The sequence below is a fragment of the Massilia cavernae genome, from assembly GCF_003590855.1.
Lineage (GTDB): Bacteria > Pseudomonadota > Gammaproteobacteria > Burkholderiales > Burkholderiaceae_D > Telluria_A > Telluria_A cavernae.
Genome location: NZ_QYUP01000120.1, coordinates 1 through 56,128, shown reverse-complemented (window position 1 = coordinate 56,128; position 56,128 = coordinate 1). Strand labels below are relative to the sequence as shown.

Below are 56,128 nucleotides of genomic sequence, written 5' to 3'. Positions count from 1 at the left end.
TCGGGCCGATGATCGTCACGCCTGGTTCGATGCGGCAGCCCGAGCCGATGTAAACCGGGCCCTTGATCACGGTGCCGTTCCAGTCGATGCTGGTGTTGAGCCCGACCCAGACCTCGTCCTCGACCTGGATGCCGGGCACGTCCATGTGCGCCACTTCACCCTTCAGCACGTCCTGCAGCACCGACCAGTAGTCGGCCACGCTGCCGATGTCGAGCCAGTTGAACGGGCGTTTCTGAGCATAGAAAGGCAGCCCGCGTTCGGCCATCAGCGGGAACAGCTGGGAGCCGATGTCGAAGGTGACGCCGGACGGGATCAGGTCGATCACTTCGGGTTCGAAGATGTAGATGCCGGTGCTGATGAAGTTCGACAGCGCCTCCTGCTTGCTGGGCTTTTCCTGGAACTGGGTGATGCGCCCGTCCTTGTCGGTGACCACCACACCGTAGTTCGATACCTTATCCCACGGCACCTCGCGCGTGATGACCGAGGCCAGCGCGCCCTTGCGGCGGTGTTCGAACAGGGCCGACTTGATGTCGAGGTCGATGACGGCGTCGCCGCACAGCACGATGGTGGTTTCGTCGAAGAAGCCGCCGAATTCCTGGATTTTCTTGAGCCCGCCTGCCGACCCGATCGGCTGCGGCACCACGACACCGACGTTGTTGGTATAACCTTCAAATGAATAGCCGATCTGCACACCGAACCGGTGGCCCTCGCCGAAGTACTCCTCGATCTTGTCGTGCAGGTAGCTGACGTTGACCATGATTTCCGTGATGCCGTACTTGGCCAGGTGTTCGACCAGGTAGGCCATCACCGGCTTGCCCAGCAAGGGAATCATAGGTTTTGGCAAATCGTAGGTGAGCGGGCGCACGCGTGTTCCCTTGCCCGCTGCGAGAATCATGGCTTTCATTGACGCATCCTCACTGTTACTTCGGCGTTGACTGGTACCGCCATGCGTCGGCGCACATCTGCGCGATGGTGCGTTCGGCTTTCCAGCCCAGCTCGGTTTGCGCGCGGGACGGGTCGGCATAACATTTGGCGATGTCGCCGGGACGGCGGTCGACGATCTTGTAAGGAATGGGCTTGCCGCAAGCCTGCTCGAAAGCGCGTACCATTTCCAGAACGGAGTTACCGTGCCCGGTGCCTAAATTGTATGTAACTACGCCGGGAGCTGTCGCCAGCTTGCTGAGTGTCTTGACGTGCCCGATGGCCAGGTCCACCACGTGGATGTAGTCGCGCATGCCGGTGCCGTCCGGGGTCGGGTAATCGCCGCCGTAGACCGACAGGAATTCGCGCCGGCCCTCGGCCACTTGGGCGATGTAGGGCACCAGGTTGTTGGGGATGCCGCTTGGCTCTTCACCGATCAGGCCGCTTTCGTGCGCGCCGACCGGGTTGAAGTAGCGCAGCAGCGCGATCCGCCACTGCGGGTCGGCCACGGCGACGTCGCGCAGGATTTCCTCGATCATCAGCTTGCTGCGGCCGTAGGGATTGGTGGCAGACAGCGGGAAGTCTTCCCGGATCGGCACGCTGGCCGGGTCGCCGTAGACGGTGGCCGACGACGAGAACACCACGGTTTTCACATTGAATTTGGCCATGGTCTCGAACAGCACCACGCTGCCGTAGACGTTGTTGTCGTAGTAGCGCAGCGGCTGCGCCACCGATTCGCCCACCGCCTTCAGTCCTGCGAAGTGGATCACCGCCTCCACCGCGTGCGCGGAAAACGCAGCCTCCATCGCGGCGCGGTCGCGGATGTCGCCCTCGACGAATTCGATCTTCCTGCCGGTGATCTGTTCGACCCGCCGGCCGACCGCCTTGTCGGCATTCGACAGGTTATCGTAGACGACCACTTCGTGCCCCGCGCCCAGCAGCTCGACGCAGGTATGCGAGCCGATGTAGCCGATGCCGCCTGTGACCAATATCTTCATCTGTTTTCCAATTGTCCGATAAACCCGCTGCGGCACCTTGCCAGCGCCGGGCCGCTCATGCGATACGCCGCGCCAGGATCGCGACGATGCGCTCGGCCGCCTTGCCGTCCCACAGGTGCGGGCGGCGACCGGTCTTGCCTTCGCCGCGCAGCACCTTGCGCGCTTCGAGCAGGATTTTTTCCGGGTCGGTCCCGGCCAGCACGTTGGAACCTTCGTCGACCGTGACCGGGCGCTCGGTATTCTCGCGAATCGTCACGCAAGGCACACCCAGCGCGGTGGTCTCTTCCTGCAGGCCGCCGCTGTCGGTCAGCACCACCGCCGCGTCCTTCCACAGGTTGAGGAAGGCCATGTAGGCCTGCGGGCCGGCCAGCGCGACGTTCGGGCCCAGGTCGATGCCGAACTTGTCCAGGTTGGCGCGGGTGCGCGGGTGCACCGGGAAGATCAGCGGCAGTTCCCGGGATATCTCGCGCAGCGCGCCGCCGATGCGGGCGAAGTTTTCCGCGTCGTCGACATTGCTCGGGCGGTGCAGCGTGACCACGCCGTAGCGCTGCTTCGCTTCGACCCGCGCCGCCTTGAAGGACGCGGTCTCGAAGCCGCTGGTGTCGGTGTGGGCCAGCTTGTCGGCCTGGTACAGCACGTTATCGACCATCACGTGGCCGACATAGTGGACCGCGTCGTCCGGCTTGCCTTCGCGCCTGAGGTGCTCCAGCGCAGCCGGCTCGGTGACGAAGAACCAGTCGGAGATGCTGTCGGTGACGAGGCGGTTGATCTCCTCGGGCATCGTCATGTCGCCGCTGCGCAGCCCCGCTTCGACGTGGGCCACCGGGATATTCAGCTTCTTGGCGACGATCGAGCAGGCCAGCGTCGAATTGACGTCGCCGACAACCAGCACCGCGGCGGGGCGCTCGGCCACGCACAGTTCCTCGAAGCCGACCATGATCTTGGCGGTCTGCTGGGCGTGGCTGCCGCCGCCGGCGGCCATGAACACGTCAGGCTGCGGAATGCCCAGCTCCTCGAAGAACACCTCGTTCATGTCGCGGTCGTAATGCTGGCCGGTGTGGATGATCTTGAACGACAATGCATCCTGTGCCTGGAGCGCGCGCACGATCGGCGCGATCTTCATGAAATTAGGGCGGGCGCCCGCAACCAGGTAAATCGTCGGCATAGCTGACCTTCTGTCGAACGTTAAAAAAAATGATATTTTAAACCGACAGTCGAGCAGCGCGGCGTGTTTTTTGCGGACACGAGCCGCAGCGCCGCGCCCGGCTGCTTCTTAACGCTCGTCCAGGGTCGCGCGAAACGCACCGTAGGCGCTGCCGAGGCCGTCGGCCAGCGTGGTTTTCGCGCTCCAGCCAAGGCCGCGCAGCTTGGCCACGTCGAGCAGTTTGCGCGGCGTGCCGTCGGGCTTGCTGGCGTCGAACACGATGCTGCCCTGGTAACCGACCACCTTGCCTACCAGCCCAGCCAGCTCGGCGATGGTGACATCCTGGCCGGTGCCGACGTTGATGTGCGAGTTCATCGGGTCGGTGTTGGCGCCGTAGGTCTCGCGGTCGAGCTGCATCACATGCACGCTGGCCTCGGCCATGTCGTCGACGTACAGGAATTCGCGCATCGGCCGCCCGCTGCCCCAGATCACCACTTCCGGTGCGGCATTGACCTTCGCTACATGGAAGCGCCGGATCAGGGCCGGGATCACGTGGCTGTTTTCAGGGTGGTAGTTGTCGCCCGGACCGTACAGGTTGGTCGGCATCACGCTGCGGTAGTCGGTGCCGTACTGGCGGTTGTAGCTCTCGCACAGCTTGATGCCGGCGATCTTGGCCATCGCGTACGGCTCGTTGGTCGGCTCCAGCGCGCCGCTCATCAGGTATTCCTCGCGGATCGGCTGCCCGGCCAGGCGCGGGTAGATGCAGGACGAGCCGAGGAACAACAGCTTCTGCACGCCGCTCTTCCACGCTTCGTGCACCACGTTGGCCTGCACCATCATGTTGTCGTAGATGAACTCGGCCGGATAGGTATTGTTGGCGTGGATGCCGCCCACCTTGGCGGCGGCCAGGTAGACCTGGTCGATGCGCTCGCTGCGGAAGAATTCGCGGACCTGGGCCTGGTCGGTCAGTTCCAGTTCGGCGCGGCTTCGAGTGACGATGTCGGCGCCGCCCTGGCGCTCCAGCACGCGGACGATGGCGGAACCTACCAGCCCCTTGTGGCCGGCGACGAAAATGCGTGGTTTGTTCAAAACTTCACTCCAATGAAATTGCTACGTTATGGCCATGAGACTTCAGCAGTTTGCGCCCCCATGGCCTGTCGGCTACCAGTAATTCCAGCTACCGGTGTAAACAATCCACACGCCCAGCAGGCCGTTTGTCAAAGCATGGGCTAAGATCGGCGACCACAACGACCGGTGCCGGACATATAAAAGATTATAAGCCGCGCCGGCGACCATGCCCGCCAACCAGAGATTGTGCTCGAAGCCGAACAATAAAACGGTAATCGCGAAGCCCTTCCATTTCACCTGCGAAGGGTCAAGCCTCTCGAAATCGGGCGTTTCGATCCACCGCATCAGGAATGAGCGCCAGAACAATTCTTCCATCACGGGCACCACCAGCGCGGCGCCGAAGATGCGCACCGCCACCATCAGCCAGTCGATGCGGCCATCGGTCACCGGCTTGAAGCCGGGCGCCGAACCGACCGCCATCCAGTCCGCATCCAGGCTGATCCACAGCACCAGCACCACTGCGCCGGTGACCAGCGCAACGATCGCGGCGCGCGCGCCCAGGCTTGCGTCGTACAGCTCGGTGTAGTGTTTTCGGAACAGGAACAGCATCAGCATGACGGCACCGATCTTGACGGCATACAGCCATCTCAGGTCGTCGGCATGCCATCCGAATCGCGCGAGCAGGTCGGCGACCAGGAGGAAAAAGAGATAGGTCAGGAAGGGAAGGATGCGCGCCCAGGCGGCGCGGTTCAACAACGGGGCGTCGGCGGCCCCGCGCCCGGCGTCCGCCATGACGGCGGCGGTTCCGGGCTGCTGGTCTTTCGGTGGCATGGCTCTCCCGTCGGTTGTTTACCCGTTCGCGCGAGCCTCGATTTCCTCCCAGCGTTCGAGCGCCACCAGCAGCTTTTCCTCGATCTCGGCGAAACGCGCATTGATGCGGCGCGCGTCGGCCGGGTTGGTCTTGTAGAAATCCGGAGCGTTCAGTTGCAGCGTGATCGCGCTCTGCTCGTCTTCGAGGCTCGCGATCAGCAGCGGCAGCTCCTCCAGCTCGCGCTGTTCCTTGTAACTTAACTTTATCTTTTTCGTAACTAGCATTTCTGCGGGGGCGGCCGCAGGCGCCGCCTTGGCCGCCGGTTTTGCCGCCGGCGCCGGGGCCAGCGCCTTGACGCGTTCCCAGTCGGTGTAGCCGCCCACGAATTCGCGCCAGCGGCCCTCGCCCTCGGCCACCACCACTTGCGTGACGACGTTGTCGAGGAAGGTACGGTCGTGGCTGACCAGGAACACGGTGCCGGCGTAGTCTTCCAGCAGTTCTTCCAGCAGTTCCAGGGTGTCGATGTCGAGGTCGTTGGTCGGCTCGTCCAGCACCAGGCAATTGGCCGGCTTGGCGAACAGGCGCGCCAACAGCAGGCGGTTGCGTTCGCCGCCCGACAGCGACTTGACCGGCGAGCGCGCGCGCTCGGGCGCGAACAGGAAGTCGCCCAGGTAGCTCATCACGTGCTTGCGCTGGCCATTGACTTCGACGTAGTCGCTGCCCGGGGCGATGGTATCCATCAGGGAAGCTTCCTCGTTCAGCTGCGAGCGCATCTGGTCGAAGTACGCGACCTGCAGCTTGGTGCCGAGCTTGACCGTGCCGCTGTCGGCCGTTTCCTCGCCGAGGATAATTTTCAGCAAGGTCGTCTTGCCGGCGCCGTTGGCCCCGATCAGGCCTACCTTGTCGCCCCGCAGGATAGTCGCGGTGAAGTCCTTGATGATGACCTTGTCGCCGTACGCCTTCGACACGTTCTCGAGGTCGGCCACGATCTTGCCGGAACGCTCGGTCGAGCCGACGTCGAGCCGTACCTGGCCCTGCTGGTCGCGGCGCGCGACGCGCTGCAGGCGCAGCGCTTCGAGGCGGCGCACGCGGCCTTCGTCGCGGGTGCGGCGCGCCTTGACGCCCTTGCGGATCCACACTTCTTCCTGTGCCAGGAACTTGTCGAACTTGGCATTCTCGACTTCCTCGTTTTCCAGCAGCTCGGCCTTGCGGGCCTGGTAGGTGCTGAAGTTGCCAGGGAACGACAGCAGGCGGCCGCGGTCGAGTTCGATGATGCGGGTGGCGACGTTGTCGAGGAAACTGCGGTCGTGGGTGATGAACAGCACCGAACCCTTGAAGTCGCGCAGCAGGCCTTCGAGCCACATGATCGACTTGAAGTCGAGGTGGTTGGTCGGCTCGTCGAGCAGCAATACATCGGGCGCCGACACCAGCGCCACCGCCAGCGCCACGCGCTTCTGCATCCCGCCCGAGAGCGTGCCCATCAGCGCGGCGCCGGTCAGGTTGAGGCGGTCGAGAGTGGTGTCGACCTTGTTCTGCATGCTCCAGCCGTCGGTGGCGTCGAGGCGCAGCTGCAATTCGTGCATGCGCTCCATCAGCGCGTCGTCGTCACCCTGGCCGAACTGGCCGGTCAGGGTCTCGTACTCGGCCAGCATCGCGGCCTGCTCGCCCATGCCGGCGGCGACCGCGTCGAATACCGACGTGGCCGGGTCGAACACCGGTTCCTGCTCGACATAGGCGATCTTCACGCCCTGCTGCATGACCAGCAGGCCGTCGTCGAGGCGCTGGCGGCCCGAAATGATCTTCAGCAGCGAGGACTTGCCGGTGCCGTTGCGGCCGATCAGGCCGACGCGTTCGCCGGTTTCGAGGGAAAATTCTGCGTGGTCGAGCAAGGCGACGTGGCCGAACGCCAGCTGTGCCGACGAGAGAGAGATGACTGCCATAGATGTGTACCGGTGCGGGGCGGGGGAAGGAACAACTGGTGTCGCCAGCAGGAATCGAACCTGCATCTAAGTCTTAGGAGGACCTTGTACTATCCATTGTACTATGGCGACACACGCATGTTGCAGCCTGCTATTGTACCAGCGCCGGGCCAACAATGACACTCCCGGCCGGGCACGCGCCCTCCGCAGCGCATTTCCACGTCGCACGATTGACGCCCAAGCGTCCTGAACAGCTAGCTCATCCATACTACGAGCAGCAGGGCGACATCGACGAATTCGCCTTCGTGTCAAAGCCTTACCGGCTGCCGGAGATCCTCAAGCGGCTGCGCTGGGCGCTCATCCCCTCATTCGTTACTGCCACGACATCTGAGTCCGTGTATTGATTTCGATCAAGGACCTGTGCTCAATGCCGATTGTGCAACAATTCGGTAGATTTCCCGAAGGAACGAAGCGTAGAATTCTCCAGACATCAATCCTTCTCGGGGAAAAAAATGGACTTAATCGATCAATTGCGTGCCCTCGGTGGTCGTATTCAGGCGACTAAAGACATGATCCAAACGGAGGAGGCGACAAAGAACGCAATGATCATGCCGTTCATTCACGCGCTGGGTTATAACGTTTTCGATCCGAATGAAGTTACCCCCGAACTGGTGGCTGATATCGGGATGAAGAAAGGTGAGAAGGTCGACTACGCGATTCTTCGCGAGGGTAAACCTATCATGCTTTTCGAGTGCAAACGGTCCGGTGGCGACTTGAGTGTCGATCATGCCGGCCAGTTATTCCGCTATTTCCACGTAACGTCGGCCCGCTTTGGTGTTCTAACGAATGGCTTGGTTTACAGGTTCTTCACTGACCTTGAAGAGCCGAACAAGATGGATCGCACACCATTCTTCGAGTTTAACATTCTCGATTTTAAGGACCGCGACATCGATGAACTAAAAAAATTCGCAAAAACCGCTTTTGATGTTGATACGATCCTTACGACCGCAAACGAGCTTAAGTACACACGGGCGATCCAGAACAAACTGTCGGATTGGATAATGAATCCGTCGGAAGACTTCGTTCGCTTAGTATCCTCCGAAATTTGCGGGAGTAAGCGATTCACGTCGGCATTGAAGGATCAATTTACTGCCATAACCAAACGTGCGTTCGACCAACTCGTAAGTGAGCGCATCAACGATCGTCTCAAGGGAGCGATGGCACTTGAGCCCAGTACCTCAATGCCCGCACAGCTAGTCGAGCCGGCAAGCGACCCAACGGAGTCGCAAATTATCACGACTCCAGAAGAGGTAGAAGGATTCCATATTGTACGCGCGATCCTACGTGAAACCGTAAGTCCCAAGCGAGTGCACATGCGCGACGCCCAGTCGTACTGCGCCATTCTTCTCGATGATAATAATCGAAAGCCGATTTGCCGACTTCGCTTTAACAATGCCGAGAAGCTTTGTCTCGGGGTTTTCAATGCGGAGAAAGAAGAAGAACGAATTCCGCTTTCTTCTGTCGATGACATTTATGACCATGCGGAGCTGCTTAAGGCCTCTGTAGGTGTACATCTACAGCAATCGGAACGCTCCCCAGCGTGATTGGTTCAGGAAGCAGTCATCCGACGAATGCCGCCAACCGCGCGTGCGAATTGCGCGGATTGATGCAACGCTGTCTGAATTGTCACTCCGAGCCGAACAGCGTAATGACCAGCGCCTTGAACAACTGCGGCCGATCCAGTCCTAAGTTAATGAGTCAGTTTTTTTACAACGAACGGCGGCGTGGATCGCGTACGACAGGCGCGTTCAGCCGGGCCCGGTACTGAGCGGCGCCTGTGCGGGAACGGCCGCGGGCGCTTGCCTTGCATCGGAAACCACGGCTGCCTTCACCTGCCTGATATCGTCGCGCAGGCCGTCGAGCATCGTGTCCATGATGGCGAGCGTGCCGCCGAAAATGGCCAGGCTGGAGGTAAGCCAAATACCGATCATCCAGAGGAGGAGACGCTGGAACATCTTGTTCATCTCCTGGTGTAGCTTGGAGGAACTGTCATTCATGTCCAGGTGTAGTTTTTCGGACAGGGCAGCCATGTCGGCGCGGTTGCGTTCGAATCCAAGCGCCATCTCGCCGCGCAACTCCGCCAGGTCAGCCTTCGTTGCGCCGCGCAACTCCGCCAGGTCGCCCTTCGTTGCAAGGGTCGGCAAGATCGCGTCGAAACGCGTTTCCAAAACGGTGAGTCGCTTGTCCACCGATGCATCCTACTCCGCGCGTCGTGCCGGTGCAACGGCGTCCGTGTCATCCGGATCGGGTGGCGGTTCCGGCAGTGCGGAATTCATTGGCGCAATCCTTGGGTGAAGGCCGCGGCTGCGGCCCAAACGCCAAGTTTACGCCGGGACGACGGCCGTCACCTCGATCTCCACCCTCGCCTTGTCCTCGATCAAACCGGCGACCTGGACCGCCGTCATGGCCGGATAGTGGCGGCCGATGATGTCGCGGTAAGCCGCGCCGATCGCCTTTTGCGCGCCCAGGTATTCGTTCTTGTCCACCACGTACCAGGTCATGCGCACGATGTGTTCAGGGCCGGCGCCGGCCTCGGCCAGCACCTCCACCGCATTTTGCAGCGCCTGGCGCACCTGCCCGGCAAAGTCCTCGGTGTGGAACACGCCCCGCCCGTCCCACCCGATCATGCCGCTGACGCATACCGTGCGCCCGCTTGCCGCCACGCCGTTCGCATAGCCGCGCGGACGCGCCCAGCCTGCTGGTTGAAGGATATCCATTGCTTAGTCTTTCTTCGGTGGCGTTGCATCGCGCAGCAGTTCGCGCGCGATGATCAGTTGCTGTACTTCGGTTGCGCCTTCGTAGATGCGCAGCGCGCGGATCTCGCGGTACAGGCGCTCGACCGGATGCTCGCTGACGACGCCAAGGCCGCCGAACATCTGCACCGCCGCATCGATCACGCGCTGCGCCGTTTCGGTCGCGCTCATCTTCGCCATCGCCGCTTCCATCGTCACCTTGCGGCCCTGGTCGCGCTGCCATGCGGCGCGGTAGGTCAGCAGCGCGCAGGCATCGATGCCGGTCGCCATCTCGGCCAGCTTTGCCTGGGTCAGCTGGAAGTCGGCCAGGGTCTGTCCGAACATCTTGCGCGACTTCGCATGCGCCAGCGCCTCGTCGAAGGCACGCCGCGCGAAGCCCAGCGCCGCCGCCGCCACCGAGGTGCGGAACACGTCCAGCGTTGCCATCGCCACCTTGAAGCCCTGCCCAGCCTCGCCAAGGCGGGCGCTGGCCGGCACGCGGCATTTGTCGAAGCGCAGCCGCGCCAGCGGATGCGGCGCGATCACTTCGATGCGCTCGGCGATCTCGAAGCCGGGCGTATCGGCGTCGACGATGAAGGCGCTGATGCCGCGCGCGCCCGGCTGCTCGCCGGTGCGCGCAAACACCACGTAGAAGTCGGCGATGCCGCCGTTCGAAATCCAGGTCTTCTCGCCATTGAGCACATAGCTGTCGCCGTCCGGCACAGCAGCGCACTGCATCGCGGCCACGTCCGAACCGGCCTGCGGCTCCGACAGCGCGAAGGCTGCAATCGACTCGCCCTTGGCCACGCGCGGCAGGTAGCGCGCGCGATTGTCAGTGCTGCCGAACAGCGAGATGGCACCCGAGCCCAGTCCCTGCATCGCGAACGCGAAGTCGGCCAGTCCGCTATGGCGCGCCAGCGTTTCTCGCACCAGGCAGATCGCGCGGGTGTCGATCGGACCGTCGCCCGGCGCCACCGCATGCTCCAGCCAGCCGCCCTCGCCCAGCTGGCGCACCAGCTGGCGGCAGGCTGCGTCGACGTCCTTGCCGTGCGCGTCGCGCACATGCTGGGAAGCCCATGCATCGAGCGACTGTTCGAGCGCCGCATGCGCGGGCGTAAAGAAAGGCCAGTCCAGGTAAGATTTGTCTGCCATCAGTCGCCCTCGAATGCGGGGCGCTGCTTCGCCACGAAGGCATGGTAGGCGCGGTGGAAGTCGTTGGTGGCCATGCAGATGGCCTGGGCCTGGGCTTCCGCCTCGATCGCCTCGTCCACACCCATGTTCCACTCCTGCTGCAGCATCTTCTTGGTCATGCCGTGCGCGAAGGTCGGGCCGTCGGCCAGCGACTGCGCCATCGCCTGCGCCGCCGCCAGCAGTTCCTCCGGTGCATGCAGGCTGTTGAAGAAGCCCCAGCGCTCGCCCTCGACGCCGGTCATCGCGCGGCCGCTGTACAGCAGCTCGCTGGCGCGGCCCTGTCCGATCAGCCGCGGCAGCAGCGCACAGGCGCCCATGTCGCAGCCGGCCAGGCCGACGCGGGTGAACAGGAAGGCGGTCTTGCTGCGCTCGGTCGCGTAGCGCATGTCCGAGGACAGCGCCAGGATCGCCCCGGCGCCGGCGCAAATGCCGTCCACCGCGCTGATCACCGGTTGCGGGCAGGCGCGGATGGCTTTCACCAGGTCGCCCGTCATGCGGGTAAATGCCAGCAGGCCGGGCATGTCCAGCTTCGTCAGCGGGCCGATGATGTCGTGCACGTCGCCACCCGAACAGAAGTTCTCGCCGGCGCCGGTGATGACGACCGCCTTGACGTCGTCGGCATAGGCCACGCCGCGGAACAGGTCGCGCAATTCGGCGTAGGACTCAAAGGTCAATGGGTTCTTGCGTTCGGGCCGGTTGAGCGTGATGGTGGCGACCTTGTTCGCCACCTCCAGCCTGAAGTGCTTCGCCGCGTAGTCCGCCAGCGTGACGCGATTGCCGGGCAGCGCGTGCTGCTCGCCTGGTAGGTAACGCATGTAGTGCTCCTTATTCTTGGTCATCCTGGTGGTCCAGGTGCTGCTTCATCTGCGACAGCAGCGTAATCAGTTGCGCCTTGTCGCGCGTCGGCGTGTCCTTCAGCAGTTCGGCGATCCAGCCCTCGTGCACCGCAGCCATTTCGGCAAAGGCGCGCCGGCCCTCGTCGGTCAGCTTGACGCAGTAGCCGCGCCGGTCGGTCAGGTGCGGCACCCGCACCACCAGCTGCTCGCGTTCGAGCTGGTCGGTGATGCCGGTGACGTTGCCGCCGGTGACCATCATGCGGCGCGACAGCTCGCCCATGCGCAGGCCGTCGGGATGGCGCTCCAGCTGCGCCATCAGGTCGAAGCGCGGAAGCGTGATGTTGAAGCTGGCGCGCAGCCTGCTCCTGATCTCGTTTTCGATGCGCACGGTGCACGACAGCATGCGCAGCCACAGCTTGAGCGCCTGGTTATCGCCGTCCGTCAGGCGGCTGGCCAGGTCGGGCGAATCGGCGATAGCAGCGGTGCTACCGGTCTTCTTGTCTCGCATGAATCCTCACATGACTTCGCCGCCGGCGACGGCCACGGCCTGGCCGTTCATCGCCGCGGACTGGGGCATGCACAGCCACAGGATGGCGTTGGCCACCTCCTCCGGCTGCACAAGGCGTTGCTGCGGATTGCCGGCCGCCAGTTCGGCGCGCGCCTGCTCTTCGTTCCTGCCGGTCTTGGCGACGATGTTGGCCACCGCCTCGCGCACGATGTCGGTCTCGGTAAAACCGGGACAGACCGCGTTGACGGTCACGCCCTTCGCCGCCACTTCCAGCGCCAGCGCGCGCGTCATGCCCACCATGCCGTGCTTGGCGGCGCAGTAGGCCGCGACGTAGCGGTAGCCGGTCAGGCCGGCGGTCGACGCCACGTTGATGATGCGTCCCCAGCCTGCCGCCAGCATCGCCGGCAGCACCGCCCGCGAGCAGTAGAAGGCGCCGGAGAGGTTCACGTCCAGCATGCGCTGCCACAGCTCGGCGTCGGTGCGCACGAACGGCGCCGATTCGGCCTGGCCGGCGTTGTTGACCAGGATATCGACCGGCCCCGCCGCCGCCAGCACCGCGCTCACCGCGTCGGGATCGGTGATGTCGAGCGCGTGGTGCCTGATGTCGCCGTAGGCCGACAAGGCGGCCGCGGTGGCCGCCAGCACGGCTTCGTCGCGGCCGGCGATGGTCACGCGCGCACCCGCATCGAGCAGCGCGCGGGCGGTGGCGGCGCCGATGCCGCGCGCGCCGCCAGTGACGAAGGCATGCTTGCCGGTGAGCGCCGCCATCATCCCTCCAGCAGCTTCGCCGCAACCTGCTGCGGCGTCAGTCCCGCGCCCGCAGCAGCCAGCTGGCGTTCGCGTTCGAGGTTGCGTTCGAGCTGGAGCTTGCCGGGGAGGTACTGCTTCGGCCATTCGATGGCGGTAAAGCCGATGCGCGCGGCCTCGGTCAGCGTCCATGCCGGGTTGGCCAGGTGCGGGCGGCCTACCGCGCACAGGTCGGCGCGGCCGGCCGCGACGATGCTGTTGGCGTGGTCGGCCTCGAAGATCGAGCCCACCGCGATAGTCGGGATGTTTGCCTCGTTGCGCACGCGGTCGGCGAACGGGGTCTGGAACATGCGCCCGTACACCGGCCGTTCGCGCTTGCTGACCTGGCCCGACGAGCAGTCGATCATGTCGGCGCCGGCCTCCTTGAACAGGCGCGCGACGTGCACCGCGTCGTCCGGGGTGATGCCGCCCTCGACCCAGTCGTGGGCGGAGATGCGCACGCTGATCGGGCGTTCGTCCGGCCATGCGGCCCGCATCGCGCGTAGCACCCGCAGCGGATAGCGGCAGCGGTTTTCCAGGCTGCCGCCGTATTCGTCGCTGCGGTGGTTGGTCAGCGGCGAGATGAACGAGGACAACAGATAGCCGTGGGCGCAGTGGAGCTCGATCCAGTCGAAGCCCGCTTCCGCCGCCGCCCTTGTCGCGCGCACGAAGTCCTGCTCGATGCGCGCCATGTCTGCCTCGGTGGCGGCATGCGCCACCTGCGACACGCCTGCCAGGTACTGCTGTTCCGAGGCGGCCACCAGCGGCCAGTTGCCCTGATCCAGCGGCAGGTCGATGCCGTCCCACATCGGACGGGTCGAACCCTTGGCGCCGGCGTGGCCGAGCTGCAGCGCGATCTTCGCGCTTGAGGAGGCATGGACGAAGTCGACGATGCGCTTCCACGCCGCCGTGTGTTCAGGCGCGTACATGCCCGGGCAGGCCGGCGTGATGCGGGCGTCGGCCGAGACGCAAGTCATCTCGGCGAACACCATGGCGGCGCCGCCCAGCGCGCGCGCGCCCAGGTGCACCAGGTGGTAGTCGCCGGGAACGCCGTCGACGGCGGAATACTGCGCCATCGGCGACACCACGATGCGGTTCTTGAGCGTGACGCCGCGCAGGCGGAATGGGGTCAGCATCGGCGGCGCCGCTTGCTGCGGCGGCTCGCAGCCGGCCTGCGCGCAGGCGCGGCGCGCGTACCAGTCCTCGAAGCCGGCCACGTAGCGCGGGTCGCGCAGCCGCAGGTTTTCGTGCGACAGGCGCTGGCTGCGGGTCAGCATCGAATAGGCGAACTGCGGCGCTTCCATCGCCGTGTAGCGCGCCACGTTCTCGAACCATTCCATCGAATTCTTGGCCGCGCTCTGGATCTTCAGCACCTCGACCGCGCGCGCCTGTTCGTAGGCGACCAGCGCCTCCGGCAGCGTGGCGGCGGCGCCGCAGCAGCGCGCCAGCTCGATCGCGTCTTCCAGCGCCAGCTTGGTGCCCGAGCCAATCGAATAATGGGCGGTGTGGGCGGCGTCGCCCATCAGCACCACCGGCACGCCGCCGTTCCAGTGCACCCACTCTGCGCAGACGATGCGCGGGAAGGTGATCCACATGGCCGAGCCGCGCAGGTGCGGCGAATTCGACATCAGGCCGTGGCCGTCCAGCTGGTCGGCGAACAGGCGCTCGCAGAAGGCCACGCCTTCCTCCTGGCTCATCTTGTCGATGCCGGCGCGCTGCCACACGTCTTCCGGCGTCTCGACGATGAAGGTCGAGGTGTCGCCGTCGTACTGGTAGATATGCGCCTGGAACCAGCCGTGCTCCGTTTCCTTGAACGCGAATGTGAAGGCGTCGAACTTTTTGGTCGTTCCGAGCCAGACGAAGCGGCAGCGGCGCGCCTCCACCTGCGGCCGGAAGGTCGCGTCGTAGCGCTTGCGGATGCGGCTGTTCAGGCCGTCGGAGGCGATCACCAGGTCGGCCTGGTAGCGCGCCGCCAGTTCCTGGTCGTCGGCCACGTCGAGCTCGAACACCAGTTCCACGCCCAGTTCCTCGCAGCGCTGCTGCAGGATGTTCAGCAGGCGCTTGCGGCCGATGCCGCAGAAGCCATGGCCGCCGGAGGTCACCTTCTCGCCCTTGAAGAAGACGTCGATGTCGTCCCAGTGGTTGAACGACTGCAGGATGGCGCGCGCGGTCGGCTCGTCGGCGCCCACCAGGTTGCCCAGGGTCTGGTCGGAGAACACCACGCCCCAGCCGAAGGTGTCGTAGGGGCGGTTGCGCTCGACGACCGTGATCCGGTGCGCCGGATCCTGCTTTTTCATCAGCAGGGCGAAGTACAGTCCGGCGGGGCCGCCGCCTATGCAAACGATGTTCAAGTCCGATGCCTTATTGGGTACGCAGTTTGAAGCGCTGCAGCTTGCCGGTCTCGGTGCGCGGCAGGCTGCCGGTGAAGTTCACCGAGCGGGGATACTTGTAGGGCGCGATCTCGCCCTTGACGAAGTTCTGCAGTTCGAGCGCGGTGGCGGCGGAGGGTTCGAATCCGGGCTTGAGCACCACGTGCGCCTCGACCACCTGGCCGCGTTCCTCGTCCGCGCGCCCGACCACGCCGCATTCGGCCACCGCCGGATGGCGCAGCAGCACGTCCTCGACTTCGGCGCCGGCGATGTTGTAGCCGGCCGAGATGATCATGTCGTCGGTGCGCGAACGGTAGTAGAAGTAGCCGTCGGCGTCCATTTCGTAGGCGTCGCCGGTCAGGTTCCAGCCGCCGGACACGTAGGCCTTCTGGCGTTCGTCGGCCAGGTAGCGGCAGCCGGTCGGTCCCTTGACCGCGAGGCGGCCGATCACGCCGGGCGCGGCCGGCCTGCCGTCGGCGTCCAGCACGCAGGCTTGGTAGCCCGGCACCGGTTTGCCGGTGGCGCCGGGGCGGATCGCGTCGCCGGCGGCGGAAATGAAGATATGCAGGATCTCGGTGGCGCCGATGCCATCGATCATGTCCAGGCCGGTAGCCGCCTTCCATGCATCGCGCGTGGGAAGCGGCAGCGCTTCGCCGGCCGATACGGTTTTCCCGAGGCTGGACAGGTCGTACTTCGCGGCCAGCGGCGCCATCTGCCGGTAGAAGGTGGGCGCGGTGAAGCAGATGGTGGCGCGGTATTTCTCGATGCCGGCCAACAGCGCCTCGGGCGTCAGCTTTTCCAGCAGTACGCCGGCCGCGCCCACCCGCAGCGGGAACAGCAGCAGGCCGCCCAGGCCGAAGGTGAACGCCAGCGGCGGCGTGCCGATGAAGATGTCGTCGCGTTTGGACTGCAGGGTGTGCACCGGGAAGCAGTCGCAGATCGCCAGCACGTCGCGATGGAAGTGCATGGTCCCTTTCGGGATGCCGGTGGTGCCGGAGGTGAAACTGATCAGGCAGACGTCGTCCGCAGCGCTGCCGGCGGCCTGGAACGGCGCATCGTGGCGCGCCATCAGCGCCTCCATGCTTCCTTCGCCTCCGTCCCCGAAGTACAACTTGCGGCGCGGGACATGGTCCCCTTGCGCCATCTCCAGCGCGCCATCGAGTTCGGCGCGCAGGCTCGATGCGCACAGCACTGCGTCCACCTGCGCCTTGACGATGATGGTGCACAGCTCGCGCGCGCGCAGCAGCGGCATGGTCGGCACCGCGATGCAGCCGGCCTTGAGCACGGCCAGCAGCGCCGCCGCCATCGACGGGTTGTTGGCGCCGCGCAGCAGCACGCGGTTGCCGGTGACCAGGCCCATGTCGTCGACCAGCACGTGGGCGATGCGGTCGACCCGCGCCTGCAGGTCCGCGTAGCTGAGCGTTTCGTGTTCGCCGATGACGGCGGTGCGTGCGCCGTCGCCGCGCGCGACCGCCGCGTCGAGCAGCTCGGCCACGCAGTTCAGGCGTGCGGGGTAGTGCAGCGCGGGCAGGTCGAACAGGAATTCCGGCCACTGCTCCGGCGGCGGCAGGTGCGCGCGCGCGAAGTTGTCGGCGTAGCCCGACGGACTCAGTTCTGCTGCCTTGGTGCCTGCCATGTTCACCCCGGGGAAAGGTTAGGTCGGAAAGTTGAAGGAACTTTAAACCTAAACTATTCTGCTAGCAAGCGCTATTTGATTTCCATCAATATTCGGATTGCGAGCGCCTGATGCAGTCGGCCTGCGCCATCACCGAGCGGATCGCGTCGGCCAACGCCAGGTGCACGCGGTCGCCATCCTGGCCGTCCGGCGCCAGCGCTTCGAAGCCCTCGGCGGCGCCGTCCAGGCCAAGCGTGATGCAGCCGGTATGCAGGCGCGCGATACGCTCGCATGCCGCTTCAGGCTCGCCGCGCGCCAGCATCGCGTCGATCTCGCCGCTGGCCGCGGCCAGCTGGCTCCGGAAGCCGCCGAGGTAGGCCAGCAGCCGTTCGTAGTCGATGCCCAGCCGCGCCATGGTGGCGGTGGGACGCTCGGCCCGGTGCATCCAGCCGTCCGGAGGGGGCGACAGCGAGGCCAGGTGCACCCTCACCTGGCCGGCCTGGAACGGCTTGACGATGTAGCCCGACACCCCCAGCCCGGCGGCCTGGTCGACGGTGCCGGTATCGGTGCTGGACGTGACCAGGATGAAGGACATCGGGTCGTAGGCGGGGTCGGCGCGCACCCGCGCCAGCAGGTCCATGCCGGACAGGCGCGGCATGCGCAGGTCGCAGAACAGCAGCTGGGGGCGCAGGCCCGCCTGCATCTGCTCCCAGGCGTCGAGGCCGTCCTCGGCCTCCAGGATCTCGTAACTGCCGCTGCTGTCGACCAGGTGCATCAGCACCATGCGCGACACCACGTCGTCGTCCACCACCAGTACCTTCATCCGCGCTTCTCCCCTTGAATCCATCATGCGGCCTCGGTGTCGAAGCCGTCCAGCAGCCGGTACAGCCGCGGCAACGCATCGGCCAGCGCGTCCCAGCGGCGCGCATCGGCCGCCGCCTCCAGTTCGCTGCACAAGGCGTGCAGCGCGCCCGCGCCCAGATGGGCGGCGCTGCCCTTCATACCGTGCAGCAGGCGCGCCGCCGCTTCATGGTCGCAGCTTGCGACCGCCTGTTCGAGTTCGGCCCGGCGCGCGGGCACGTCGGCGGCGAAGGCGGCGCGGATGCGTTCGAACAGGTCCGCGTCCTGCGACGGCCCGGTGCCGGCCGGGCCGGTGACCACGCCGAACATCGCATCGAGCTCGCTGGTGGTGGGCGCGCGGCCCGGCATCGGCTCGAGCTGTGCGCCTTCGGCCAGGCGCCGCGCCACCGCCCGCCCGAGCAGCGCGTGCAGCGCGCCCTCGTCGATCGGCTTGGTCAGGAAATCGTCCATGCCGGCGCCCAGGTAGCGCGCGCGGTCTTCGTCGCTGGCGTTGGCCGTCAGCGCCACGATCATCACCTTCGGGTCGCGCACCGGCGCTCCCACCGGGCCGCCGGCGCGGATCATCTGGGTCGCGCGGGCGCCGTCCATTTCCGGCATGCGCCCGTCCATCAGCACCAGGTCGTAGCCGGCGCGGGCGCAAGCCTCGACTGCCAGCAGCCCGTTGCCGACCACAGTGGCGCGGTGGCCCAGGTCTTCCAGCATCGCGCGCACGATGATCTGGTTGGTCGGGAAGTCTTCGGCGCACAGCACGTTCAGGCGGTGGCTGTGCGGTTCGCGCAGCACGTGCGGCAGCGGCGCCGGCATGCTGCCGTCGGCCAGCGGCAGCACGAAGCTGAAGGTGCTGCCCACGCCCTCGGTGCTTTCGGCGGTGATCTCGCCGCCCATCAGCTGCACCAGCTGGCGGCAGATGGCCAGTCCAAGGCCGGTGCCGCCGTAGCGCCGCGTGGTGGTGCTGTCGGCCTGCTCGAACTTCTGGAACAGGCGCGCCAGCGCGTCCGGCGCGATGCCGATGCCGGTGTCGGTAACCGAGAAGCGGATCAGGTTGACGCCGTCGGACGCGCCGGCGCTACGCGCTACCCGCAGCGTCACCTTGCCCTCGTTGGTGAACTTGAAGGCGTTGCCGACCAGGTTGACCAGCACCTGGCGCAGCCGGGTCGGGTCGCCCACCACGAAGCGCGGCAGGTCGTCGTCCAGTTCGATGCCGAAGTCGACGCTGTGGGCCGCCGCCTGCTCCTCGAACAGGCTGACCACGCTCTCGATCTTGGCGGCCAGCGAAAAGTCGATGTTCTCGATGGCCAGCTTGCCGGCCTCGATCTTGGAGAAGTCGAGCAGGTCGTTGACGATTCCCAGCAGCGACTGGGCGTTGGCCTGGCCGCGCGCGACCTGTTCGCGGGTGGCGGGCGCCAGCCGCGCGTCGCGCAGCGCGAAGCCTAGCATGCCGATCACGCCGGCCAGCGGCGTGCGCATCTCGTGGCTCATGTCGGCCAAAAATTCGGACTTCTGGCGGGTCGCATCCTCGGCCTTGCGCTTGGCGAAGCTGAGGCGCTCGGACAGCACCGAGATGTCGCGGTGGGCGCGCTCGACGTTCTCCTTCTGGCGCACCACTTCGGCCTTCTGGCGCTCGGCGTCGGCGCGGCGGCGCTCGGCCTCGGCGCGCTGGCGCTCGGCTTCGAAGCGCTGCGCTTCGAGTTCGCGCTTCTGCTGTTCCAGCCGGCGGTTCTGCTGCTCGATCTCCTCGGTCCGGGCCCGCACCTGGCGTTCCAGCAGCGACTTCTGGCGGCGCAGCCCGGACAGCCGCAAGCGGTAGGCGAACCAGGCGCTGCCCAGCACCAGGGCGGCGGCCAGGCTGCGGAACCACCAGGTCTTCCACACCGGCGGCGCGATGGTGATCACCAGCGGGTCGCTCGGCACGCCCCACACGCCGTCCTTGTTGGCGGCCTTGACGCGGAAGGTGTAGGTGCCCGGATCGAGGTTGGTGTAGGTGGCGAAGCGCTTGCCGGCCTCGGTGTCGACCCAGCCGCGGTCGAAGCCCTCGAGCTGGTAGGCAAAGCGGTTGCGCTGGGGCGCGGCATAGTGCAGGCCGGAGAATTCGAGCGAGAACACCGAGTCCGACGCCGCCAGCGCGATCTCGCGCATGCGTTCGACCGGCCCGCGCACCAGGCCGGGCCTTGCCGCCTCGACCGGCTGGTTGAAGATCTGGAAGCCGGTGACGATGGCGCGCGGCGGGATGCGGTTGTCGCTGATGGCGCGCGGGTTGAACGCGGTGACGCCGTTGAAGCCGCCAAAGTACAGGGTGCCGTCGGTGGCGCGCACCGCCGAGCCATCGAAGAAGGCGCCTTCGGTGATGCCGTCGACCGAGCTGTAGTTGCGCCACTTGCCGGTGCCCGGGTCGAACCGCGAGATGCCGGTGTTGGTGCTCATCCACAGGTAGCCCGCGCTGTCCTCCAGGATGGCGGCGATGGCGTCGTCCGCCATGCCGTCGCCCACCGTGTAGCGGCGGAAGCTCACCTCGCCGCGGGCGTCGATGTTCATGCGGTTCAAGCCGCCGGCGGTGCCGACCCACACGGTGCCCTTGCTGTCCTCGAGCAGGTAATGCACCTCGTCGTGCGACAGGCTGCCGGTCTTGTTCGGGTCGTGGCGGAAGTGGCGGAAGGTGCCGCGCGCGCGGTCCATCAGGTCGAGGCCGTCGAAGGTGCCGATCCACAGCCGGCCGCGGCTATCCTCGAGCATCGGGCGCACCGCGTTGTCGGCCAGGGAGCTGTCGTCGGCGGTGTCGTGGCGGTAGCTGGCCACCTTGAGCGTGGCCGGGTCGAGCCGGTGCAGGCCGCCGCGGCTGGCGATCCACAGCATGCCTGAACGGTCCAGCATCATGCCGCGCACCTTGTTACCGTCGGCATCGCCCAGCTGCACGCGCGTGAAGCGGCCGCTGTCCTGGTCGAAGCGGGTTACGCCATGGTCGCCGCCGACCCACAGGGCGCCGGAGCGGTCGTGCGCGAGCGCCCCCGCCACCGGGTCGGCCAGGCTGTTCGGGTTGCGCGGCTCGTGGCGCCAGGCCCGCACCGCGCCGCTGGCCGGGTCGTACAAATTCAGGCCGCTGTTGGTGCCGATCCAGACCTTGCCGCGGCCGTCGTCGAGGATGGCGCGCACGTTGTTGCCGGTCAGGGTGGTCGGCGCGTCCGGCTGGCGCACGATGCGGGCGAAGCCGCCGCTGTTCAGGTCGACCCGGCTGACGCCGGCGGACCAGGTGCCGACCCACAGGATCCCGACACGGTCGCGGAACAGCGCCGAGATGCGGTTGTCGGCCACGCTGTGCGCGTCGGTGACGACGTGGCGGTGCGCCTGGAAGCGCTGGGCGCGCCCGTCCCAGCGGTACAGGCCCTCCGAATAGGTGCCGACCCAGATCGTGCCGTCGGCGTCTTCGTACAGGGTGGCGATGACCTCGTGCCGGATGCCGACGGCATCGCCGAGGCGCTGCCGCCTGAGCGCCGCGCCGGCCTTGCGCACGTCGCCGCTGCTGCGTTCCAATCCGCCCGTGCTGCCCACCCACAGGGTCTGCTGGGAATCGACCAGCAGCGCCTGGACAGTATTGAACCGCATGTCGCCGTCGCGCGCATGGTGGTGCTCGAACACGCGCGCACCCGACGCCAGGCTGTCCAGCCCCGCCGCCGTGCCGACCCACAGCCGGCCGCCGGCGTCGACCGCCAGCGCGTTGATCTGGTTGTCGGACAGGCTGCCCGGGTCGTCCGGCACATGGTTCCAGACGGTGAACTTGCCGCTGGCCGGGTCGAGGTGCTGCAGGCCGTCGGCGGTGCCGATCCACAGCCCGCCTTCGCCATCGTCGGCGATCGCGCGGATGTGGCGGTTGCCGTTGCCGCGCCGGACGGTCTCCTGCGGCAGGTAGTGGACGAACGACTGGGTGGCAGGGTCGAAGCGGTCGACGCCGCCGTCGGTGCCCACCCACAGCTCGCCGCGCGCGTCGACGTGCAGCACCTTGACCCAGTTGTTGGCCAGGCTCTTGCGGTTGTTGACGTCATGGCGGTAGACCACCACCCGGTAGCCGTCGAAGCGCGACAAACCGGCCTGGCTGCCGAACCACATGAAGCCGTCGCGGTCCTGTACGATCGCCAGCACCGACTCCTGGGCCAGGCCATGTTCGACGCTCAGGTGTTCAAAGCGCAGCGTGCGTGCAGGCGCCGCGGCACCGGCGCCAGGCGCCAGCGCCGCCAGTAGCGCAAGGGCGGCCAGCCAGCGTATCAGGAAGGTCATGGTTTCTTTCATGTGCTAGGCGCCGAAGAAGGCCAGCACGTCGTCCCTGCGCGCCTCGGTGTCGCGCCGGCCGAGCGCAATCAGCTCGCGCGTGTAGCTGGCCTCGAACAGCAGGTAGGACGCCAGCGCGGCGCCGCGCGCCTCGGTCGCACCGATGCCCGACAACAGCGTGCGCACCGGCGCCGGCAGGCTGCCGACGTGGCGGCTGGCGATGTCGTCGAGCCGCTCGGACGGCGCGATCACCAGCAGTTCGACCGGCTTGAGCGGGGTCATTTCGCGGTACTCCTCGGGCAGCAGCGACAGGGTCAGGTTGATGCGGTTGAGGCGTTCGATGTCGACCGCCAGGCTGTCCAGGAAGATCGAGGACATCGCGTGGCCGGCGATTTGCGCCAGGCTCGGATAGCTGCCCTGCGGCGGCGCGGCCTGGACCGGCTCGGCCAGCCGTCCTGCCCCGACCACCAGCACGCGGGTGGCGCCGAGATGGATCGCGGGCGAGATCGGCGCCAGCTGGCGCATGGTGCCGTCGCCGCAATACTCGCGCCGGCCGCCCATGTATAGCGGCACCGCCGGGAAGATGAAGGGAATCGCGGACGACGCCAGCAGGTGCTCGACGCCGATCTGGTCCTGCAGCGCGATGCGCTGCATGCGCACCCACGGCCTGATCTCGGAGGCGCTCTGATAGAAGGTGATGTGGTTGCCCGCGGTGTAGGACGAGGCGGTGACGGCCAGTGCGTGCAGCAGGCCCTCGGACAGCGCGGCGCGCCACTTGCGCAGCAGCCAGCCGAACGACAGCAGCGACAGCCAGCGCGCGCCGGAGCGCAACACGCCCAGCGAATCGGCGCGGTATACCTGCTCGACCGCGACGTTTTCCCACACGTCCAGCAGCTTCTGCACGCCTTCGCCGAAATTGTCGGCGCGGCAGGCCAGCGCGGTGGCGTTCATCGCGCCGGCCGAGGTGCCGCAGATGATGTCGAAGGGAGAACGGGCCGGCGGGCGGCCGGTTTCCCACAGGATGCGCGCGACCGCGTCCAGCACGCCGACCTGGTAGGCGGCGCGGGCGCCGCCGCCTGCCAGGATCAGCCCGGTTTTCTCATTTACTCCCATCCTTCAAGGGTATCAGGCTCAGGGGGTGTATAGAAAGCAAAAGTTGCATCTGGCACACAGCCCTCAGTCTCCCTTGGCAACACCCTCGCGGCGCGGGTCGGCGCCGCCGAACCAGTATTCCTGGCCGTGGATGGACAGCCGCTGCACCCCGTGCAGGCCGGAGTTCATGTCGGCGCTGCGCAGCGCGTGGCCGCGCGCCTTGAGCGCGTCCAGCACGGCGGGCGCAAAGCGTCCCGCTTCCAGTTCGGTCGGGCCGTTGCGGCTGCCGAAGTTGGGCAGGCTGATCGCCTGCTGCACGTTCAGCCCCCAGTCGAGGGTGCCGACCAGTACCTTGGCCACGTAGTTGATGATGGCCGGCCCGCCCGGCGAGCCCACCGCCAGCACCAGCTTTTTGGTCTGCTTGTCGAACACGATGGTGGGCGACATCGCGCTGCGCGGGCGCTTGCCCGGCTGGACGCGGTTGGCCACCGGGCCTTGCGCGTCGATCGAGTCGAACGAGAAGTCGGTCAGCTGGTTGTTCAGCATGAAGCCGCGCACCATCTGGCGCGAGCCGAAGGCGTCTTCCACGGTGGTGGTCATCGACAGGCCGGCGCCGCTGCCGTCCATCACCACCAGGTGCGAGGTGGACGGGGTTTCGATGGCGTTGTCCAGCCCCCATGCCACGTCCATGCCGGGCGGCGTGCCGGCGCCGGCGACGCCCATGGAACGCTCGCCAATCAGGGCGGCGCGCCTGGCCAGGTAGTCCTTGTCGATCAGGCTCTGGACGCCGCGCCCCGGCAGCGGGATGAAGTCGGTGTCGGCCGCATAGCGGTTGCGGTCGGCGTAGGCCAGCCGGCCGGCTTCGGAGAACAGGTGCACCGCATCCGCGCCGACCCTACCCTCCATCGGCGCCAGCGCGCGCATGTCTTTTGTTTCGAGGATGCCCAGCATCTGGGCCACCGCGATCCCGCCCGACGACGGCGGCGGCATGCCGCACACGGTGAAGGCGCGGTAGTCGCTGCACACCGGCGTACGCACCTTGGCCTGGTAGCCGGCGATGTCGGCGGCGCTGAGCAGGCCCGGGTTGCGCGGATGCGACGCGACCTTGGCCGCGATGTCGCCGGCGATGGCGCCCTTGTAGAACGCGTCGGCGCCGCCGGCGGCGATCGTGCGCAGGGTCAGCGCCAGCTCCGGGTTCTTCAGCATGTGCCCGACCGGCCACGGCTTGCCCTGCGCTTCGAAGAAGTAGGCCAGCGCGGTGGGGTCGGTGCGCACATGGCGGTCCCACGACAGCATGCCGTGCAGGCGTTCGCTGACCGGGAAACCCTTGTCGGCCAGTGCGATCGCGGGCGCGAACAGCTCCTTCCACGCCAGCTTGCCGTGCTGCTTGTGGGCCAGCTCCAGCATGCGCAGCACGCCCGGTGCGCCCACCGAGCGGCCGCCCACCACGCCCTCGACGCGCGACATCGGCGTGCCGGCGGCGGTCTGGAACAGCTTTTCGGTGGCGCGCGCCGGCGCGGTTTCGCGGCCGTCGAAGGCCTGCACGTTCTTGCCGTCGTAGTGCATCAGGAAGGCGCCGCCGCCGATGCCGGAAGACTGCGGCTCGACCAGGGTCAGCACCAGCTGGGTGGCGATGGCCGCGTCGATGGCCGAGCCGCCCTGCTGCAGGATGGCGTAGCCGGCTTCCACCGCCAGCGGGTTGGCCGCCGATACCATGAACTTCTTCGACGCCCAGCCGGTCTTGTCGGTGTAGGCGATGCCGATTTCGGGCGCCTGCTGCTGCGCATCCTGCGCGTGCCCGGCCAAGGGCAGGAATGCCGCTTGCAGCAGCGCCGCCAGCGCCGCCAGCGCCAGCATCTTCAACTTGACCATCGATCCTCCAGATATAAAAAAGCGCGCGACCAAGGCCGCGCGCCCGATACAACATTATCGTACAACAATTACTTCGGCTGCATGCGGATCGCGCCGTCCAGGCGGATCGTCTCGCCGTTCAGCATGGTGTTCTCGATGATGGCTTTGGCCAGGTGGGCGTACTCGGTGGCGCGGCCCAGGCGCGACGGGAACGGCACCATCTTGCCGAGCGAGTCGCGCACTTCTTCGGGCATGCCCATCAGCATCGGGGTTTCGAAGATGCCCGGGGCGATGGTCATCACGCGCACGCCGCTGCGGGCCAGGTCGCGCGCCATCGGCAGGGTCATGCCGGCGACCGCCGCCTTGGACGAACCGTAGGCCGCCTGGCCGATCTGGCCGTCGAAGGCCGCCACCGAGGCGGTATTGATGATCACGCCGCGCTCGCCCGAGTCCATCGCTTCGGTCTTGCCCATCGCGTCAGCCGCCAGGCGCGCCATGTTGAAGGTGCCGACCAGGTTGATGTTGACGGTGCGCTGGAACACATCCAGCGGATGCGGGCCGTCCTTGCCCACGGTTTTCACCGCGGGGGCCACGCCCGCGCAGTTGATGAGGCCGCGCAGCGTGCCCATCGCCGTCGCTGCGGCAACGGCGGCCAGGCCGTCGGCCTCCGAGGTCACGTCGCACTTGACGAACTCGCCGTCCAGTTCCTTGGCCAGCGCGGCGCCGGCTTCGGCCTGCACGTCGGCGATCACGACCTTGCCGCCCGCTTCGGTGATCATGCGCGCGGTAGCAGCGCCCAGGCCCGACGCGCCGCCGGTAACGATGAAGACATTGTTTTGGATTTGCATGTGTACTCCCCAGAAAAAGTTCTTTTTTTAACGTTTACGTAAACGTCAACCACCCGCGATTGTAGCGAACTTTTGGGGAAGCAAGCCGAAAAAATGGCATTAAAAACACTGGATGGTGGTGCCGGTGCGGGTACAGTTGCGCCCTTGCGGGTCGAGCACGGTATTGCCAACCCCGCCCGTATAGCGGGTACCGCTGGTGTCGTTGCAGACGTTGCCGATACAGCTGTTGACCTGGACCGGGGACGGCGGCTGCACGGTCGCCAAGGGCGAAGGCAGCATGGGCTGCGGCAGTGTGCCAGTCACGGCGTTGCCCCGTGCCGACGGGTACAGGGTCGGGCCATACGCTTCGGTGGGCGGCGGCGCGATGCGCGGCACGCCCTCGACCACCTGCCGCACCGCGCGGCGCTTGATGGGCTTTTTCTTGAGGAGCTTGGGATCGGGCTTGAGCTTGTTGGCGGCGGGCGCCGCTTCGGCCGGCCCGGGGGCCGACGCCAGGGCGCCGGCCGGCAGGCCCGCCGCAAGCAGCAGCACTACGGCGGAATTCAGGATTCGCATGGCGGCCTCCCGCATCAAGGTGGCGTCCATTATCCCCCATCACCTGCATGGTGGCGCGGCGCGAAACACCTTGTAACACGATGGCCCCGGGATCGCGGAACCACGCGCATGGCCCCGTGCTACCATGGGCAACATGAACACAATGACAAGGAAACACCCATGAACACGCGCTTATTCCACCGCATGTCGCTGTGCGCCGCGCTGGTGGCGGCAACGGGAACGGCGCTGGCCGCGAACGAAACGGCCGCCCAGTTCGGCTGGCTGCAGGGATGCTGGCAAGCCACCGGCGGCGAGCCGGGATCGGGCGAAACCTGGACCTCGGCCGCAGGAGGCACGCTGCTTGGCCTCAGCCGCACCGTCAAGGGCGGGCGCACGGTTGCGCATGAGTTCGTGCAGATACGTGAAACCGAACCGGGCAAGCTGGCCTATATTGCGCTGCCGTCCGGACAGGCGCAAGCCACCTTCCCGCTCGCGCATGCAAGCGACAAGCGGGTGGTGTTCGAAAACCTCGCCCACGATTTTCCGAAGCGGATCATCTACCGCCGCGAAGGCTCGCGGCTGCTGTTCGCCCGCGTCGAAGGCGAGATCAAGGGCAAGCTGAAGGGCATCGATTTCCCGATGGAGCGCACCAGCTGCGACCCTGGCTGAGCAGGCGCCGGCTGGCGCCGCTCAGTTAGGCTGAGCGCCTTCGCGCATCACGCCCCTGAGTCCGGCGCGCAGCTCAGGCGTATCCTCGTGTCCATGCACCGATACAGCGTGCTGGACGGCAGCTTCGATCAGTTCCTTCTCGCTGTCCGCGGCGATGGAGATGGTGCATTTCGAGTCGCTGGGCATCTCGCGGCAATCGATATATTTGCGTGACATGACGGCCTCCCTGAAATGGGACTGGGAGTTTCAGTATAAGCGCACCCCGGCGAGGTGCAAGCGGCGCATCGGCCGCCTGCAGTCGTTGCACGAACCGGGGCCGGCCGGCCCCGGCTTCTCCTGCCCTAGCGGTATGCGGCGGGCGCCGCGGCCGGCGCTGCGGTAGCGGCAGGCATGGCCGCGGCGGGCGCATGCGCCGCCACCGGCATCTTCACCGCAACCCAGCCGGTGGCCGGCAGCAGCGGCACCAGCAGCAGCGCCACGATGTTGATGATCTTGATGAGCGGATTCACTGCCGGGCCGGCGGTGTCCTTGTACGGGTCGCCCACGGTGTCGCCGGTGACGGCCGCCTTGTGCGCTTCCGAGCCCTTGCCGCCGTGGTTGCCGTCCTCGATATATTTCTTGGCGTTGTCCCAGGCGCCGCCGCCGGTCGTCATCGAAATCGCGACAAACAGGCCGGTGATGATGGTCCCCATCAGCAAGCCGCCCAGCGCGGCAGGGCCGAGCAGCATGCCGACCACGATCGGCACCACCACCGGCAGCAGCGAAGGCAGCACCATTTCGCGGATCGCCGACGCGGTCAGCATGTCGACCGCCTTGTCGTATTCCGGCTTGCCGGTGCCTTCCATGATCCCCTTGATGTCGCGGAACTGGCGGCGCACTTCGATCACCACCGCGCCGGCCGCGCGCCCCACCGCTTCCATCGCCATCGCGCCGAACAGGTAGGGAACCAGGCCGCCGATGAACAGGCCGACGATGACCATCGGGTTCGACAGGTCGAAGGAAATCGTGTGGCCCACCGATTCCAGCGCATGGGTATAGTCGGCGAACAGCACCAGCGCGGCCAGGCCGGCCGAACCGATCGCATAGCCCTTGGTGACGGCCTTGGTGGTATTGCCCACCGCGTCCAGCGGGTCGGTGATCGCGCGCACCGAATCGGGCAGGCCGGACATCTCGGCGATGCCGCCGGCGTTGTCGGTGATCGGGCCATAGGCGTCGAGCGCGACGATGATGCCGGCCATCGACAGCATCGAGGTGGCGGCGATCGCGATGCCGTACAGTTCGGCCATCTGGTAGGACGCAAGGATGGCGGCGCATACGGCCAGCACAGGGTAAGCGGTCGACTTCATCGACACGCCCAGGCCGGCGATGATGTTGGTGCCGTGGCCGGTGGTCGAGGCTTCGGCGATGTGGCGCACCGGCTTGAATTCGGTGCCGGTGTAGTACTCGGTGATGTAGACCATCAGGCCGGTCAGCACGATGCCGACGACCGAGCAGCCCATCATCGCCATGCGCATCGCATCGTCATGCCATACTATCCAGGTGACCACGCCGAAGCCGATCAGCGACAGGCCGGCGGCCCACCACAGGCCGGTGTACAGCGCCGACATGATCTTCTTGCCCGGCTTGGCCTTGACCAGCGAGCAGCCGACGATGGAGCCGAGGATCGACACCGCGCCAAGCAGCAGCGGATAGATCATCGCCTCGGTGGTGGCGTTGGTGATCATCAGCGCACCCAGCAGCATGGTGGCGATCAGCGTGACCACGTAGGTTTCGAACAGGTCGGCGGCCATGCCGGCGCAGTCGCCGACGTTGTCGCCGACGTTATCGGCGATGACGGCCGGGTTGCGCGGGTCGTCTTCCGGGATGCCGGCTTCAACCTTGCCGACCAGGTCGGCGCCGACGTCGGCGCCCTTGGTGAAGATACCGCCACCGAGACGGGCGAAGATCGAGATCAGCGAGGCGCCGAAGGCCAGCCCGATCAACGGCTTGATCACGTCATGCGACGTGAGCGCGCTGCCCGCGGCCTGCATGGTCAGCATCCAGTAGAACAGGGTGACGCCGAGCAGGCCGAGGCCGACCACCAGCATGCCGGTGATCGCGCCGCCCTTGAACGCGACGTCGAGGGCTTCGTTCATGCCACGGGTTGCGGCCTGCGCGGTGCGCACGTTGGCGCGCACCGAGACATTCATGCCGATGAAGCCGCAGGCGCCGGACAGCACGGCGCCGATCAGGAAGCCGAGCGCGGTATCGAGGCCCAGCAGCGCGAAGATCGCGATCAGGAGCACCACGCCGACGATGGCGATGGTGCGGTACTGGCGCGCGAGGTAGGCCGCGGCGCCTTCCTGGATCGCCTGGGCGATCTCCTGCATCCTTGGGTTGCCGGGATCCTGGCGGAGGATCCAGGCGCGCGACCAGAGGCCGTAGATTACTGCGATGACGCCACACACAACTGCAAATACGAGAAAGCCCGCTGCCATAAAAGTCCCCTTGTTTTTCTTAAATCAAGTAACACAAAAACACATCCGAAAGACCGTCAAACCGATCAACCTTACTGCGTACTGCACAACTTTGAATCTGAAAACGTGGAGACAGGCCGGCTGGCGCATGCAGGCGCGCGCTTTTCCGCCGCGGTCCGGCTCATCAATTCGGCACAAAAAAAAGCGGACCGAAGTCCGCTCCTTTGGGGGTGTCAGCCCGCCAGCGCCGCGAACGCGCGGTCGCGCACTTCGTCGACTGGGCCGACACCGGAAATCTTGCGGTATTTCGGCGCGCCAGCCAGGCCGGACTTGGCCCATTCGTTGTAGTAGCCGAGCAGGACTTCGGTCTGGTTGTGGTAGACGCCGAGACGCTTCTTGACCGTCTCTTCCTTGTCATCGTCGCGCTGCACCAGCGGTTCGCCGGTGATGTCGTCGGTGCCGTCCGCTTTTGGCGGGTTGAATTTGGTGTGGTACACGCGGCCGGAAGCCGGGTGCGAGCGGCGGCCGCTCATGCGCTCGACGATCAGTTCGTCCGGCACGTCGATTTCGAGCACGTAGTCGACATTGATGCCCGCTTCCTTCATTGCGTCAGCCTGGGCGATGGTGCGCGGGAAGCCGTCGAACAGGTAGCCGTTGGCGCAGTCCTTGTCCTTCAGGCGGTCCTTGACCAGTCCGATCATGATGTCGTCGGACACCAGGCCGCCCGCGTCCATCACCTTCTTGGCGGCCATGCCAAGTTCGGTTCCGGCCTTGATCGCGGCGCGCAGCATGTCGCCGGTCGAGATTTGCGGGATGTTGTATTTTTCCTTGATGAAGTTAGCCTGGGTGCCCTTGCCGGCTCCCGGTGCTCCTAACAAAATGAGACGCATGAAGAATTCCTGGATTGATTTGAAATGATTTTAGTTAGCGCAACAAAACACATTGATGCATATCTGACTACCTTGGTACGAAACTTACCACAAAAGTCCTGCACTACGCCAATATGAAAATGCCGCTCCGATTTTTTGCTTGATCTGGCGCAGGGCCCTGTCAGATTCGCGAAAGCTTCGCGTGGATCTGCTGTTCCCGCGCATGGTGTTCATTCCGCCGCGAAGTGCTTTTGCACGCGCTCCAGGTCCTCAGGCGTGTCGACGCCGGCCGCCGGCGCGCTGCTGGTGATGTGGACCGCGATCGGGTAGCCGTGCCACAGCACGCGCAGCTGCTCGAGCGCTTCGGCTTCCTCGATCGGCGCCGCCTGCAGGCCGGGATAGGCTTGCAGGAAGCCGTTGCTGTAGGCGTAAAGCCCGATGTGGCGCAGCGGCGCATACCCATCGGGCAGCACGTCCTTCGACTGGGCGAAGGCGTCGCGGTGCCAGGGGATCGTGGCGCGCGAGAAGTACAGCGCGCGGCCGTTCTTGTCGAGGACGACCTTGACCACGTTGGGGTTGAAGCAGTCCGACGCGTCCAGCAGCGGATGGGCGCAGGTGGCCATCGGCACGTCGGCGGCGATGCGGGCGGCGCAGGCGGCCAGCAGCGACGGGTCGATCAGCGGCTCGTCGCCCTGCAGGTTGACCACGACGGCGTCGTCATCGAGCTCCAGCGCGCGCGCCACTTCTGCGATGCGGTCGGTGCCGGACGGATGGTCGGAACGGGTCATGAAGGCTTCGACGCCGTGCGCGGCGCAGGCCGCGGCGATGTCGAGGTGGTCGGTGGCGACGACCACGCGCTCGGCGCCCGACAGCGCGGCGCGTTCGGCCACACGCACCACCATCGGCTTGCCGCCCAGGTCGGCCAAAGGTTTGTTCGGCAGCCGGGTCGAAGCCAGCCGCGCGGGGATGATGACGATGAAGCCCATGATCAAACCGGCTCGATCTTGCGCGCCTCGTCGGCCCACATGATCGGGATGCCGTCACGGACAGGGAATGCGAGGCGGTCGGGGCGGCAGATCAGTTCCTGCGCCTTCTTATCGTATTCGAGCGGGCCCTTGCACAGGGGGCAGACCAGGATATCAAGCAGTCGAGCATCCACGACATTTCTCCACAATTTGTTCGGCCAGCGCGCGGTCGAGCTGCGCGCTCACCGGGACGACCCACAATCGGGGATCGCCCACAAGATTTTCAATTTGCCCACATTTTACTGCATCCTTCTCGGTGATCAGGATGAGGTCCGCGTTGACGTGGTCAAAAGGGTGGTCGAGGAAGTCGTGATGGTCGGGCAGCGGCAGCTCGCCGAAGGCCAGTCCGGCGCCGCGCAGCATGTCGAAGAAGCGCTGCGGGTTGCCGATGCCGGCGGCGGCCACGATGCGCTTGCCGGCCAGGGAAGCGAGCGGCACGCGCGCCCCGCCGGCCAGCGGCTCGGCATATTCGCCGGCCAGGCGCATCTGGAAAGGCTGGCCGCCGACCGACTGGATCAATCCGGGCGCCAGCTGCGGCGCGTTCACCACCGTGAAGTCGCGCCGGCGCGAAGGCGGTTCGCGCAGCGGGCCGGCCGGCAGCAGCCAGCCGTTGCCCACGCCGCGGCCGTCGAACAGCACCACTTCGACGTCGCGCTGCAGGGCGTAATGCTGCAGGCCGTCGTCGGCCACCAGCACATCGACCGAGGGATGCGCGGCCAGCAGGGCCTGGCCCGCTTCGGCGCGCTTGCGCCCGACCACCACCGGACAGCCGGTGCGGCGCGCCATCAGCAGCGGCTCGTCGCCCACTTCCTGCGCGTTCGATTGCGGCGTCACAGCGCGCGGCGCGCCGCCCTCCTCGCCGCCGTGGCCGCGCGAGATGATCCCGGGCGTGAAGCCGGCGTCGCGCAGCGCTTCCACCAGCCAGATCGTCAGCGGGGTCTTGCCGGTGCCGCCGATGAAGATGTTCCCGACCACCACCACCGGCACCGGCAGACGGGTGGACGCCAGCACGCCCGATTTGAACAGGCGCGCGCGCAGCGCAGCCAGCGCGCGGAACAGCAGCGACAGCGGCCACAGGGCACAGGCCAGCGCGCCGCGGCGCAGCCAGGCGCGGGTGAGCGTCGATTCGAGGGAAGGTCTGGTGGATGCCATGCGGTGGCGGGCGAAGCGACAGCTCCGCCCGCGCCTTTACTTCTTCGTGCCCGTCTGGGCGGCGAAGGTGAGCTTGTCGTAGCCGGCGATGCGCGCCGCTTCCAGCACGTTGATGACCATCTGGTGCATCGCGAACTGGTCGGCGTTGATCACGACGACGGGGCTGTCCCCGGGCCTTGCCAGCGGCTGGCCGTCGGGCCCGGTGCGCGCCGCGTTCCGCATTTCCTCGGCCAGGCCTGCCACGCTGTGGAAGGACACCGCTTGGTTGTTGATGGTGTAATTGCCCTTGGCGTCGACGGTGACGTTGATCTCGAACGGCTTTTCCAGCGCCTTTTCGGCGTCGGCGGTCGGCAGCGTGATCTGCAGCTCGGTGAATTTGCTGTAGGTGGTGGTCACCATCAAGAAGATCAGCACCACCAGCAGGACGTCGATGAACGGGATCAGGTTAATCTCCGGATCCTCGCGGCGGCGCCCACGGCGGAAGTCCATCATTTGCGGGCACCGTGCACGACGTCGACGAACTTCACCGCCTGCAGTTCCATGTCGATGATGAAGCTGTCGACCAGGGCGCGGAAGTGGCGGTAGAACAGCAGCGCCGGCATCGCGATGGCCAGGCCGAAGCCGGTGTTATACAGGGCGACCGAAATACCGTGGGCCAGCTGGGCCGGATTGGCGCCGCCGGTGGCGTTCTGGGAACCGAAGATCTCGATCATGCCGACCACGGTGCCGAACAGGCCCATGAGCGGCGCCAGCGAGGCGATGGTGCCGAGGGTGGTCAGGAAGCGTTCCAGCACGTGGGCCACGCCGCGCCCTGCTTCCTCGATCGATTCCTTCATCACATCGCGCGGCGCGTCGACGTTGCGCAGGGCCGCGGCCAGCACGGTGCCAAGCGGCGAATTCTGTTCAAGCGTGTTGACGATCTCCGGCGTCACCTTTCCGCCGCGGTAGACGCGCACCACTTCGTCGAGCAGCTGCTTCGGCAGGATCTTCGCACGGCGCAGGTAGATGAGGCGTTCGATAATCAGCGCCAGGGCGACGACGGAGGCGAACAGCAACGGCCAGATGGGCCAGCCTGCAGCTTGGATAATGGCGAGCAAAACGAACTCCTGAAGAAATGGGATAGCCGTATGGGAACAACCCCGGCAATGTAACGTGTTGCCAGCGTTGCGGCAAGTAGGGTTCTGCACACCTTTTGTGGATAAGATTGTGCGCAAGCGCATATGCATACTGCTAAGTCGCTGATTACATTCGATAATTTCATTCTGATTAAAATCAAGGCAGGGCAAAAAACGGGCCTCCGGGCAACTTTCCCCGTCCCCGGGTGGCCTGTCCAGTCGATTCACCGTTTCCCACTTGCAAACAAATTCTGTGGATAAAATTGTTAGCAACGGGCAGTGCACGATTGCAAGTTATTGATTTAATTCAATAATATCATCGCGCTCAATTTTGTGGCAGGATCTCCTGTTGCCGGACTGGCAGCTGTCCTGTTCATTTCTGCACAAGTTTTGTGGACAAGATTGTGAGCAAGGGTCGTATCGAAATCCTAAGTGATTGAAATCATTCAATATCTTTCAGGTGCTTAAAGATGTGGCAGTGCATTTTTGAGCATGCTTGTTCGCCCGGTGTGGGCTTCTGCACAATTTCTGTGGATAAAAGTGTGAGCAAGAACTTCACCCGCACCTAAGCTCGTTGATTTATAACACTATTCTTGCCATGCGTAAATTCTGAGCACGGGGCCGAAACCGGCGATTTTCCCTCGTCCAAACAGGTAAACCGGGGCAGAACGGGGCACCCGGATCGCCCGGCTGGATAACTTGTACCCTCATGCACAACTTCTGTGGAGAAGATTGTTAGCAAGCCTCCCAACACTCGCCAAGTATATTGATTTCATTGGATATTTTGTCGCCGCACAAAATTCAGGCAGCGCCTTTCCGACCTGAATGGCGCGTATCCGGGCGGCGTTGTGCACATCTTCTGTGGACAACATTGTGCGCAATAACGTTGACGTAAACGTAAGCTGTTGATTTGCAAGAACAATTTCCATTAGCACAAATTTTAACCACGGAAATCAGCCCTCCCCCACCGAAACTTGCTCACACATTCTGTGGATAACTTTGTGAGCAAGCACCGCTTCTCAATGCAAAGTCCTTGATCCATAAAGGAATTTTGTCCGTGCGGCAAAATATGGCAGCGCCTTTTTTGCTTGGTAAACAAGTACTTACGCGCTACCCTTGTCATCCTGATCGGTTTGTGACATAAGCATGACCGCCCCCGCCAACTGTGGATGACTAGATGCAAAACGACTACGACGCCGACCCCGGCTATGCCGCGCCTCCGGTTCTGACGGTCAGCGCGCTCAACGCGCAGGTAGCCCGCCTGCTCGAGCGCAGCTTTCCCCTGACATGGATCGCCGGCGAGATCTCGAACTTCACGCGCGCCAGCTCCGGCCACTGGTACTTCACCCTGAAGGACGACGCCGCCCAGGTGCGCGCTGTGATGTTCCGCGGCCGTGCGCAATTCGCCGGCTTCACCCCGCGCGAAGGCGACAAGGTCGAAGTGCGCGCCCTGGTCACGCTGTACGGCGCGCGCGGCGACTACCAGATCAACGTCGAAGCGATCCGCCGCGCCGGCGTCGGCGTACTGTATGAAGCCTTCCTGAAGCTCAAGGAAAAGCTGACGGTGCAAGGCCTGTTCGACCAGGAACGCAAGCGCGCGCTGCCGATGTTCACGCGCTCGGTCGGCATCGTTACCAGCCCGCAGGCGGCGGCGCTGCGCGACGTGCTGATCGCGCTGCAGCGGCGCGCGCCGCACCTGCGCATCGTGCTCTATCCGGCGCCGGTGCAAGGCCAGATGGCGGCCCTGAAGATCGCCGACGCCATCGCCACCGCATCGCACCGCGCCGAGGTCGACGTGCTGCTGGTGGTGCGCGGCGGCGGCTCGATCGAGGACCTGTGGTGCTTCAACGAAGAAGTGGTGGCGCGCGCGATCGCCGGCTGCAGCGTGCCGGTGATATCCGGTGTCGGCCACGAGACCGACTTCACGATCGCCGACTTTGCGGCCGACATCCGCGCCGCCACGCCGACCGCCGCGGCGGAGCTGGCGGCCACGCCGCGCGCCGACTGGATGGCGTCGCTGGCGGGCGACGCCACCGACCTGCGGCGCGCGATGCGGCGCATGCTGTCCGAGGCCAACCTCAACCTCGACAACTACGCGCGCCGGCTGCTCAGCCCCTCGGCCCAGATCGGGCACCAGCGCCTGAAGCTGGCCGGCATGGCGACCGCCCTCACCCACGCGGTGCGCGGCCCGGTCAACCGCCACAGCTTCACCCTGGCGCAGCTGCGCGGACGCTGGGCGCAGCACCGCCCGGACACGCGCGCTCTGCGCGCCGAGCTGGCATCGCAGCAGCGTCACTGCGGCGCCAGCATCGCCAGCCAGCTGGCCCAGCGCAAGGACGCGCTGGCGGCACTGTCGGCCCAGCTCGAGCTGCTCAACCCGCAGCGCACGCTGGAACGTGGCTATGCGATCGTGCGCGACAGCCGCGGCAAGGTGCTGCGTTCACCAGGCGCGATCAAGCCTCGCGACACGCTGACGGTCAGGCTGGCCGAAGGCAGCGCCGAAGTCGGCGTGGCCAGCGTGCAAACCCTGCTGGAATGAGGGTCAAGCTTTACAACATGAAGCAATGTGCAACGAAACCCGAGACGAATTACAATAAGCGTCGCTACTGAAGAACCAACGCATTTCCAATCGATAAAGGACAACAACATGGAACACACCCTGCCGGCACTGCCATACGCAAAGAACGCACTCGCACCGCATATCTCGGAAGAAACGCTTGAGTATCACTACGGCAAGCACCACCAGACTTACGTTACCAACCTGAACAACCTGATCAAGGGCACCGAGTTCGAGGCCATGACGCTGGAAGAGATCGTCGTGAAGTCGAGCGGCGGCATCTTCAACAACGCGGCCCAGGTATGGAACCACACCTTCTACTGGAAAGGCATGAAGCCGAATGGCGGCGGCCAGCCTGCGGGTGCGTTGGCTGACGCGATCAACGCCAAGTGGGGTTCGTTTGACAAGTTCAAGGAAGAGTTCACCAAATCGTGCGTCGGCAACTTCGGTTCCGGCTGGACCTGGCTGGTGAAAAAGGCCGACGGCGCGGTCGACATCGTCAACACCTCGAACGCAGGCTGCCCGCTGACCAACGGCGACACCCCGCTGCTGACCTGCGACGTCTGGGAGCACGCCTACTACATCGACTACCGCAACCTGCGCGCCAAGTACGTTGAATCGTTCTGGGGCCTGGTCAACTGGGACTTCGTCGCCCAGAACCACGCGTAGCAAGCGCACCCCCCGAAAAATCCGCTCCGGCGGATTTTTTTTCGCCAATCTTTCTAAAATCGGGGTCAGACCACCATTGTCGAAATGTTTCGCAAATTGTGGTCTGACCCCGATTTAAGAAACGTTTCCCAAAGCAAAAATGTCGTCCAAATGTATCGAATTGTCGGGATAAGCCTGCAATTGTGCATGGATGGATGGGCTCTTATACAATGGTTGGTTAGGGAGACTTGTCATGCATAGATTATTGCTGGTGGAGGACGATGCGCGCCTGGCGCAGCTCGTCACCGAATACCTGACCAATTATGAATTTGCCGTCGAACTCGTCACGCGGGGCGACGAGGCGCTGGAGCGTTTCAAGGCCATCCAGCCGGACGTGGTCGTGCTCGACCTGATGCTGCCCGGCCTCGACGGCATGGTGGTGTGCCGCCAGATGCGCGAGCTGGGCGAGGTGCCGATCCTGATCCTGACCGCGCGCGAGGATTCCTACGACGAGGTGTCGGGCCTGGAACAGGGCGCCGACGATTTCGTCAACAAGCCGGTGCAGCCGCGCGTGCTGCTGGCTCGCCTGCGCGCCTTGATGCGCCGTTCGCAGAACAAGGGCGCGCCCGATACCGGCGTCATCACCTTCGGCGCGCTGACCATCGCCACCAGCGACCGCAGCGTCGTCTGGCGCGGCCAGCCCTGCGTGCTGAGTAATACGGAGTACAAGCTGCTGCTGGTGCTGGCCGAGTCGGCCGGCACCGTGCTGTCGCGCGATGCGCTGCTGAAGAAGATGCGAGGAATCGAATTCGATGGCCTGGACCGCAGCATCGATAACTGCATCTCCAAGCTGCGCCGCAAGTTCGACGACGCCGAGTCGGAAAAAATCAAGACGGTGTGGGGCGAAGGCTACTTGTTTTCGCCGTCGGCCTGGGCGTAAGCCCGGCCATTTATTCGATCAGTGCCGCAATCGACAGCGGCACGTTCTTGGTCACCACCTGGCCGCGGTCGGCGTCGGCGAAGCGGTAGTTGACCACCCTGAACTGCGCGTTCGGGTCGTCCGCGAACGCCGCGCCTTCCACCGCCGGCAGCAGCGCTTCGGCCTTGTCGGCTCCCCTCACCCGCACACCCGGATCGACGTCCATGCCGGCAAAGGCAAAGCGCACGCCCACGCACTTGCGCGAACGCGCCGCCGCGTCGACGTGGCGCTGGAAGGCCAGCGCCTGCTCGCATGCCGCGCGCAGCTCGGCCACCTCGTACACGCCGTCGGCCTGCACCACGATCGATACGCGCGGGCGGAACACGAACTGGCTCACCTTGCGATTCACCACCAGCGCGGCGTTTTCGTCATAGGCCGCTTTCAGCAGCGGGAACACGGTACGCCCTTCCGGGTCGAGCGCCAGGTTGATCTGCACGGTCTTGCCCTGCAAGCTCAGTTGCACGCCCTGGAGGCTGACGCCCTTCTCGCGCGGCATGACCTGGTAATGGTTCTGCAGGTAGTTCTTCGGCTTGCCGTACTTTTCGAATACCACCATCGCGCGGTAGGCGTCGCGGTAGCTCACCCATTCCCCGGCCTCGGCCCGGGCCGCGCCGCTGCCTGCCGCAAGCAGCAGCATGGCGACGAAAGCCGGAAGGTGACGGGAAACGCGCATGGTCAGAATCGGTAGGCCAGTGCCGTCGAAACGGTCAGGTTGGTGGGCCGCTCGGTGAGCGGGCTGTCGGCGGCGCTGCCGCGCAGGCGCGTGGCCTGCACGCCGGTGACGAGCAGCCACGACGGGCTGAACGACCAGTTCCAGCGTGCAGTCGCATGGATGTCCTTGAGGCCCCCGCCGGCTGCATATTCGGGGTTGATGCTGCGCACGGCTTCATCCGCGCTGATGCCGAAGAAGGCCTGGTTGTGGCTGCGGTTGGCCAGGGTCGCGCCAACGCCCACCGACACGAAGTGGTGCGGCCCGAGATCGGCGCCGATGTGCTGCAGCCCGACGCGCCACAGGGCGCCATTGCGCCCGTTGCCCGAACCGTAAAGCAGCGTGTTGGTCACGCGCAGCTGCGGCGTCAGGTAGTAATTCAGGAAGCCGCCCGCCTGCAGGCGCGTGTGCTGCACGTCGACGCCGGTCAGGCGGTTCACCACCATCCCGGCCTTGTTCGGCGAGGGATCGCGCACGATGGTGTGGCCGGTGCCGGAAAATACCGCGCCGATGTCGTCCGACAGCCCCTTTTCGCTGCGGCGGCGCTGCACCGCCAGCAGCGGGCCGAACTCCAGCGAAGGCTGGTTCGACAGGTGCATACCCGCGCTCAAGCCGGAGATGAACACGCCGTTGCTCCATGCCGCCTGCAGTACCGGCAGCGCCTGTTCGCGCCGCTCGTCCGCACCCTCGTAGACCGGCGCCGAGGCGACGCCCAGCCCGACATACATGTCGCGGCTGCCGTCCGGCATCGGATTGTTGGCGGGCGTCTGGGCGGCTGCTGTGCTGCAGGCGCCGGCCAGGGCGAGGGCAAGAAGCTTTTCCATTTTTCAGCTTGTGGGAGTTCGAGTGGACGACATTCTAATGTGTGCCGCCCGACAACCCAACAATTGCCTCACTTGAGGACCTGCACCTGTGAACTAAATTCCACAGGCTCGTCCGACCGCGGCACCACTACCAGGTGCGCCGGGTTGACCAGCGCCAGCGTGCAGACGGCCTGCGGACCCGGTTCCCAGTCGGTGCGCACCACCGTGATGGCACCGTTTTCGCGATACACGTCCGTCACTTCGGTCGAATAGCAGCCGTTCGGACGGGTGCCGATGAACACGCCGATCACCATGTTGCGGGTGAAATCGACTTCCGGCGCGCGCTGCTGTGGGCGCTGTGTCCGGCCCATAGGGTAGCGAAGGCGGCCGCATCCCTAACGACCACGTTCTTCGGCTGGCTGACCAGCGAGCGGGTGCTGCGCTCAAGCTCCTTTACCACCAGCCGTTCCGGCTTGATGTTGACAAATTCGACCGGCGTGTCGCCGCGCGGCATGGCAACCAGCTGCATCGGCGAACCGACCGCTGCGGTGCAGACCGCGAAGGTGGCCAGGTCGCGCACTTCGTAGCTGACCACGATCCGGTCCGCCCGCGACGCCACCTTGGTCACCTTGACCTGGCGGCAGCCGTTGCTGCCCTCGCCCGCGAACACGCCCACCAGCATATGCGTACTGAAATTCACGCGCGGCATCTCCGGCGCCGGGCTGCGGCCGCGTGCATGCTCGGCCCACAGGCTGGCGAACGCGCCGGCGTCGCGGATCACGACCGTCCTTGGCGCGCGTACGCCGGAGAAGGCATCCTCCGCCAGCGGCGTGAAGGCGATGCTGGCGCCGTCCTGCGGCAGGAAGGCCAGCGGCTCGACCTTGTGGGCGATGCCCAGTCCCAGGTCGTCGCGTTCGAGGTTGGCCAGGATGGTGTCGAACAGGCTGCGCGCCGCGCTGTCCTTGCAGCTGATACGCGGTCCGGCGATGCTGTCCATCGCCTCGCACAGCAGCGCGTCCGGCGTTACACCATACAGGCGCTGGGCGTAGCTGTTATCCGGGCAGTTGCCGGCGCGGTCCCAGAATACCTTCTTGCCGTCGATGACAAACAGGCGGTTGCGCACGCCGGCGCACGCTTCCTCGCGCGCACGGGCGGCGAACAGTTCAGTGGAAACCGGGGCATCATTCGGGGAGGGTTCACCGACCACCACGCCAGGGGAGGCTTGCTGGTCGTGCATGGGGACGGAACCGCCGCCGCAGCCCGCCAGCAAGGCAGCGCCTGCAATCGGCATGGCGCCAAGAAAACGTCCCAGGACCGTCATGATGACACCCCTCCCGCAAAACTGGTGCGCTTGTGGCGCTCCACCGAACACAGAATAAAAAAAGCCCACGACACTTGTCGTATCAGTGGGCAAACGGAAAATCCATGAACATCATCATAACGACCGGCCGGTTTTCATTCCTCCCTGAGATGTAAGGCAATTGTCGTGAATTTGTAATGCACGTAGAAAACGCAGCTCTTATACAATGTCGGTCGGGAGAAAAACTATGTTCTTGGCAACACGGTACGGTGCGGGGCAAGCCAGGCGATCCGGGAGACGGCGCCTGTGAATCGTATTTTCTTCCGCTTCTTCGTGCTGGTGATGCTGTCTATTACCGCCGCCACCTTCGTCATCTACCTCGCCATCACCCGCCTCTTCGGCGATCCGCTCGAGGACATCGCGCGCCGCCAGGCCGCGGCCCAGATCTTCCTGCTTGAGCAGTACGTTGACCAGGCTCCCGCCGACGAATGGCTGACCCGGCTGAACAAGGTGCGCGAGGTGTCCAAGGTGAGGCTCGACCTGGTCCCCCTGATTCAGGCGCGCAAAGAACTGGAACCGGCCCAGATGGGCGCGCTCGACCGCGGCGAGGTGGTGCTGGACGCCGCCAGCAAGTCCTTCTACCGCCGGGTCGACCTCACCGGCCACAAGTACATCGGCAGCGAGGCCGAGGTGATCCACGCGCAGGACCTTCCGATCGATATCGCCCTGGCGCTGGAAATGGAGGCGGTGCGCTATGTCATCGTGGCCCTCGCCCTCCTGATCCCGATCGCGCTGTGGTCGCGCTCCCACTGGCAGGGCTTGCAGGCCCTGTCGAAAGTGGCCGACGATTTCGGCGCCGGCGACCTGTCGGCGCGCGCCCACATGGCGCCCAGCGCCAGCATTTATCCGCTGGCCGAGCGCATCAACCACATGGCGGCACGCATCGAGGGGCTGCTGGACGCCCAGCGCAACCTGCTGCATTCGGTCTCGCACGAACTGCGTACGCCGATCGCCCGGCTCGAGTTCGCGCTGGAACTGCTGCGCGGCGCTGCCGGCGACCCGGCGCTGGAGAAGCGCATCGCGGCGATGGAAGGCGACCTGTCGGAGCTGAACACCCTGGTCGGCGAGCTGCTCAGCATGACGCGGCTGGACAGCCCGCAGTCGCTCCAGCGCGAGCAGTTCGAGCTGGCGCCCGCGCTGGCCGGCTGCGTCGACTCGCTCGACCCGGCCGGCCCGGCGCCGTTGTTTGAACTCGCGCCTGGCCTGGGCAGCATGGAAGGCGACCGCCGCCTGCTGGTGCGCGCGGTCTGCAACGTGATGCGCAACGCCCAGAAGTATGCCCAGTCGCGCGTGGCGCTGGGCGCGCGCCGCACGGCGTCCGGGACGGTGGAGATCGTGGTGGACGACGACGGCCCGGGCATCCCGGCAACGGAACGCACCCGGGTCTTCGAGCCCTTCTACCGCCTCGACCGAAGCCGCGACCGCGCCACCGGCGGCTTCGGGCTCGGCCTGTCGATCGCGCACAAGGCAGTTGGGCTGCATGGCGGCAGCATCGTGGCGGGCGAATCGCCGCTGGGCGGGGCGCGCTTCACGATCACGCTGCCGGGCTAGGCCCCAAACAAAAACTCCGCCGCAGCGGAGTTTTTGACTATTTAGGGGCCGGCTCTTCCGGTCGCAGATGCGTCACGCCATACCAGAGGTTCTCCCACCAGTGCTCGCGCGAGGCGACCAGTTGCAGGCAGGCCTGGTCGACCTCGCCCTTGAAGACGGGGTCGGCGCACTGCTTTGTCATCAGCGCGTTGCGCTGGTTCTCCGCGTTGATCAGTGCGATCGAAACCCAGATCAGCGCGCCGCCCAGGATGACCACCAGCGTCCACGCCACGTGGTTCACATAGCTGGTCTCGAACAGGTCTTCCTCGGCCGGCCGGGAACCGTCGTACATCTTCAACAGCTTTTTTTCTGCTTCTTCACTCATGTTGTTGCGTTGCCTTTCGCGGGTATGCTTCATTCTAATCGCTACAACGGGCATATTCCAGTGCGCCCGGTCCAGCGCCGGCGAACGGCCAAAAAAAACTCCGCCGCAGCGGAGTTTTTGTGGCACGCGACCGGCTTACTTTGCAGCGGCCGGCTTCAGGCCCTTGTCCTTCTGTACCTTGGCGACCAGTGCGTCGGCGACCTGCATGGTTGCCGCCTGCACGGTTCCAGCCATATTGCCCTTGGCTGCCTGGCCGACCATCGATGGCGACGTCATGTAGCGGCCGTCGATCACCAGGGTCGGCACCGAGTCGACCTTGTAGTTGCTCAGCACCTGGGGAATGCGGCGCAGCTTGGACTGCACGCCGAACGAGTTCCAGTATTCGAGGAACTTGGCCTTGTCGACGCCGTTCTTGGCCACCCATTCGATGATCGCGTCGTCGCGGTTCAGGCGCTGGCGCTCGACGTGGAAGGCGCGGAACACTTTCGGATGCATCTCTTCCAGCTTGCCCATCGCTTCCAGCGTCAGGTACAGGTGGGCTTCCGGATCGGCCAGGCCCTGCATCGGCATGTGCACGCGCTTGAATTCGATGTTGTTGCCCTGCTTCTTGACCCATGCGGCCAGGCTCGGCTCGAGCGCATTGCAGGCCGGGCAGTGGTACATGAAGAATTCGATGACTTCCACTTTCTTGCCGGCCGTCTGGACAGGCTGGGGCTGCGCTAGCGTGAGGTATTCGGCGCCGTTGACCGGCGCGGTCGGCGAGGCAAACGCCGCGCTGGCGATCAGGCTTGCGGCAGCAATGGCAAAACGCAGGGAACGCATAAATATCCTTCGTAGTGTAGTTAAGCAACGATCCGGAGGTTACCACTTTTTCGCGGCCTCGGAGGGGCCGCCCCCATTTTTTGCAATTGCTTACCTATTTAACCGGGGCCTTGTCATGTCCTTACATGGCTAGCCCGGACGGCGTTTGCGGGCCGTCTCCAGCCGTTCGCACAACTGGGCGACGCCGTCGGTGATGCGCGGCCCGGCACGCGTCAGCAGTTCGCCGCGTAGGGTGAACAGGTTGCCGCGCGCGACCGCCGTCATGTTGCGGTAGGGCTTCCAAATGGTGATGCCGGCGTCGTCCGGCCCCTGCTGGGCGTCGCCGATCACCGCCTCCGGGTTCAGCTGCAGCACCGCTTCGATACTGACCGCTGGCGCCTTGACCGCCTGGCTGGCGAAGATGTTCTCGCCGCCGCACAGGCGGATCGCGTCGCTGACGATATGGCTGCCGTTCAGCGTGTACAGCGGCCGGTCCCACACCTGGTAGAACACCCGCACCATCGGCCGATTGGCGTAGCGGACGGCAAGCAGCTTGACCCTGTCGCGGAACGCGGCGGCGGCGCGCGCCGCCTCGGGGGCGGTGCCGAGCAGGTCGCCGAAACGGGTCAGGCTGGTGGCCACGCCGTCCAGCGTGCGCGGCTCGCTGTAGAACACCGGGATGCCGAGGCTGCGCAGCTGTTCGAGCTGGCGCGCTGTGTTCCCGCTTTGCCATACGATCAGCAGGTCGGGCTTGAGCGCCACCACCCGTTCCATGTCGATCTGGCTGTCGTTGCCGACCAGCGGGATGCGCTTGGCCTCTTCCGGATAGTCGCTGAAGTTCATGGCGCCGACGATGCGCTTGCCGCCGCCGGCGGCGAACAGCAGCTCGGTCACGTGCGGCGACATCGAGATGATGCGCTGGGCGGGCTTGTCCAGGGTGATGCGGTTTCCCGCGTCGTCGATGACGGTCGGGGTGCGTGCCAGCACGGCCTGCGAAGACAGCATCAAGGCGGCGGCCAGCAGCAGTTTGGTCATGTTCATGTCGTTTTTCGCTTGTTACGTGTTTGCGGGGGCGCTTTCGCCCGCGATGAAAATGGTGCGTTCGCCGTGCCGCAGCGTCTCGATCGGGTGGCCGAGGCACTGGCTCAGTATATGCGGCTGCATCACCTCCGCGGTTGCGCCGGCCAGCCAGCGGCCGTCGCCCATCAGCAATAGCGCATCGGTGGCGACGCTGTGGGCCAGGTTCAGGTCGTGCCCGACCATCACCACGGTCTTGCCCTGTTCGCGGCAAAGGCGCGCCAGCAGGCGCATCACCGACACCTGGTGCGCCAGGTCGAGCGCGTTGGCCGGTTCGTCGAGGAGCATCAGGGGCGTGTCCTGCGCCAGCAATGCGGCGATCGCCACGCGCTGGCGTTCGCCGCCGGACAGGGTGCGCACGTCGCGCCGCGCCAGGTGCAGCACGTCGAGCGCGCGCAAGGCGTTTTCGGCGGCGACATGATCGTCGCTGCCTTCCCAGTAGCGGTCCGCGTGATACGGATGTCGCGCCATCAGCACGGTCTCGATCACTCGGTAGGCAAAAGCGTCGCTGCGCGACTGCGCCAGGAAGGAGCGTTCGCGCGCAAGCTTCGCCACGTCCCACTCGGCCAGCGGCCGGCCGTCAATGGCGACGCTGCCGCCGTCCGGCGAACGCATGCCCGCCAGCGTGCGCAGCAAGGTGCTCTTGCCGGCGCCGTTGCGGCCGATGATGCACCACAGCTGGCCCGGCTCGGCATGCCACGTCAGGCCTTCGAGCAGCACGCGCGCTCCGGCGCGCAGGGTCAGGTCGGTGGTGGCGATCATGGCCGGCGCAGGTGCAGCTGGTGCAGTTGCAGTAAAAAGACCGGCACGCCGATCAGGGAAGTCAGTACGCCTACCGGCAGCTGCTGCGGCGCCAGCACGGTGCGTGCCAGCGTATCGGCCAGCACCAGGAAGGCGCCGCCGGCCACCGTCGCGGCTGGCAGCAGGATACGGTGGTCGGGGCCGAAGGCGTAGCGGCAGGCGTGCGGCACGATCAGGCCCACGAAGCCGATACTGCCCGCGGTGGTCACCGCGCTGGCGGTCAGGATGCCCGAGCAGATGAACAGCGAACGGCGCAGCTTCGCGACGTCGACGCCGAGCGTGGCGGCAGCGTCGGCATGCAGCGCCATCACGTTCAGGCTACGCGCGGAACGCAGGGCGAACAGCAGCGCGCCAGCCAGCACCACCCAAGGCAGCCAGCGCCAGCCGGCGCCGGACAGGTCGCCCACCATCCAGAACACCATGCCGCGCAGGCGCGATTCCGGCGCCACCGACAGCATCAGCGTCACCAGCGCCATGCAGGCCGCGGCCAGGATCACGCCGGTCAGCAGCAGGGTATTCGGGTCGCCCGGCGTGTCGCGCGAGGCGGAGCCGCCCAGGTCGCGCCGCGCCAGCAGGTACAGCAGCGCCGACACGCCGACCGCGCCGCCCAGCGCGCCCAGGTCGACCATCCACAGCGCCGCGCCGCCCAGCAGCGCGGCCAGCGCGCCCACTGCGGCGCCGCTGGAAATGCCCAGCACGTAAGGATCGGCCAGCGGGTTGCGCAGCAGCGCCTGCATCATGACGCCGGCCAGCGACAGCGCCGCGCCGGTCGCGAACGCGGCGCAGGCGCGGCCCAGGCGCAGGTCGAGCAAGGTGGCCTCGATGCCGCCCTCCTCGCCCGACACCAGGCTGGCCAGTGCGAACGGCAGCTTCGAGACTGGGATGCCGACCGAGCCGACCATCGTCGATGCCAACAGAACCGCCAGCGCTGCCGCACCCAGCAGCGCCAGCACCAGGCGGTGGCGCTGCGCGGCTTGCGGCAGGCGGTTCATGCGGCGGCCTTAGAAGTCGTAGCGAACCGAAGCCCGCAACTGGCGGCCATCGCCCGGGTAGATGCCGGCCCGGCACAGGAAGGCATTGCTGTAGTAGTCCTTGTCGGCCAGGTTGAGGCCCGACACCGCAAACTCCCATGGACCCACACGGCGCGCGTAGCGTGCGTCGATGGTGGTGTAGGAAGGGATGCGCGAACCGCAGCTGTTGCTGAAGTCGTTGCCGAAACGCTGGCTGTCGACCCACTGCACGCCGACGTCGGCGCTGTGGCCGCCGGCCGGAACCCACGACAGGCGCGCGCTCAGCACGTTTTTCGGAACCAGCACCATCTCGCGGCCGGCGTTCGGGCCTTCCGTGAATTCGGCCTGCACGTGCTGGTAGCTCGCGTTGACGCGCCAGTCCGCGGCAACGCGCGCCTGCGCGTCGACTTCCACGCCCTGGCGGCGGGTCGGGTCGAGGTTGGTGTTGGCGCCGAAGCCGAAGTTGAGCGTCGGGTCGTAGAAGATCTCGCCGTCGATCGCGTGGCGGAACACGCGCACGCCGGCTTTGGCCTGTTCGGTGCCGTAGGCCGCGCCCACTTCGAGGTCGCGCGAGGTCTGGATGCGGAGCGGGCCGGTGGTGGAACGGAACGCGTTCTCGTCCGAGTTCGGCGCGCGGTAGCTGCGGCCTGCCTTGGCGTGCACGTTCAGCAGCGGCGCCACGTCCATGCTGCCCTGCACTTCCCATGCCGTCTGCGACTGCTTGATGGCCTCATTCATTGGCGGGAAGGCGAGCGGGTCGACGGTCTCCTTGTCGAAACTTTCGCGGCGCACGCCGGCGGACAGGCGGCCGTTGTGGGCGGCGCTCCAGCGGAGCTCGTCGCGCAGGTACAGTGCCTTGGAGTCCTGGGTGGCTTCGGCCGCCGAGAACGACGACGTGGTGTCGCGGCTCCAGCGGATCAGGTCGACGCCGGCCACCAGTTCGTTGAGCATGCCGTCCAGCTGCGTGCGGTGGCGCAGGCGCGGCGAGAACTGGGTCTGGCGGCTGTCATACGACAGGGCCGACGCGCTGGTGCTGCCGCCAAAGGTGAAGTAGTAGGTGGCGGCGGCGGTCTTTTCGCGGTGCGACAGTTCGGCCGCGAGGTCGACGTTGCCAATGCGGTGTTCGACCAGCGCGGTCACGCGGTCGGAATCGAGGCTGCCGAAGTCCAGCGGGGTGGAGGCCCTGCGCGGGTTGGCGTCGAACTGCTGCTGCGTCAGCGAGCCGGGGAACTCCGATTCCTGGCGCGCGCTGTCGAGGCGCAGCGATACGCGGCCGTTGGCGTGCGACCATGCCAGGCCGCCGCTGAAGCTGCGGTTGTCGAAGGCATTGTGGTCGCGGTAGTTGTCGGTCTTGAGGTCGGACACCGATGCGTCGAGCGCGAACGCGCCGAAGCTGTGCGCAGCGCTGGCGCGCAGTTCGCGCAGGCCGAATTGCCCTGCATCAAAGCTGGCCATGCCGCGGCTGCCGTCCTTTTCAGCGCGCTTGGTCACGATCTGGATCACACCGCCGGTCGCCCCGTCGCCGTACAGCACGCTCGCGCCGCCGCGGATGATCTCGATGCGCTCGACCGTCTCGATCGGGATCGTCGACAGGATCGGGCCGCTCAGCTCATTCTCCGACAGGCGCACGCCGTCCAGCACCACCACCATGTTCTGGCTGCTGTTGGAGCCGAAGCCGCGCAGGTCCAGCATGAAGTCGGGCGAGCCGTCCAGGCTCTGGCGGCCGTAGACGCCGCCGATCTTGCGGATCGCCTGGTTGACGTCGGTGACGCCGGCGCGGCGGATCTGGCCCGCGTCGATCACGGTGGCGCCGATCGGCGCCAATGCCGGGTCGCTGGCGAAGCGCGCGCCGGTCACATACACGGTCGGCATGGACTGCTGGGCGACGGCCGGGGCGGCAAAGCAAACGGAAAGGGCGAGGGCAAGCGCGAGCGGCTTTGCAGGTACTGCGGATACGTTCATGGGTCTGTGTTTTTTGTGTGTGAGCATCCAGCTTGCGTCCCCGCAAGCCTGATTCAAAGGACCGCGCGGGCATGCCGGCGAAGTCCACCTGTCCTGGCCGGTATCCGGGCTCGCAAGTCGGACTGCCTCACCTTCCTATGCTCCAGGCACAGTGGTGTTCGAGGCAGCCGGCCACCGGCATGCGGCGGCGCTTGTTTACCGTTGCGGGGGCAGCACACGTTGGCAGGCGGCGCGTAAGCGCGGCCGCGTCGTGTTTCCCGTTTAACTGCCGGCGTGATCACGCCGGCGGGCACCAAAACAGCGATATTATAAACGCAAGCAGGGCTGCCCCATGCCGGAGCGGCGTATTTATACTAAGCTTGACCTATCGACACCGCCCGCGGAACCGTCCCATGCCTGAACGCTTGCCCACCTATTTCCTGTCCCACGGCGGCGGCCCTTGGCCGTTCATGAAGGAGCAGTACGGATCGACCTACGACGTGCTGGAAGCGTCGCTGAAGGACATCCCGCGCCAGGTCGGCGCCAAACCGGCGGCGGTGCTGGTGGTGTCCGGCCACTGGGAGGAGCGCGAATTCACACTGTCGTCGGGGCGCGAGCCGGGCATGATCTACGACTACGGCGGCTTTCCCGCACATACCTACCGGGTGCAGTACAAGGCGCCGGGCGCACCGGAGGTGGCCGAACGCGCGGCGGCGCTGCTGGCCGCGGCGGGCCAGGCCGCCGAACTCGATCCGGTGCGCGGCTTCGACCACGGGACCTTTTCGATGCTGTACCCGGTCTATCCGAAAGCCGACGTGCCCGTGGTCCAGATGGCGCTCAAGCACGGCCTGGATCCCCTGGCCCACCTCGAAGCGGGGCGCGCGCTGGCGCCGCTGCGCGAGGAAGGCGTGCTGATTATCGGCAGCGGCCTGAGTTTCCACAACCTGCGCCAGTTCGGGCCAGCCGGCCGCCAGGCTTCGCATGCATTCGACGCGTGGCTGCGCTTCGCGCTGCTCGACCTGCCGCCGGAACAGCGCACCGCCGCCCTGCTGCACTGGGACCAGGCGCCCTACGCGCGCATGGCCCATCCGAGGGAGGAGCACCTGATACCGCTGCTGGTGGCCTACGGCGCGGCCGAACACGAGCCGGCGGCGCGGGTGTACCACGAGGAGGAGTTTTTCGGGAACCTGGCGGTGTCGAGTTACCGGTTCGGGGAAGCCGCCGCCCCGTGAATCAGGTGCCGCGCTTGCCGCGCGCGTTGCGTTCCGCTTTTTCGGCCGCTGCGGCGGCTGCCTTGGCGGCCTTCGCAGCCATGTCGATCTCATGCTGCGCCAGCCGCGCCGCACGGGTTTCCGGCGTCTCCAGGCTGATGCGGCCCAGCGCGCCGCTGCGGTAATCCTGCAGGAAGGTGTGCGAGGCCTTCTCGAAATCGAGGTCGCCGCCCTTCTGGCGGAAACCGCGGCGCGCGGCCACGCCTTCCACCACCGCGATGCCGTCCATGCCCTCGGTCTTGAAGCCGTAGCGCGCGGCCAGCAGCTGCGGGTAGCGTTCCAGCATTACCTCGGCCAGGAATACCGCCACTTCTTCCTCGATCAGCGCATTCGAGCCGACCGCGTGGCTCGCCGCCAGCATCATGCCGTCGCTGGCCAGCGCGATCTTCGGCCACAGCATGCCCGGCGTGTCGACCAGGATGATGTTCTTGCCGAGGTAGAGCTTCTGCTGGATCTTGGTGACGGCCGGCTCGTCGCCGACCTTGGCCACCTTTTTCTTCAGCAGCGCGTTCATCAGGGTCGACTTGCCGACGTTCGGAATCCCCATGATCATGATGCGCAGCGGCTTGGTCGGCACGCCCCGGTGCGGCGCCAGCGACAGGCACAGCTCCGGGATGCGCGCGACGTCGGCCGGCTTCTTGGTGGTCATCGGGTAGGCGGTGACGCCTTCCTGCGCGTCGTAGTACTCGCTCCATGCCTTGGTGGCGGCGGGATCGGCCAGGTCGACCTTGTTCAGGATTTTCAGGCAGGGGCGCTGGCGGAACAGGCGCAGCTCCTCGACCATCGGGTTGCAGCTCGCCTCGGGCAGGCGCGCGTCCAGCACTTCGATCACCAGGTCGGTGTTCTCCATCTGCTCCGCCGCTTTCTTGCGGGCGGCGTTCATGTGGCCCGGGTACCATTGTATCGACATGCTGCTTCCTAAAAAATCCTGTACGGAACCGCTATTTTACGGCACCGGGGGCGCACTGGCTGGGCGGCTGCGGCACCGACGGGTCGAAATCGGCCAGCGCTTTCCTCGCCAGCGCGACGTCCTTGGCGAATTCGGCCAGGTGGCGGGTGCGCTCCTCGCCGTTCCATTCGGCGTCCGAGAAGCTTTTCGGCGCGTGCGGCTTGCCCGCCACCACCCTGCCTTCCAGCCTCGGCATCAGCGCGCGGTCGGGGTCCGTGTCTTCCTTCAGCAGGTAGCCTTCGACGTCGCGCAGCACCAGCGGCATGGCCGGCGCCTTATCGTGCAGGAGCTTGCCGAACACGGTCAGCCTGACCTCGCCCGGCCCCGCGCGCAGCACGTCATTGAAGGTCGCCAGCGCGAACGGCTTGCCGTTGGCGTCGTCGACCCGGCCGCTGACGATGTAGCGCCCGGCCTGGCGCACATCCGCCTTCAGCACGTACACCAGCGAGCCGTCCTCGATGATCTCGCGCGGCGCCCCCGCCCATGTCGCCGGCACCTCGGGACTATAGATCACGTCGAACAGCACCACGCCGGTACGGCCGGCGGCGCTGTAGCGCACTTCGGTGCGGATGGTGCCGTTGAACTGCGCCAGCCCGGTCTGGGCCGGCGCCAGCACGGCGGCGAAATGGCTGTCGCCCGCGGCCGGATCGGCGCCCAGGCCGTCGTCCGCGAACTGCAACGTGACCTGGGCCGCGGGCCGGCTGGCGCCGAAGGTGACGCCGCGCGCGACCGCGCTGGTGATCACCACCGGCAGCGCCGCGCCCTGCGGGTCGATGGCGCGCAGCGAAAACGCCGCCGCCTCGCCGGCCACCATGAACACGCGCGACTGCGAGGTCTGCACCAGCACCTTCGGGTCGGTGCCGCGCCCGCCTTCGAAGCGCATCGGGTTGGTCTCGACCACCGGGCGGTTCGGGTGCACCTGGTCCGGATGCTCGGCAATCGGCCGCGACGCCAGCGGGTAGACGGTGCTGGCGGCATAGCTGCACCAGGTATGGTCCGCATGCCGCACCTGCTCCGTCAGCAGCCGCAGGCGTTCTTGCCGTTCGCCGGCGGGCGGCGGGATGGCAGGGCCACCCGGCCCGGGTGCAGTCGCAGCTGCCTGCGCGGCCTGCGGCGCCGCCGCAGCCGCGCCGGCGGCAGTAGTCTCGCCGCCGCTGGCGGGCCACAAGGCCAGCGCCAGCACCGCCGCGGCGGCGATGCCGGCTGCCGCCCATGCAAGCGTCGAGCGCTTAGTTGGCACTGTTGACCACCGCCGTGCGCACCACGCCGACGATGCCGCCCCAGTTGCCGTTGGCGTAGTGGTTATGGCTCTCGTTATCGTCGCGGAAGGAGACCGAGTGGAAGCTCCACTTGGCGCTGCCGCCTTCGTTGGCCGCGGTGCCGAGGGTCAGGTCGTTGCAGAACCAGTCGCTCGGGTTGCAGTAGGAGCCACCCGAGCTGCCCGCCACGCCGCCGGTGCTGTGGTAGGCGACCGCCTCGTCGTCCTGGCCCGGCAGGATGCCCGAGTACAGCGTGCCCTTGGCGCCGGCGTACATGTAGAACCACACGTTGGCCGTGTTGTTATGGTTGTACATCGCGCGCGCGGTGGTGGTCTTGAGGTCCTTGACCAGCGGTTCCGACACCGCCCAGGAACCGGCGTCCGACAGCTCCGAGCCGCCGCCCGCGCCCGATGCCGCGCGCACCCACTTGATGTTCCATCCCGTCTGCGAAGTGCCGTCCGAATTGCCGCATACCCCGGCCGAATTGGGGCTGGCGTTTTTCTTCAGGCGCGAGGAGGCGCCGTAGTTGGCCAGGGTGTAGCCCATCATCAGGTCGCCCGCGCTGTGGGTGGCGACGTAGCACCAGTTGGGGCCCGTGCAGAAGCAGTCGAGCGCGTCGCGGATCTTGCCGTTCTGCGAGGAGATGCTGTTGTAGCCGTCCCAGTTCACCGATTTCTTGTTGATGCCCGCGGCCGTCGTGTCCGGGCCCCAGTAGGTAAAGCTGTTGTAGTTGCCGACCACGCCGCCGCCGGTGCGGCCGTTGATCCAGAGGGTGTAGTTGGTGGCGCTGGCGAAGCCTGATACCGCGGTAAGCGACAGGACGAAAAGCGTAACGAAAATGCGCGTGAATCGACTCATTTAATTCTCCTTGTGTGGGAACGCCGGATGAAAAAACGGTGAGACGGGCGATGCGGGATGGGTAAAAATAGAACGACCGTGCTACTGGTCAACAATGAATTTACCGAGCGGATTTATTCGTGTCAATCCGAACGCTCGAGAACGGCAGGAATGTGATTTTATGGAGACAAAACGCCAGACTCAGTCGAGTTCGGCCAACGCCTTGATGTGGGCCACCGCGCTGCGCGCCAGCGCCGACAGGTTATAGCCGCCTTCCAGGCAGCTGACGATGCGGCCCTGCGCGTACTGCTTGGCGACCGCCATCACCTGCTGGGTGATCCAGGCGTAGTCCGCCTCGACCAGGCCCATCTCGCCGATGTCGTCCTCGCGGTGGGCGTCGAAGCCGGCCGAGATGAAGATCATTTCGGGCTTGTGCGCGTGCAGCGCCGGCAGCCACTGCTCCAGCACCAGCTTGCGCACCACGTCGCCCTTGCTGTGCGCGGGCACAGGGATGTTGACCAGGTGGGCGCTGACCGGCTCGACCTCGCTGTAGGGATAGAAGGGATGCTGGAAGAAGCTGGCCATCAGCACGCGCGGGTCGTCGTGGAAGGATTCGGCGGTGCCGTTGCCGTGATGGACGTCGAAATCGATGATGGCCACCCGCTTCAGGCCATGCGACTCGAGCGCGTGGCGCGCCGCGATGGCGACATTGTTGAACAGGCAGAAGCCCATCGGCACGCCGGGCCTTGCGTGGTGGCCTGGCGGGCGGATCGCGCAGAAGGCGTTGTCGATCGCGCCGGCGATGACGGCGTCGGTGGCCGCGACGGCGGCGCCGGCGGCGCGCAGCGCGGCCTTGTAGCTGGATGCGTTGAGCAAGGTGTCGGCGTCGAGCGGATAATATTCGCCCGCATGTGCCGGGACGTTTTCGCGCACCAGCGCGATGGCTTCCAGGCTGTGGTTGCGCGCGATGATCGGCAGCTCGGCCAGCGGCGCTTCACGGCGCTCGACCAGGCCGTCCATGCGCGCCAGGATCAGCTGGTCTTCGATTGCCTGCAGGCGCGCGGGCGACTCGGGGTGCCATTCGCCCATCTCGTGCAGGCTGCAGTCGGGATGGCTGTAAATTGCTGTGCTCATGTTCGTGGTTTCTGTAATGCCGGCGCTTTTAGAACACTGGCTCGGCCGTTCTCGCATAGAATCATTGGTAACGGCTTGCTTGCCGATGACGCCAAAATCGTGTTCCTGATGCCGCTAATCTAACACGCCGCGCGCCATCCCCGCTTGCCGTCGTTACGCTTACAAGGATACTCATGTTCGAAAAACTGCACGCTGTCGCGCGCCAGGTCGGCGAAGTCATCGTCGGCAAGGATCAGCAAGTGCGCCAGGCCCTGACCTGCCTCCTGGCCGGCGGCCACCTGCTCATCGAGGACGTGCCCGGGGTCGGCAAGACCACGCTGGCGCATGCGCTGGCGATCTCGCTGGGGCTGAAATTCAACCGGGTCCAGTTCACCAGCGACCTGCTGCCGGCCGACGTGGCCGGCATCTCGGTGTACGAGCGCGAGAAGAACGGCTTCGTGTTCCATCCCGGCCCGATCTTCACCCAGGTGCTGCTGGCCGACGAAATCAACCGCGCCACGCCCAAGACGCAATCGGGCCTGCTGGAAGCGATGGAGGAGCGCCAGGTGACGGCCGACGGCGTCACGCGCGCCCTGCCCGAGCCCTTCTTCGTGATCGCCACCCAAAACCCGACCCACCAGGTGGGCACCTTCCCGCTGCCCGAGTCGCAGCTCGACCGCTTCCTGATGTGCCTGTCGCTGGGCTACCCGGACGCCGCCGCCGAGCGCGCGCTGCTGCTGGGCGATGACAGGCGCAGCATGCTCAAGACGCTGCCGGCCGCGATGCAGCCTGCGGAGCTGGCAGCTGCCCAGCAGGCGCTGCGCCAGATCCATACCTCGCCGGCGCTGGTCGACTACGTGCAGGCGCTGGCGCAGGCCTCGCGCCGCGACGGCCTGTTTGCCGAGGGCCTGTCGCCGCGCGCCGCGATCGCGCTGCTGCAGGCGGCGCGCGCCTGGGCTGCGCTGGAAGGCCGCGACCACGTGATTCCCGAGGACGTGCAGGCGGTGCTGGTGCCGGTCTGCGCGCACCGCCTGCGGCCGCTGAAATCGGCGCACGGGATGGCGCTGGCCAGCCGCGACCTGGTGCTGCAGCTGCAGAAATCCGTCCCGGTCTGAGGCCGATGCCGCCCGAGCTGACACAGCTTATACGCCGCAAGACCGGCCGCTGGGTGTTTCGCCGCACCGGCGTCGAGAACGGCGAGGTGCTGCTGGTGCAGCGCCGCGTGTTTATCCTGCCCACCGGCGCCGGCATGGGCTTCTGCGCGCTGCTTTTGCTGCTGCTGGTCGGCTCGATCAACTACAACCTCGGCCTCGGTTTCGCACTGACCTTCCTGGCCGCCACCTGCTGGGTGGCCGACATCTGGTTCACCTACCGCAACCTGGCGCAGCTGCGCCTGCGCCTGGGGCGGGTGCCGCCGGTGTTCGCGGGCGAGCTGGCGCAGCTGGAACTGCGTTTGCTGAACCGCACCCGCCTGGACCGCTACGCGGTGTGGGTCGATTTCGACCCGGCGCCGGAAGTGCGCCACGTGACCGACGTGGCGGCCGCCGGCAGCGCCGTGGTCACGCTGACCCTGCCGACCGCTGCGCGCGGCTGGCTGGCGGCGCCGCGGGTGCGGCTCGACACCCGTTTCCCGCTCGGCCTGTTCCGCGCCTGGAGCTACTGGCGGCCGGACGCTCGCGTGCTGGTCTACCCCTTCCCCGAAGAGACGGCGCCACCACTGCCGGTCGGCGGCGCTGCCAGCGTGGACGGCATCGGCCACGCCGGCGACGACAATTTCGCCGGCATCCGCAGCTACCAGCCGGGCGACGCGCTGCGCCACCTGGCCTGGCGCCAGATCGCGCGCCTGGACCCGGCCTACGGCGGCCAGCTGGCGACCAAGCATTTCGAGGGCGGCGGGCGCGACGAGCTGGTGCTCGACTTCGACGCGATGCCCACCTTCGTGGACCTGGAACTGCGGCTGTCGCGCATGGCGCGCTGGGTGCTGGACGCCGAAAAGCGCGGCCTGCCCTACGCCTTCCGCATCGACGGGCGGCGCTTCGGCGCGGCCAGTGGCGACGCCCATCGCGCCGCCTGCCTGCGCGCGCTGGCCCTGTACGGCATCGCGGAGGACGAATGAGCCGCCCGCTGTCCGCGCTGGCGCTGAAGCTCACGCGCGACAAATCCGACACCCTGCTGCTGCTCGGCGCTGCGCTGATGGTGCTGGCGCCGCATGCGCTGCACCTGCCGGCGTGGGTGTCGCTGGCCTGCGGCGCCACGCTGCTGTGGCGCGCTACCTTGACGTTCCGCGGCACCCGCATGCCGCCCGGCCTGCTGCTGCTGCCGCTGTCGCTGGCCGCCATGGGCGGCGTGTTCGCCACTTTCCACACGGTGCTCGGGCGCGACGCCGGGGTGGCGATGCTGGTGCTGCTGGT

The 56,128-nt window shown here is 66.2% G+C and carries 51 protein-coding genes, 1 tRNA gene, 1 pseudogene and 1 riboswitch (1 of these 54 cut by a window edge); of the genes and pseudogenes, 10 read left to right on the top strand and 43 right to left on the bottom strand.

Going from position 1 to position 56,128, the window contains the following annotated elements; translation table 11 throughout:
• The 7 genes from D3872_RS14815 to D3872_RS14785 form a co-directional block, all read right to left on the bottom strand.
• On the bottom strand, positions 1 to 904 hold the 5' portion of the coding sequence (locus D3872_RS14815; RefSeq protein WP_119811529.1) for a nucleotidyltransferase family protein. It extends 245 nt beyond the left edge of the window; 904 of the gene's 1,149 nt are visible here — the first part of the coding sequence; its start codon is at positions 902 to 904; the stop codon falls past the left edge of the window.
• A 16-nt stretch (positions 905 to 920) separates the two neighbouring features.
• On the bottom strand, positions 921 to 1,919 hold the full coding sequence (gene galE, locus D3872_RS14810; protein WP_119811528.1) for a UDP-glucose 4-epimerase GalE: 999 nt from the start codon (positions 1,917 to 1,919) through the stop codon (positions 921 to 923).
• Positions 1,920 to 1,974: 55 nt separating this feature from the next.
• Positions 1,975 to 3,084 carry a non-hydrolyzing UDP-N-acetylglucosamine 2-epimerase gene (gene wecB, locus D3872_RS14805; protein ID WP_119811527.1) on the bottom strand — a complete coding sequence of 370 codons (1,110 nt, stop codon included), beginning with the start codon at positions 3,082 to 3,084 and terminating at the stop codon, positions 1,975 to 1,977.
• 108 nt (positions 3,085 to 3,192) lie between these two features.
• On the bottom strand, positions 3,193 to 4,152 hold the full coding sequence (gene fcl / locus D3872_RS14800; RefSeq protein WP_119811526.1) for a GDP-L-fucose synthase: 960 nt from the start codon (positions 4,150 to 4,152) through the stop codon (positions 3,193 to 3,195).
• Positions 4,153 to 4,224: 72 nt separating this feature from the next.
• Positions 4,225 to 4,962 (bottom strand): CAAX prenyl protease-related protein, encoded by a 738-nt coding sequence (locus tag D3872_RS14795; protein WP_229459339.1) that lies wholly within the window; start codon positions 4,960 to 4,962, stop codon positions 4,225 to 4,227.
• Between the two features lie 18 nt (positions 4,963 to 4,980).
• Positions 4,981 to 6,882: an ATP-binding cassette domain-containing protein gene (locus D3872_RS14790; RefSeq protein ID WP_119811524.1), complete on the bottom strand. Its 1,902-nt coding sequence runs from the start codon at positions 6,880 to 6,882 to the stop codon at positions 4,981 to 4,983.
• A 36-nt stretch (positions 6,883 to 6,918) separates the two neighbouring features.
• Positions 6,919 to 6,993, bottom strand: a tRNA-Arg gene (locus D3872_RS14785).
• A gap of 380 nt (positions 6,994 to 7,373) precedes the next feature.
• On the opposite strand from D3872_RS14785, the gene D3872_RS14775 reads away from it, so the two are divergent.
• Positions 7,374 to 8,465: a type I restriction endonuclease gene (locus D3872_RS14775; protein ID WP_119811522.1), complete on the top strand. Its 1,092-nt coding sequence runs from the start codon at positions 7,374 to 7,376 to the stop codon at positions 8,463 to 8,465.
• Between the two features lie 204 nt (positions 8,466 to 8,669).
• On the opposite strand, the gene D3872_RS14770 is transcribed toward D3872_RS14775, so the two are convergent.
• The 14 genes from D3872_RS14770 to D3872_RS14705 all read right to left on the bottom strand — a co-directional run bounded on the left by D3872_RS14770 (position 8,670) and on the right by D3872_RS14705 (position 26,422).
• Positions 8,670 to 9,110, bottom strand: coding sequence for a CCDC90 family protein (locus D3872_RS14770; protein ID WP_147373891.1), 441 nt, complete (start codon positions 9,108 to 9,110; stop codon positions 8,670 to 8,672).
• 135 nt (positions 9,111 to 9,245) lie between these two features.
• Positions 9,246 to 9,638, bottom strand: a complete 393-nt coding sequence (locus D3872_RS14765) for a RidA family protein (RefSeq protein ID WP_119811520.1) — start codon at positions 9,636 to 9,638, stop codon at positions 9,246 to 9,248.
• 3 nt (positions 9,639 to 9,641) lie between these two features.
• Positions 9,642 to 10,805, bottom strand: coding sequence for an acyl-CoA dehydrogenase family protein (locus tag D3872_RS14760; RefSeq protein WP_119811519.1), 1,164 nt, complete (start codon positions 10,803 to 10,805; stop codon positions 9,642 to 9,644).
• Positions 10,805 to 11,659, bottom strand: coding sequence for an enoyl-CoA hydratase family protein (locus D3872_RS14755; RefSeq protein ID WP_119811553.1), 855 nt, complete (start codon positions 11,657 to 11,659; stop codon positions 10,805 to 10,807). Before D3872_RS14755 ends, D3872_RS14760 begins: the two co-directional genes overlap by 1 nt.
• A gap of 10 nt (positions 11,660 to 11,669) precedes the next feature.
• Positions 11,670 to 12,188: a MarR family winged helix-turn-helix transcriptional regulator gene (locus D3872_RS14750; protein WP_119811518.1), complete on the bottom strand. Its 519-nt coding sequence runs from the start codon at positions 12,186 to 12,188 to the stop codon at positions 11,670 to 11,672.
• Positions 12,189 to 12,194: 6 nt separating this feature from the next.
• A complete protein-coding gene (locus tag D3872_RS14745) occupies positions 12,195 to 12,956 on the bottom strand; it encodes an SDR family NAD(P)-dependent oxidoreductase (RefSeq protein WP_370660971.1) in 762 nt (253 codons plus the stop codon).
• Positions 12,956 to 15,325 carry a bifunctional salicylyl-CoA 5-hydroxylase/oxidoreductase gene (locus D3872_RS14740; protein ID WP_119811516.1) on the bottom strand — a complete coding sequence of 790 codons (2,370 nt, stop codon included), beginning with the start codon at positions 15,323 to 15,325 and terminating at the stop codon, positions 12,956 to 12,958. The genes D3872_RS14745 and D3872_RS14740 overlap by 1 nt, the downstream gene beginning before the upstream one ends.
• Before the next feature lie 10 nt (positions 15,326 to 15,335).
• Entirely contained in the window at positions 15,336 to 16,979 is a 1,644-nt protein-coding gene (locus D3872_RS14735) for an AMP-binding protein (protein WP_182915812.1), read from the bottom strand.
• Positions 16,980 to 17,064: 85 nt separating this feature from the next.
• Entirely contained in the window at positions 17,065 to 17,781 is a 717-nt protein-coding gene (locus tag D3872_RS14730) for a response regulator (protein WP_119811515.1), read from the bottom strand.
• A gap of 23 nt (positions 17,782 to 17,804) precedes the next feature.
• Positions 17,805 to 22,097, bottom strand: a complete 4,293-nt coding sequence (locus D3872_RS14725; protein ID WP_229459338.1) for a hybrid sensor histidine kinase/response regulator — start codon at positions 22,095 to 22,097, stop codon at positions 17,805 to 17,807.
• 3 nt (positions 22,098 to 22,100) lie between these two features.
• Positions 22,101 to 23,189: a patatin-like phospholipase family protein gene (locus D3872_RS14720; RefSeq protein ID WP_119811513.1), complete on the bottom strand. Its 1,089-nt coding sequence runs from the start codon at positions 23,187 to 23,189 to the stop codon at positions 22,101 to 22,103.
• Between the two features lie 63 nt (positions 23,190 to 23,252).
• Positions 23,253 to 25,040 (bottom strand): gamma-glutamyltransferase, encoded by a 1,788-nt coding sequence (ggt, locus tag D3872_RS14715; protein ID WP_119811512.1) that lies wholly within the window; start codon positions 25,038 to 25,040, stop codon positions 23,253 to 23,255.
• A 68-nt stretch (positions 25,041 to 25,108) separates the two neighbouring features.
• Positions 25,109 to 25,867, bottom strand: coding sequence for a 3-hydroxyacyl-CoA dehydrogenase (locus D3872_RS14710; RefSeq protein ID WP_119811511.1), 759 nt, complete (start codon positions 25,865 to 25,867; stop codon positions 25,109 to 25,111).
• A 99-nt stretch (positions 25,868 to 25,966) separates the two neighbouring features.
• Entirely contained in the window at positions 25,967 to 26,422 is a 456-nt protein-coding gene (locus tag D3872_RS14705; protein WP_147373890.1) for a hypothetical protein, read from the bottom strand.
• Between the two features lie 159 nt (positions 26,423 to 26,581).
• Here D3872_RS14705 and D3872_RS14700 point away from each other — a divergent pair, with 159 nt between their 5' ends.
• On the top strand, positions 26,582 to 27,070 hold the full coding sequence (locus D3872_RS14700; protein ID WP_119811509.1) for a DUF6265 family protein: 489 nt from the start codon (positions 26,582 to 26,584) through the stop codon (positions 27,068 to 27,070).
• Positions 27,071 to 27,091: 21 nt separating this feature from the next.
• On the opposite strand, the gene D3872_RS14695 is transcribed toward D3872_RS14700, so the two are convergent.
• The 8 genes from D3872_RS14695 to D3872_RS14660 form a co-directional block, all read right to left on the bottom strand.
• A complete protein-coding gene (locus D3872_RS14695) occupies positions 27,092 to 27,286 on the bottom strand; it encodes a DUF1059 domain-containing protein (protein ID WP_119811508.1) in 195 nt (64 codons plus the stop codon).
• 125 nt (positions 27,287 to 27,411) lie between these two features.
• Positions 27,412 to 29,547: a sodium-translocating pyrophosphatase gene (locus D3872_RS14690; protein WP_119811507.1), complete on the bottom strand. Its 2,136-nt coding sequence runs from the start codon at positions 29,545 to 29,547 to the stop codon at positions 27,412 to 27,414.
• 212 nt (positions 29,548 to 29,759) lie between these two features.
• Positions 29,760 to 30,416 (bottom strand): adenylate kinase, encoded by a 657-nt coding sequence (gene adk / locus D3872_RS14685; protein WP_119811506.1) that lies wholly within the window; start codon positions 30,414 to 30,416, stop codon positions 29,760 to 29,762.
• Between the two features lie 209 nt (positions 30,417 to 30,625).
• Positions 30,626 to 31,381, bottom strand: a complete 756-nt coding sequence (gene kdsB, locus D3872_RS14680) for a 3-deoxy-manno-octulosonate cytidylyltransferase (RefSeq protein ID WP_119811505.1) — start codon at positions 31,379 to 31,381, stop codon at positions 30,626 to 30,628.
• A 2-nt stretch (positions 31,382 to 31,383) separates the two neighbouring features.
• Positions 31,384 to 31,554, bottom strand: coding sequence for a Trm112 family protein (locus tag D3872_RS14675; protein WP_119811504.1), 171 nt, complete (start codon positions 31,552 to 31,554; stop codon positions 31,384 to 31,386).
• On the bottom strand, positions 31,535 to 32,572 hold the full coding sequence (gene lpxK, locus D3872_RS14670; protein WP_119811503.1) for a tetraacyldisaccharide 4'-kinase: 1,038 nt from the start codon (positions 32,570 to 32,572) through the stop codon (positions 31,535 to 31,537). Before lpxK ends, D3872_RS14675 begins: the two co-directional genes overlap by 20 nt.
• A 36-nt stretch (positions 32,573 to 32,608) precedes the next feature.
• Entirely contained in the window at positions 32,609 to 33,061 is a 453-nt protein-coding gene (locus tag D3872_RS14665) for an ExbD/TolR family protein (protein ID WP_119811502.1), read from the bottom strand.
• Entirely contained in the window at positions 33,061 to 33,669 is a 609-nt protein-coding gene (locus tag D3872_RS14660) for a MotA/TolQ/ExbB proton channel family protein (protein WP_119811501.1), read from the bottom strand. The genes D3872_RS14665 and D3872_RS14660 overlap by 1 nt, the downstream gene beginning before the upstream one ends.
• A gap of 1,195 nt (positions 33,670 to 34,864) precedes the next feature.
• Here D3872_RS14660 and xseA point away from each other — a divergent pair.
• The 3 genes from xseA (at position 34,865) to D3872_RS14645 (ending at position 37,832) form a co-directional block, all read left to right on the top strand.
• On the top strand, positions 34,865 to 36,226 hold the full coding sequence (gene xseA, locus D3872_RS14655) for an exodeoxyribonuclease VII large subunit (protein WP_119811500.1): 1,362 nt from the start codon (positions 34,865 to 34,867) through the stop codon (positions 36,224 to 36,226).
• Between the two features lie 108 nt (positions 36,227 to 36,334).
• On the top strand, positions 36,335 to 36,913 hold the full coding sequence (locus tag D3872_RS14650) for a superoxide dismutase (RefSeq protein WP_119811499.1): 579 nt from the start codon (positions 36,335 to 36,337) through the stop codon (positions 36,911 to 36,913).
• A gap of 232 nt (positions 36,914 to 37,145) precedes the next feature.
• Entirely contained in the window at positions 37,146 to 37,832 is a 687-nt protein-coding gene (locus D3872_RS14645; protein ID WP_119811498.1) for a response regulator, read from the top strand.
• A 10-nt stretch (positions 37,833 to 37,842) separates the two neighbouring features.
• Here the strand turns inward: D3872_RS14645 and D3872_RS14640 are convergent, their stop codons facing one another.
• The 4 genes from D3872_RS14640 to D3872_RS14625 form a co-directional block, all read right to left on the bottom strand.
• Complete coding sequence (locus tag D3872_RS14640; RefSeq protein ID WP_229459337.1) at positions 37,843 to 38,544, bottom strand: hypothetical protein; 702 nt, start codon at positions 38,542 to 38,544, stop codon at positions 37,843 to 37,845.
• 2 nt (positions 38,545 to 38,546) lie between these two features.
• The gene (locus D3872_RS14635; RefSeq protein ID WP_119811497.1) at positions 38,547 to 39,404 is read right to left on the bottom strand and encodes a MipA/OmpV family protein; all 858 of its coding nucleotides are present in this window, start codon (positions 39,402 to 39,404) and stop codon (positions 38,547 to 38,549) included.
• Positions 39,405 to 39,472: 68 nt separating this feature from the next.
• Entirely contained in the window at positions 39,473 to 39,685 is a 213-nt protein-coding gene (locus D3872_RS14630) for a protease complex subunit PrcB family protein (protein WP_220476942.1), read from the bottom strand.
• A 5-nt stretch (positions 39,686 to 39,690) separates the two neighbouring features.
• Entirely contained in the window at positions 39,691 to 40,704 is a 1,014-nt protein-coding gene (locus tag D3872_RS14625) for a hypothetical protein (RefSeq protein ID WP_147373889.1), read from the bottom strand.
• Between the two features lie 285 nt (positions 40,705 to 40,989).
• On the opposite strand from D3872_RS14625, the gene D3872_RS14620 reads away from it, so the two are divergent.
• Positions 40,990 to 42,294, top strand: a complete 1,305-nt coding sequence (locus tag D3872_RS14620; protein WP_119811494.1) for an ATP-binding protein — start codon at positions 40,990 to 40,992, stop codon at positions 42,292 to 42,294.
• 37 nt (positions 42,295 to 42,331) lie between these two features.
• On the opposite strand, the gene D3872_RS14615 is transcribed toward D3872_RS14620, so the two are convergent.
• The 6 genes from D3872_RS14615 to D3872_RS14590 all read right to left on the bottom strand — a co-directional run bounded on the left by D3872_RS14615 (position 42,332) and on the right by D3872_RS14590 (position 48,309).
• Complete coding sequence (locus tag D3872_RS14615; RefSeq protein WP_119811550.1) at positions 42,332 to 42,658, bottom strand: hypothetical protein; 327 nt, start codon at positions 42,656 to 42,658, stop codon at positions 42,332 to 42,334.
• A 135-nt stretch (positions 42,659 to 42,793) separates the two neighbouring features.
• Positions 42,794 to 43,480 carry a thiol:disulfide interchange protein DsbA/DsbL gene (locus tag D3872_RS14610; RefSeq protein WP_119811493.1) on the bottom strand — a complete coding sequence of 229 codons (687 nt, stop codon included), beginning with the start codon at positions 43,478 to 43,480 and terminating at the stop codon, positions 42,794 to 42,796.
• A gap of 129 nt (positions 43,481 to 43,609) precedes the next feature.
• Positions 43,610 to 44,494 carry a cobalamin-binding protein gene (locus D3872_RS14605; RefSeq protein WP_119811549.1) on the bottom strand — a complete coding sequence of 295 codons (885 nt, stop codon included), beginning with the start codon at positions 44,492 to 44,494 and terminating at the stop codon, positions 43,610 to 43,612.
• A 21-nt stretch (positions 44,495 to 44,515) separates the two neighbouring features.
• Positions 44,516 to 45,298, bottom strand: coding sequence for an ABC transporter ATP-binding protein (locus tag D3872_RS14600; RefSeq protein ID WP_119811492.1), 783 nt, complete (start codon positions 45,296 to 45,298; stop codon positions 44,516 to 44,518).
• Entirely contained in the window at positions 45,295 to 46,329 is a 1,035-nt protein-coding gene (locus tag D3872_RS14595; protein WP_119811491.1) for a FecCD family ABC transporter permease, read from the bottom strand. Before D3872_RS14595 ends, D3872_RS14600 begins: the two co-directional genes overlap by 4 nt.
• 9 nt (positions 46,330 to 46,338) lie before the next feature.
• Positions 46,339 to 48,309, bottom strand: a complete 1,971-nt coding sequence (locus D3872_RS14590; RefSeq protein ID WP_119811490.1) for a TonB-dependent receptor family protein — start codon at positions 48,307 to 48,309, stop codon at positions 46,339 to 46,341.
• Between the two features lie 78 nt (positions 48,310 to 48,387).
• Positions 48,388 to 48,621, bottom strand: a riboswitch (cobalamin riboswitch).
• A gap of 80 nt (positions 48,622 to 48,701) precedes the next feature.
• Between D3872_RS14590 and D3872_RS14585 the strand changes: the two genes are divergently transcribed.
• Positions 48,702 to 49,520, top strand: coding sequence for a DODA-type extradiol aromatic ring-opening family dioxygenase (locus D3872_RS14585; RefSeq protein ID WP_119811489.1), 819 nt, complete (start codon positions 48,702 to 48,704; stop codon positions 49,518 to 49,520).
• 1 nt (position 49,521) lies between these two features.
• Here D3872_RS14585 and ylqF read toward each other — a convergent pair whose 3' ends face one another.
• The 4 genes from ylqF to D3872_RS14565 form a co-directional block, all read right to left on the bottom strand.
• Positions 49,522 to 50,442 (bottom strand): ribosome biogenesis GTPase YlqF, encoded by a 921-nt coding sequence (gene ylqF / locus D3872_RS14580; protein WP_229459341.1) that lies wholly within the window; start codon positions 50,440 to 50,442, stop codon positions 49,522 to 49,524.
• Positions 50,443 to 50,500: 58 nt separating this feature from the next.
• Positions 50,501 to 51,748: a choice-of-anchor X domain-containing protein gene (locus D3872_RS14575; RefSeq protein ID WP_119811487.1), complete on the bottom strand. Its 1,248-nt coding sequence runs from the start codon at positions 51,746 to 51,748 to the stop codon at positions 50,501 to 50,503.
• A complete protein-coding gene (locus D3872_RS14570; protein ID WP_119809738.1) occupies positions 51,738 to 52,625 on the bottom strand; it encodes a hypothetical protein in 888 nt (295 codons plus the stop codon). The genes D3872_RS14575 and D3872_RS14570 overlap by 11 nt, the downstream gene beginning before the upstream one ends.
• Before the next feature lie 180 nt (positions 52,626 to 52,805).
• A complete protein-coding gene (locus tag D3872_RS14565) occupies positions 52,806 to 53,738 on the bottom strand; it encodes a histone deacetylase family protein (protein ID WP_119811486.1) in 933 nt (310 codons plus the stop codon).
• A gap of 173 nt (positions 53,739 to 53,911) precedes the next feature.
• On the opposite strand from D3872_RS14565, the gene D3872_RS14560 reads away from it, so the two are divergent.
• The 3 genes and pseudogenes from D3872_RS14560 to D3872_RS14550 form a co-directional block, all read left to right on the top strand.
• Positions 53,912 to 54,832 carry an AAA family ATPase gene (locus tag D3872_RS14560; protein ID WP_119811485.1) on the top strand — a complete coding sequence of 307 codons (921 nt, stop codon included), beginning with the start codon at positions 53,912 to 53,914 and terminating at the stop codon, positions 54,830 to 54,832.
• 5 nt (positions 54,833 to 54,837) lie between these two features.
• On the top strand, positions 54,838 to 55,833 hold the full coding sequence (locus D3872_RS14555) for a DUF58 domain-containing protein (protein ID WP_119811484.1): 996 nt from the start codon (positions 54,838 to 54,840) through the stop codon (positions 55,831 to 55,833).
• A pseudogene (locus tag D3872_RS14550) lies at positions 55,830 to 56,128 on the top strand (transglutaminaseTgpA domain-containing protein); the annotation flags it as partial. The gene D3872_RS14555 and the pseudogene D3872_RS14550, both read left to right, overlap by 4 nt.

Bases quoted from the DNA above. Each gene is read 5' to 3' on its own strand.
- D3872_RS14600 (WP_119811492.1), bottom strand. From the start codon at position 45,298: ATGATCGCCACCACCGACCTGACCCTGCGCGCCGGAGCGCGCGTGCTG.
- galE (WP_119811528.1), bottom strand. From the start codon at position 1,919: ATGAAGATATTGGTCACAGGCGGCATCGGCTACATCGGCTCGCATACC.
- D3872_RS14590 (WP_119811490.1), bottom strand. From the start codon at position 48,309: ATGAACGTATCCGCAGTACCTGCAAAGCCGCTCGCGCTTGCCCTCGCC.
- D3872_RS14570 (WP_119809738.1), bottom strand. From the start codon at position 52,625: ATGAGTCGATTCACGCGCATTTTCGTTACGCTTTTCGTCCTGTCGCTT.
- D3872_RS14775 (WP_119811522.1), top strand. From the start codon at position 7,374: ATGGACTTAATCGATCAATTGCGTGCCCTCGGTGGTCGTATTCAGGCG.
- D3872_RS14595 (WP_119811491.1), bottom strand. From the start codon at position 46,329: ATGAACCGCCTGCCGCAAGCCGCGCAGCGCCACCGCCTGGTGCTGGCG.
- D3872_RS14735 (WP_182915812.1), bottom strand. From the start codon at position 16,979: ATGGCAGGCACCAAGGCAGCAGAACTGAGTCCGTCGGGCTACGCCGAC.
- D3872_RS14700 (WP_119811509.1), top strand. From the start codon at position 26,582: ATGAACACGCGCTTATTCCACCGCATGTCGCTGTGCGCCGCGCTGGTG.
- D3872_RS14610 (WP_119811493.1), bottom strand. From the start codon at position 43,480: ATGCGTTCCCTGCGTTTTGCCATTGCTGCCGCAAGCCTGATCGCCAGC.
- D3872_RS14565 (WP_119811486.1), bottom strand. From the start codon at position 53,738: ATGAGCACAGCAATTTACAGCCATCCCGACTGCAGCCTGCACGAGATG.
- D3872_RS14765 (WP_119811520.1), bottom strand. From the start codon at position 9,638: ATGGATATCCTTCAACCAGCAGGCTGGGCGCGTCCGCGCGGCTATGCG.
- D3872_RS14650 (WP_119811499.1), top strand. From the start codon at position 36,335: ATGGAACACACCCTGCCGGCACTGCCATACGCAAAGAACGCACTCGCA.
- kdsB (WP_119811505.1), bottom strand. From the start codon at position 31,381: ATGGGCTTCATCGTCATCATCCCCGCGCGGCTGGCTTCGACCCGGCTG.
- D3872_RS14795 (WP_229459339.1), bottom strand. From the start codon at position 4,962: ATGCCACCGAAAGACCAGCAGCCCGGAACCGCCGCCGTCATGGCGGAC.
- D3872_RS14555 (WP_119811484.1), top strand. From the start codon at position 54,838: ATGCCGCCCGAGCTGACACAGCTTATACGCCGCAAGACCGGCCGCTGG.
- D3872_RS14705 (WP_147373890.1), bottom strand. From the start codon at position 26,422: ATGCGAATCCTGAATTCCGCCGTAGTGCTGCTGCTTGCGGCGGGCCTG.
- ylqF (WP_229459341.1), bottom strand. From the start codon at position 50,442: ATGAACGCCGCCCGCAAGAAAGCGGCGGAGCAGATGGAGAACACCGAC.
- D3872_RS14750 (WP_119811518.1), bottom strand. From the start codon at position 12,188: ATGCGAGACAAGAAGACCGGTAGCACCGCTGCTATCGCCGATTCGCCC.
- D3872_RS14690 (WP_119811507.1), bottom strand. From the start codon at position 29,547: ATGGCAGCGGGCTTTCTCGTATTTGCAGTTGTGTGTGGCGTCATCGCA.
- D3872_RS14625 (WP_147373889.1), bottom strand. From the start codon at position 40,704: ATGACGGTCCTGGGACGTTTTCTTGGCGCCATGCCGATTGCAGGCGCT.
- D3872_RS14710 (WP_119811511.1), bottom strand. From the start codon at position 25,867: ATGCAAATCCAAAACAATGTCTTCATCGTTACCGGCGGCGCGTCGGGC.
- D3872_RS14745 (WP_370660971.1), bottom strand. From the start codon at position 12,956: ATGGCGGCGCTCACCGGCAAGCATGCCTTCGTCACTGGCGGCGCGCGC.
- D3872_RS14645 (WP_119811498.1), top strand. From the start codon at position 37,146: ATGCATAGATTATTGCTGGTGGAGGACGATGCGCGCCTGGCGCAGCTC.
- D3872_RS14720 (WP_119811513.1), bottom strand. From the start codon at position 23,189: ATGGGAGTAAATGAGAAAACCGGGCTGATCCTGGCAGGCGGCGGCGCC.
- wecB (WP_119811527.1), bottom strand. From the start codon at position 3,084: ATGCCGACGATTTACCTGGTTGCGGGCGCCCGCCCTAATTTCATGAAG.
- D3872_RS14695 (WP_119811508.1), bottom strand. From the start codon at position 27,286: ATGTCACGCAAATATATCGATTGCCGCGAGATGCCCAGCGACTCGAAA.
- D3872_RS14640 (WP_229459337.1), bottom strand. From the start codon at position 38,544: ATGCGCGTTTCCCGTCACCTTCCGGCTTTCGTCGCCATGCTGCTGCTT.
- D3872_RS14755 (WP_119811553.1), bottom strand. From the start codon at position 11,659: ATGCGTTACCTACCAGGCGAGCAGCACGCGCTGCCCGGCAATCGCGTC.
- D3872_RS14635 (WP_119811497.1), bottom strand. From the start codon at position 39,404: ATGGAAAAGCTTCTTGCCCTCGCCCTGGCCGGCGCCTGCAGCACAGCA.
- D3872_RS14790 (WP_119811524.1), bottom strand. From the start codon at position 6,882: ATGGCAGTCATCTCTCTCTCGTCGGCACAGCTGGCGTTCGGCCACGTC.
- D3872_RS14605 (WP_119811549.1), bottom strand. From the start codon at position 44,494: ATGACCAAACTGCTGCTGGCCGCCGCCTTGATGCTGTCTTCGCAGGCC.
- ggt (WP_119811512.1), bottom strand. From the start codon at position 25,040: ATGGTCAAGTTGAAGATGCTGGCGCTGGCGGCGCTGGCGGCGCTGCTG.
- D3872_RS14730 (WP_119811515.1), bottom strand. From the start codon at position 17,781: ATGAAGGTACTGGTGGTGGACGACGACGTGGTGTCGCGCATGGTGCTG.
- D3872_RS14560 (WP_119811485.1), top strand. From the start codon at position 53,912: ATGTTCGAAAAACTGCACGCTGTCGCGCGCCAGGTCGGCGAAGTCATC.
- D3872_RS14615 (WP_119811550.1), bottom strand. From the start codon at position 42,658: ATGAGTGAAGAAGCAGAAAAAAAGCTGTTGAAGATGTACGACGGTTCC.
- D3872_RS14665 (WP_119811502.1), bottom strand. From the start codon at position 33,061: ATGGACTTCCGCCGTGGGCGCCGCCGCGAGGATCCGGAGATTAACCTG.
- adk (WP_119811506.1), bottom strand. From the start codon at position 30,416: ATGCGTCTCATTTTGTTAGGAGCACCGGGAGCCGGCAAGGGCACCCAG.
- D3872_RS14760 (WP_119811519.1), bottom strand. From the start codon at position 10,805: ATGGCAGACAAATCTTACCTGGACTGGCCTTTCTTTACGCCCGCGCAT.
- D3872_RS14585 (WP_119811489.1), top strand. From the start codon at position 48,702: ATGCCTGAACGCTTGCCCACCTATTTCCTGTCCCACGGCGGCGGCCCT.
- D3872_RS14725 (WP_229459338.1), bottom strand. From the start codon at position 22,097: ATGAAAGAAACCATGACCTTCCTGATACGCTGGCTGGCCGCCCTTGCG.
- lpxK (WP_119811503.1), bottom strand. From the start codon at position 32,572: ATGGCATCCACCAGACCTTCCCTCGAATCGACGCTCACCCGCGCCTGG.
- xseA (WP_119811500.1), top strand. From the start codon at position 34,865: ATGCAAAACGACTACGACGCCGACCCCGGCTATGCCGCGCCTCCGGTT.